44 protein-coding genes, 3 pseudogenes and 2 riboswitches (1 of these 49 running past the window's edge) are annotated in these 57,671 nt (G+C 70.8%); of the genes and pseudogenes, 25 read left to right on the top strand and 22 right to left on the bottom strand.

The annotated features are described in order from the left end of the window. Positions 1-38: the start of an MmcQ/YjbR family DNA-binding protein gene (locus JNW91_RS02295; protein WP_203173288.1), read on the bottom strand. Its footprint begins 313 nt before the window's first position; only the first 38 of its 351 coding nucleotides appear in the window; its start codon is at positions 36-38; its stop codon lies beyond the left edge, outside the window. A gap of 254 nt (positions 39-292) precedes the next feature. Between JNW91_RS02295 and JNW91_RS02290 the strand changes: the two genes are divergently transcribed. The 5 genes and pseudogenes from JNW91_RS02290 to JNW91_RS31685 form a co-directional block, all read left to right on the top strand. Next, the gene (locus tag JNW91_RS02290; RefSeq protein ID WP_203173287.1) at positions 293-1,111 is read left to right on the top strand and encodes a basic amino acid ABC transporter substrate-binding protein; all 819 of its coding nucleotides are present in this window, start codon (positions 293-295) and stop codon (positions 1,109-1,111) included. A 76-nt stretch (positions 1,112-1,187) separates the two neighbouring features. Further along, positions 1,188-1,982: an amino acid ABC transporter permease gene (locus JNW91_RS02285; RefSeq protein ID WP_203173286.1), complete on the top strand. Its 795-nt coding sequence runs from the start codon at positions 1,188-1,190 to the stop codon at positions 1,980-1,982. Between the two features lie 5 nt (positions 1,983-1,987). Next, positions 1,988-2,827, top strand: a complete 840-nt coding sequence (locus JNW91_RS02280) for an amino acid ABC transporter ATP-binding protein (protein ID WP_203173313.1) — start codon at positions 1,988-1,990, stop codon at positions 2,825-2,827. Between the two features lie 318 nt (positions 2,828-3,145). Further along, a complete protein-coding gene (locus tag JNW91_RS02275) occupies positions 3,146-4,150 on the top strand; it encodes a multicopper oxidase domain-containing protein (RefSeq protein WP_203173285.1) in 1,005 nt (334 codons plus the stop codon). Then, positions 4,150-4,935 (top strand): annotated as a pseudogene (locus tag JNW91_RS31685) (ThuA domain-containing protein); the annotation flags it as partial. The gene JNW91_RS02275 and the pseudogene JNW91_RS31685, both read left to right, overlap by 1 nt. Before the next feature lie 32 nt (positions 4,936-4,967). Here JNW91_RS31685 and JNW91_RS33795 read toward each other — a convergent pair. Next, positions 4,968-5,183, bottom strand: coding sequence for a hypothetical protein (locus JNW91_RS33795; protein ID WP_407664236.1), 216 nt, complete (start codon positions 5,181-5,183; stop codon positions 4,968-4,970). 71 nt (positions 5,184-5,254) lie between these two features. Here JNW91_RS33795 and JNW91_RS31675 point away from each other — a divergent pair, with 71 nt between their 5' ends. The 4 genes from JNW91_RS31675 to JNW91_RS02255 all read left to right on the top strand — a co-directional run bounded on the left by JNW91_RS31675 (position 5,255) and on the right by JNW91_RS02255 (position 12,153). Beyond that, a complete protein-coding gene (locus JNW91_RS31675; RefSeq protein WP_309244193.1) occupies positions 5,255-8,110 on the top strand; it encodes a family 16 glycoside hydrolase in 2,856 nt (951 codons plus the stop codon). Between the two features lie 8 nt (positions 8,111-8,118). Beyond that, on the top strand, positions 8,119-9,645 hold the full coding sequence (locus JNW91_RS02265; protein ID WP_203173284.1) for an OmpL47-type beta-barrel domain-containing protein: 1,527 nt from the start codon (positions 8,119-8,121) through the stop codon (positions 9,643-9,645). Between the two features lie 32 nt (positions 9,646-9,677). Next, complete coding sequence (locus JNW91_RS02260; protein ID WP_203173283.1) at positions 9,678-10,670, top strand: hypothetical protein; 993 nt, start codon at positions 9,678-9,680, stop codon at positions 10,668-10,670. Positions 10,671-10,899: 229 nt separating this feature from the next. Beyond that, complete coding sequence (locus JNW91_RS02255) at positions 10,900-12,153, top strand: phosphodiester glycosidase family protein (RefSeq protein WP_203173282.1); 1,254 nt, start codon at positions 10,900-10,902, stop codon at positions 12,151-12,153. Positions 12,154-12,323: 170 nt separating this feature from the next. Here JNW91_RS02255 and JNW91_RS02250 read toward each other — a convergent pair whose 3' ends face one another. After that, positions 12,324-13,652, bottom strand: a complete 1,329-nt coding sequence (locus tag JNW91_RS02250) for an alpha/beta hydrolase (RefSeq protein WP_203173281.1) — start codon at positions 13,650-13,652, stop codon at positions 12,324-12,326. Positions 13,653-14,055: 403 nt separating this feature from the next. On the opposite strand from JNW91_RS02250, the gene JNW91_RS02245 reads away from it, so the two are divergent. Beyond that, on the top strand, positions 14,056-15,435 hold the full coding sequence (locus tag JNW91_RS02245; protein WP_203173280.1) for an FAD-dependent oxidoreductase: 1,380 nt from the start codon (positions 14,056-14,058) through the stop codon (positions 15,433-15,435). A 42-nt stretch (positions 15,436-15,477) separates the two neighbouring features. On the opposite strand, the gene JNW91_RS02240 is transcribed toward JNW91_RS02245, so the two are convergent. From JNW91_RS02240 to JNW91_RS02230, 3 genes are all read right to left on the bottom strand, one after another. After that, positions 15,478-15,948, bottom strand: a complete 471-nt coding sequence (locus JNW91_RS02240; protein ID WP_203173279.1) for a heme-degrading domain-containing protein — start codon at positions 15,946-15,948, stop codon at positions 15,478-15,480. 34 nt (positions 15,949-15,982) lie between these two features. After that, positions 15,983-17,443, bottom strand: a complete 1,461-nt coding sequence (locus JNW91_RS02235; RefSeq protein ID WP_203173278.1) for an SDR family oxidoreductase — start codon at positions 17,441-17,443, stop codon at positions 15,983-15,985. Positions 17,444-17,634: 191 nt separating this feature from the next. Further along, positions 17,635-18,651: a polysaccharide deacetylase family protein gene (locus JNW91_RS02230; protein ID WP_203173277.1), complete on the bottom strand. Its 1,017-nt coding sequence runs from the start codon at positions 18,649-18,651 to the stop codon at positions 17,635-17,637. A gap of 509 nt (positions 18,652-19,160) precedes the next feature. On the opposite strand from JNW91_RS02230, the gene JNW91_RS31670 reads away from it, so the two are divergent. Together JNW91_RS31670 and JNW91_RS02225 are read left to right on the top strand one after the other, a co-directional pair. Further along, positions 19,161-20,984 carry a discoidin domain-containing protein gene (locus JNW91_RS31670; protein WP_238424215.1) on the top strand — a complete coding sequence of 608 codons (1,824 nt, stop codon included), beginning with the start codon at positions 19,161-19,163 and terminating at the stop codon, positions 20,982-20,984. 2 nt (positions 20,985-20,986) lie between these two features. Further along, positions 20,987-24,772 carry a GH92 family glycosyl hydrolase gene (locus JNW91_RS02225; protein WP_238424230.1) on the top strand — a complete coding sequence of 1,262 codons (3,786 nt, stop codon included), beginning with the start codon at positions 20,987-20,989 and terminating at the stop codon, positions 24,770-24,772. Between the two features lie 65 nt (positions 24,773-24,837). On the opposite strand, the gene JNW91_RS33000 is transcribed toward JNW91_RS02225, so the two are convergent. Next, on the bottom strand, positions 24,838-25,479 hold the full coding sequence (locus tag JNW91_RS33000) for a TetR family transcriptional regulator (RefSeq protein WP_309244192.1): 642 nt from the start codon (positions 25,477-25,479) through the stop codon (positions 24,838-24,840). A 287-nt stretch (positions 25,480-25,766) separates the two neighbouring features. On the opposite strand from JNW91_RS33000, the gene JNW91_RS02215 reads away from it, so the two are divergent. Then, positions 25,767-27,281: an MFS transporter gene (locus JNW91_RS02215; RefSeq protein WP_203173276.1), complete on the top strand. Its 1,515-nt coding sequence runs from the start codon at positions 25,767-25,769 to the stop codon at positions 27,279-27,281. An 84-nt stretch (positions 27,282-27,365) separates the two neighbouring features. Here the strand turns inward: JNW91_RS02215 and JNW91_RS02210 are convergent, their stop codons facing one another. Genes JNW91_RS02210 through JNW91_RS02200 form a run of 3 tightly spaced genes read right to left on the bottom strand, consistent with a single transcriptional unit; the run spans position 27,366 to position 28,860 of the window. Next, a complete protein-coding gene (locus tag JNW91_RS02210) occupies positions 27,366-27,965 on the bottom strand; it encodes a histidine phosphatase family protein (RefSeq protein ID WP_203173275.1) in 600 nt (199 codons plus the stop codon). Then, positions 27,962-28,729: a CbtA family protein gene (locus tag JNW91_RS02205; protein WP_203173274.1), complete on the bottom strand. Its 768-nt coding sequence runs from the start codon at positions 28,727-28,729 to the stop codon at positions 27,962-27,964. Before JNW91_RS02205 ends, JNW91_RS02210 begins: the two co-directional genes overlap by 4 nt. Beyond that, on the bottom strand, positions 28,720-28,860 hold the full coding sequence (locus JNW91_RS02200) for a CbtB domain-containing protein (protein ID WP_238424214.1): 141 nt from the start codon (positions 28,858-28,860) through the stop codon (positions 28,720-28,722). Before JNW91_RS02200 ends, JNW91_RS02205 begins: the two co-directional genes overlap by 10 nt. Positions 28,861-28,958: 98 nt before the next feature. Beyond that, positions 28,959-29,104: riboswitch (cobalamin riboswitch) on the bottom strand. Between the two features lie 471 nt (positions 29,105-29,575). On the opposite strand from JNW91_RS02200, the gene JNW91_RS02195 reads away from it, so the two are divergent. The 7 genes from JNW91_RS02195 (at position 29,576) to JNW91_RS02165 (ending at position 36,660) form a co-directional block, all read left to right on the top strand. Then, positions 29,576-30,454, top strand: coding sequence for an amidohydrolase family protein (locus JNW91_RS02195; RefSeq protein WP_203173272.1), 879 nt, complete (start codon positions 29,576-29,578; stop codon positions 30,452-30,454). A 545-nt stretch (positions 30,455-30,999) separates the two neighbouring features. Next, positions 31,000-32,007, top strand: a complete 1,008-nt coding sequence (locus tag JNW91_RS02190) for an ABC transporter permease (protein WP_203173271.1) — start codon at positions 31,000-31,002, stop codon at positions 32,005-32,007. Between the two features lie 40 nt (positions 32,008-32,047). Continuing rightward, on the top strand, positions 32,048-33,100 hold the full coding sequence (locus tag JNW91_RS02185; protein WP_203173270.1) for an ABC transporter substrate-binding protein: 1,053 nt from the start codon (positions 32,048-32,050) through the stop codon (positions 33,098-33,100). Further along, the gene (locus JNW91_RS02180; protein WP_238424213.1) at positions 33,100-33,918 is read left to right on the top strand and encodes an ATP-binding cassette domain-containing protein; all 819 of its coding nucleotides are present in this window, start codon (positions 33,100-33,102) and stop codon (positions 33,916-33,918) included. Before JNW91_RS02185 ends, JNW91_RS02180 begins: the two co-directional genes overlap by 1 nt. Next, on the top strand, positions 33,915-34,943 hold the full coding sequence (locus JNW91_RS02175; protein ID WP_203173269.1) for a zinc-dependent alcohol dehydrogenase: 1,029 nt from the start codon (positions 33,915-33,917) through the stop codon (positions 34,941-34,943). The genes JNW91_RS02180 and JNW91_RS02175 overlap by 4 nt, the downstream gene beginning before the upstream one ends. Then, complete coding sequence (locus JNW91_RS02170) at positions 34,940-35,701, top strand: SDR family oxidoreductase (RefSeq protein WP_309244191.1); 762 nt, start codon at positions 34,940-34,942, stop codon at positions 35,699-35,701. Before JNW91_RS02175 ends, JNW91_RS02170 begins: the two co-directional genes overlap by 4 nt. Beyond that, positions 35,698-36,660 carry an aldo/keto reductase gene (locus JNW91_RS02165; protein WP_203173268.1) on the top strand — a complete coding sequence of 321 codons (963 nt, stop codon included), beginning with the start codon at positions 35,698-35,700 and terminating at the stop codon, positions 36,658-36,660. Before JNW91_RS02170 ends, JNW91_RS02165 begins: the two co-directional genes overlap by 4 nt. Before the next feature lie 10 nt (positions 36,661-36,670). Here the strand turns inward: JNW91_RS02165 and JNW91_RS02160 are convergent, their stop codons facing one another. Both JNW91_RS02160 and JNW91_RS02155 read right to left on the bottom strand, forming a co-directional pair. After that, a complete protein-coding gene (locus JNW91_RS02160; protein ID WP_203173267.1) occupies positions 36,671-37,393 on the bottom strand; it encodes a FadR/GntR family transcriptional regulator in 723 nt (240 codons plus the stop codon). Positions 37,394-37,401: 8 nt separating this feature from the next. Beyond that, positions 37,402-38,796 (bottom strand): L-fuconate dehydratase, encoded by a 1,395-nt coding sequence (locus JNW91_RS02155; protein WP_203173309.1) that lies wholly within the window; start codon positions 38,794-38,796, stop codon positions 37,402-37,404. 619 nt (positions 38,797-39,415) lie between these two features. Here JNW91_RS02155 and JNW91_RS02150 point away from each other — a divergent pair. Continuing rightward, positions 39,416-42,712: a glycosyl hydrolase family 95 catalytic domain-containing protein gene (locus tag JNW91_RS02150; RefSeq protein ID WP_203173266.1), complete on the top strand. Its 3,297-nt coding sequence runs from the start codon at positions 39,416-39,418 to the stop codon at positions 42,710-42,712. Positions 42,713-42,799: 87 nt separating this feature from the next. Here the strand turns inward: JNW91_RS02150 and JNW91_RS02145 are convergent, their stop codons facing one another. After that, positions 42,800-43,900 carry an ROK family protein gene (locus JNW91_RS02145; protein WP_203173265.1) on the bottom strand — a complete coding sequence of 367 codons (1,101 nt, stop codon included), beginning with the start codon at positions 43,898-43,900 and terminating at the stop codon, positions 42,800-42,802. Positions 43,901-43,941: 41 nt separating this feature from the next. Here JNW91_RS02145 and JNW91_RS02140 point away from each other — a divergent pair, with 41 nt between their 5' ends. From JNW91_RS02140 to JNW91_RS02130, 3 genes are all read left to right on the top strand, one after another. Then, the gene (locus JNW91_RS02140; protein WP_203173264.1) at positions 43,942-45,168 is read left to right on the top strand and encodes an MFS transporter; all 1,227 of its coding nucleotides are present in this window, start codon (positions 43,942-43,944) and stop codon (positions 45,166-45,168) included. Between the two features lie 75 nt (positions 45,169-45,243). Continuing rightward, a riboswitch (cobalamin riboswitch) is annotated at positions 45,244-45,459 on the top strand. Positions 45,460-45,649: 190 nt separating this feature from the next. After that, positions 45,650-47,968 carry a ribonucleoside-diphosphate reductase subunit alpha gene (locus JNW91_RS02135; protein WP_238424223.1) on the top strand — a complete coding sequence of 773 codons (2,319 nt, stop codon included), beginning with the start codon at positions 45,650-45,652 and terminating at the stop codon, positions 47,966-47,968. Between the two features lie 38 nt (positions 47,969-48,006). Beyond that, positions 48,007-49,002: a ribonucleotide-diphosphate reductase subunit beta gene (locus JNW91_RS02130; protein ID WP_203173308.1), complete on the top strand. Its 996-nt coding sequence runs from the start codon at positions 48,007-48,009 to the stop codon at positions 49,000-49,002. A gap of 108 nt (positions 49,003-49,110) precedes the next feature. Here JNW91_RS02130 and JNW91_RS02125 read toward each other — a convergent pair whose 3' ends face one another. Then, positions 49,111-49,386, bottom strand: a complete 276-nt coding sequence (locus JNW91_RS02125) for a GntR family transcriptional regulator (RefSeq protein ID WP_407664235.1) — start codon at positions 49,384-49,386, stop codon at positions 49,111-49,113. Between the two features lie 673 nt (positions 49,387-50,059). On the opposite strand from JNW91_RS02125, the gene JNW91_RS02120 reads away from it, so the two are divergent. Beyond that, on the top strand, positions 50,060-50,656 hold the full coding sequence (locus JNW91_RS02120) for a hypothetical protein (RefSeq protein WP_203173262.1): 597 nt from the start codon (positions 50,060-50,062) through the stop codon (positions 50,654-50,656). A 43-nt stretch (positions 50,657-50,699) separates the two neighbouring features. Here JNW91_RS02120 and JNW91_RS02115 read toward each other — a convergent pair whose 3' ends face one another. From JNW91_RS02115 to JNW91_RS02080, 8 genes and pseudogenes are all read right to left on the bottom strand, one after another. Continuing rightward, positions 50,700-52,616 carry a glycerophosphodiester phosphodiesterase gene (locus tag JNW91_RS02115; RefSeq protein ID WP_203173261.1) on the bottom strand — a complete coding sequence of 639 codons (1,917 nt, stop codon included), beginning with the start codon at positions 52,614-52,616 and terminating at the stop codon, positions 50,700-50,702. A gap of 82 nt (positions 52,617-52,698) precedes the next feature. Then, positions 52,699-52,989 (bottom strand): cellulose binding domain-containing protein, encoded by a 291-nt coding sequence (locus tag JNW91_RS02110; protein ID WP_255544933.1) that lies wholly within the window; start codon positions 52,987-52,989, stop codon positions 52,699-52,701. A 515-nt stretch (positions 52,990-53,504) separates the two neighbouring features. Further along, positions 53,505-53,812, bottom strand: a pseudogene (locus JNW91_RS02105) (DUF742 domain-containing protein). A 49-nt stretch (positions 53,813-53,861) separates the two neighbouring features. Continuing rightward, positions 53,862-54,311, bottom strand: coding sequence for a roadblock/LC7 domain-containing protein (locus tag JNW91_RS02100; protein WP_203173259.1), 450 nt, complete (start codon positions 54,309-54,311; stop codon positions 53,862-53,864). Then, entirely contained in the window at positions 54,308-55,081 is a 774-nt protein-coding gene (locus JNW91_RS02095) for an ATP-binding protein (protein ID WP_203173258.1), read from the bottom strand. The genes JNW91_RS02100 and JNW91_RS02095 overlap by 4 nt, the downstream gene beginning before the upstream one ends. A gap of 121 nt (positions 55,082-55,202) precedes the next feature. Next, the gene (locus JNW91_RS02090; RefSeq protein WP_203173257.1) at positions 55,203-56,249 is read right to left on the bottom strand and encodes a nitrate- and nitrite sensing domain-containing protein; all 1,047 of its coding nucleotides are present in this window, start codon (positions 56,247-56,249) and stop codon (positions 55,203-55,205) included. Beyond that, on the bottom strand, positions 56,246-57,109 hold the full coding sequence (locus JNW91_RS02085; RefSeq protein ID WP_203173256.1) for a helix-turn-helix transcriptional regulator: 864 nt from the start codon (positions 57,107-57,109) through the stop codon (positions 56,246-56,248). The genes JNW91_RS02090 and JNW91_RS02085 overlap by 4 nt, the downstream gene beginning before the upstream one ends. 142 nt (positions 57,110-57,251) lie before the next feature. Then, positions 57,252-57,671 (bottom strand): annotated as a pseudogene (locus JNW91_RS02080) (hypothetical protein); the annotation flags it as partial.

The following is a 57,671-nucleotide window of genomic DNA, read 5'->3' as shown; positions in this document are numbered from 1 at the left end:
GACCGGGCCAGATTCCGGACATCCTCGGCGTCAGCCATCGGGACCGCTCCCGGACACCGACTCGCGCATGCAGACAGGTTAACCATCCCGTCGACACCGGCACAGCCTCCGTTGGCCGCCCGGTTGCCGCCCGGCTGTCGGATTCACCGGCTGGGCGGGCGATGTACCCGCCCAACCGGGCCTGGTGTGATCTGGGTGCCGCCCGCCCAATCAGGTACCGTCGCCTGTCACACCGTCTTCGCACCAACCTGGCTGCCCGCCACAGGGGGAGCCGCACCGGAGGGACACAGCCGTGAGGTTCCAGAGCGCAGCCCGCCAGGCCGGCCTCCTCGTGACCATCGCCGCCCTGGCGGTGACCGCGGGATGCGCCAAGAAGGATGACAGCGAGGTCCAGGCGAACGGCGTGAAGCTGGTCGAGGCGGGCAAGCTCACCGTCTGCACCCACCTGCCGTACCCGCCGTTCCAGTCCAAGGACGCCAGCGGCAAGGTGACCGGCTTCGACGTCGACGTGATGGACCTGGTGGCCAAGGAGCTGGGCGTCGAGCAGACGATCATCGACACCCCGTTCGAGGGGATCAAGTCCGGTCAGGACCTCAACACCGGCAAGTGCGACGCCGCCGCGGCCGGCATGACGATCACCGAGGAACGGCAGAAGGTGATGAACTTCTCCGATCCTTACTTCGACGCGACCCAGGCGATGCTGGTGAAGACCGGTAAGTCGTACAAGGCGCTCGACGACCTTCGGGGCAGGAAGCTCGGCGTCCAGGCGGCCACCACCGGCCGCGACTACGCCAAGAAGTTCGAGAAGGAGAAGGGCCTGCAGCTCGTCGAGTTCGAGGACCTCGCCGCCCTGCAGCAGGCCGTCGCCAACGGTCAGGTCGAGGCCGGCATCAACGACCTGCCGGTCTGGACCGAGTACCTCAAGAAGAACCCGGGTGGGTTCGAGGTGGCCGCCGAGTTCGGCACCGGCGAGCAGTACGGCTTCTCGGTGAAGAAGGACGGCAACCCGGAGCTGCTCAAGAAGATCAACGAGGCGCTGGCCAAGGCCAAGCAGGACGGCACGTACGACACGATCTACGAGAAGTGGATCGGCAAGCGGCCGAGCGCCTGATCCAGGCTCCGTAGGCAAGGGCGCGCGTCTCGCGCGCCCTTGCTGTCAGCAACCTCCGGGAAGGCAACGACCGAACGTGAAGCTGCGACGCCGTCAGCGGGAACGGCTGTCCCTCGGTATCCAGTACCTGGTGTTCATCGCCATCATCGCCGGGGTGCTGTTCGCCGCCGACTGGGACAGGTTGAAGGACGCGTTCTTCCGCGTCGACATCATCAAGTCGATGTTCCCGACGATCATCACCGTCGCGCTGCGCAACACCATCCTGTACACGCTGGGCGCGTTCGCTTTCGGTCTGGTGTTCGGCACCGTCCTCGCGCTGATGCGGCTGTCCCGGGTGGCGCCGTACCGCTGGGTGGCGACGGCGTACATCGAGTTGTTCCGCGGTCTGCCCGCGCTGCTGGTGCTCTTCCTCGTCGGGTACGGCATTCCGATCGCCTTCCCGGAGCGTGAGATTCCGGGCGGCGTGTTCGGCTCCATCGCGATCGGTCTCGGGCTGACCGCCGCGGCGTACATGGCGGAGACCATCCGGGCCGGCATCCAGGCCGTTCCCAAGGGGCAGATGGAGGCGGCGCGCACACTCGGCATGTCGCACTTCACCGCCATGCGCACGATCGTCATCCCCCAGGCGTTCCGGATCGTCATTCCGCCGCTGACGAACGAGCTGATCCTGCTCACCAAGGACTCGTCGCTGGCCTACGTGCTGGGCGTGACGGCGCAGACCATCGAGGTCACCAAGTTCGGTCGGGACATGCTGAACGACCGGGTGAACGCCACCCCGCTGCTGGTGGCCGGCCTCGCCTACCTGGTGATCACCCTGCCCCTGTCCCAGGTGGTACGACGCCTCGAACTCCGCTACGCCAAGGCCCGGTGACCCGCATGACGACCACGCCACCCCGCCCCGCCGTCGAGATCCGCGACCTGCACAAGTCCTTCGGGCCGCTCGAAGTGCTCAAGGGCATCGACTTCGAGGTCGGTCAGGGCGAGGTGGTCTGCGTCATCGGGCCGTCCGGCTCGGGTAAGTCGACCCTGCTGCGCTGCGTCGACCTGCTGGAGGAGCCGACCGCCGGCCGGATCTGGGTGAACGGCGTCGAGATGACCGACCCGGACGTCGAGGTCGACGCCGTGCGCCGTGGCATCGGCATGGTCTTCCAGTCGTTCAACCTGTTTCCGCACCTGACCGTGCTGAACAACCTCACCATCGCCCAGCGCCGGGTGCTGCGGCGCGGTCGCGCCGAGGCCGAGCGGATCGCCCGGGACAACCTGGAGCGTGTCGGGCTGACCGACAAGGCCGACGTGTTCCCGGCGCAGCTCTCCGGTGGGCAGCAGCAGCGGGCGGCGATCGCCCGATCGCTGTCGATGGAGCCGAAGCTGATGCTCTTCGACGAGCCGACCTCCGCGCTCGACCCGGAACTGGTCGGCGACGTGCTCACCGTCATGCGCAAGCTGGCCGAGGACGGCATGACGATGATGGTGGTCACCCACGAGATGGCGTTCGCCCGTGACGTCGCGGACCGGGTGGTGTTCATGGACGGCGGGGTGGTGGTCGAGCAGGGGCCGCCGCAGGAGGTGCTCGGCGCGCCCAGGCACGAACGGACCCGTGCGTTCCTCTCCCGGGTCCTCGACCCGACCCGTGTCGCGCAGCTCGGTCAGCCCGACCAGGCTCCCGAGCCGCCCGAGGCCCCCGGCCTACCGGCCGACGGCCGCCACACCATCTGACAGACCGCTTGATCACGCCGTCCGCCGGCAGGTGCCGACGGGCGGACGGCCGTGTGCTGACGAGGGCGGTGACCTGCGGGTTGTCGGGGCCGGTTCATGATCGATCGAAGTGCGTCGTGATGTCCAGGTAATCTTTTTGCAATCAGACCTGTACTTTCGTCGATGGATTACATAAGTTGCTGTCATCCACCGAAAGTTCTGAGTCTTCCGAGCAAAGCCCGCGACGAGCCTCACCCTCAGTCGTGCCTCCGCCCCGTGCTCGGCGGTCGATGCACCCTGCCCTTCGTCGCGTCTTCGCCCGGTCGGGAACGGAGACCCATGGACGATCACGCCGTTGGCTCTCACCGCCATCTGTCCCGTCGATCCCTGATCACCACCGGCGCGCTCGCCGCCGGAGCGCTGGGCGCGTCCAGCCCCGCGTTCGACACCGCGTTCGGAGGCAGCCCGGCCCGGGCCGCCACCGGCGTCACGAAGAAGGTCACCATCTACGCCGAGCAGTTGCCCGGCAACCTGTTCGGGTACGGCCTGGCACCCGGCCAGGCCACCGTGCCGGGGCCCGTGCTGGAGATGTACGAGGGTGACACCCTGGAGATCACCCTGGTCAACACCACCAACCAACGGTTGTCCATCCATCCGCACGGGGTGGACTACAGCACCGAATCAGACGGCAGCCCGCTCAACGCCTCGTTCAACAATCCCGGCGAGACGCGCACCTACGTCTGGCGCTCCCGGGAGATGTTCGCCGCGGCGGGCCGGCGGTTCATGCCGGGCAGTGCCGGCTACTGGCACTACCACGATCACGCCATGGGCACCGACCACGGCACCGCCGGTGTCGCGAAGGGCCTGTACGGGGCGTTGATCGTGCGGCGCCGCGGCGACATCCTGCCGGAGAAGCAGTTCACGGCCGTGTTCCACGACATGATGATCAACAATCGGATGGCACCGGACACGCCCATGTTCGAGGCGAACCTGGGCCAGCGGGTGGAGTGGATCGCCATCGGGCACGGCAACCTCTTCCACACCTTCCACCTGCACGCGCACCGCTGGGCGGACAACCGCACCGGGATGCTGGAAGGGCCGAGCGACCCGAGCCTGGTCGTCGACAACAAGGACCTCAATCCGGGCAGTTCGTTCGGTTTTCAGGTGCTGGCCGGAGAAGGCGTCGGACCCGGGGCGTGGATGTACCACTGCCACGTGCAGACCCACTCCGACGGCGGCATGGCCGGGATCTTCCTGGTCCGCAACGCCGACGGCAGCATGCCACCGGGCGCCGAAGAGGCGATCCACCGGTTCCAAGGCCACACCCACACGCACGGAAGCTGATGAAAGTGGGGACGGGGATGACCAGAAAAGTACGACGAGCCCTCGCCGCGGTAGCGGCCATCGCGACACTGATCCCGGCAACGGCAACGGCGGCGGGAGCCGCGCCGCGTACCGCAGCCGCGGCACCACCGGCGACACAGCAGACGAAGACCGCGGTCCTGGTGTTCCACGGGCCGGTGGCCGAGCAGCAGGACCCGGTTTCGCGCGCCGCGGACACCATCCGGCAGCTTGGTGCCAGTCATGACATCGATGTCACGACCACCACGGACCCGGGTGTGTTCACCACGGCCGGGCTGTCGGCGTACCGCAGCGTCGTGTTTCTTTCCGCGACGGGCGCCGCGCTCAACCGCGACCAGGAGTCGGCGCTGCAGAGCTACATGAAGGCCGGCGGCGGTTTCGTCGGCATCGCCGACGCCGCCCGCGCCCAGGTCGACTCCACCTGGTTCACCGGCCTCATCGGCACCCGCCCGGCGGGTGCCATCCCGGTGGCCGAACCGGTGGCCCGGGTGACCGCCAGCGGCGAGAACGCGCCGAACGAGACGAAGGAGAAGTTGACCGACGGCGACGCCAACACCAAGTGGCTGGTCCGCACCCCGACGGCGTGGGTGGCGTACGAACTGGCCGCCGCCAAGCGGATCACCGGGTACGCGCTGACGTCGGCCAACGACTCCGCCGGGCGCGACCCGAAGGACTGGACCCTGCAGGGCTCCACGGACGGGCAGAACTGGTCCGATCTGGACCGACGCACCGGCCAGAGCTTCCCGGACCGGTTCCAGACCCGCCGGTTCGACATCGCCACGCCGCAGGAGTTCACCCGCTACCGGTTGAACATCACCGCCAACAGCGGCGAACCGCTGGTCCAGCTCGCCGATCTGCGCCTGTTCACCGGTAACACCACCGCCCCGCCGCCGCCCGCCGTGAACCGCGCGGTGGTCGACATCCTGGACCGGAAACACCCGGCCACGGCGTCGCTGCCGCTGACGGTCACCCGCTCGGACCGCTGGGAGAACTGGGACCCGAACCCGATCGGCACCGTGCACACCCTCGCCCAGGTCGAGGAGCGGCACTACGACCCGGGGCGCCGCCAACGGTCCCTTCCACCCGGTGTCCTGGTGTCGGGACTACGACGGCGGCCGGTCGTTCTACACCGGCATGGGCCACACCGAGGGCAGCTACGGCGAGGAGGCGTTCCGCACGCACCTGGCCGGAGCTCTCAACTGGACCACCGGCCGGGTACGCGGGGACTGCCAGGCGACGATCGCCGCGAACTACAAGGTGGAGCGGCTCACCGCGGCCAACCAGACCGGGCAGCTGGACCAGATCGGGGAGCCGCACGGGCTCACCATCGCGCCGGACGGCACGGTGTTCTACGTCGGCAAGGCGGCCTGCCCGAGTGGCCCGATCGCGGACTGGAACGACCCGAACGTCGGCCTCGGCTGCGGCACCATCCACTCGTGGGATCCGCGCAGCAAGCAGGTCAAGCTCCTCACCACCCTCAAGGTGATGGGCAACCGGGGCAGCGGATCCGAGCTGGTGAAGAACGAGGAGGGCCTGCTCGGCATCGTGCCCGACCCCGCGTTCGCCGACAACGGCTGGCTCTACGTCTACTGGATGCCGCACGAGTCGATCGACCGGGTGAAGCGCGTCGGGCAGCGCACCATCTCCCGGTTCACCTACGACCGCGCGACGCAGACCATCGACCAGGCGACCCGCAAGGATCTGCTGCAGTTCCCGGTGCAGATCCACAGTTGCTGCCATGCCGGCGGCGGCATGGCGTTCGACGCCAAGGGCAACCTCTACGTCGGCTCCGGCGACAACAACTCCTCCGAGGGGTCGGAGGGCTACTCCGGCAACAACTGGACCCAGGAGTACCAGGGGATCTCGTTCCAGGACGCACGGCGTACGTCGGGCAACACCAACGACCTCGCCGGCAAGATCATTCGGATCCACCCGGAGTCGGACGGCACGTACACCATCCCGGAGGGCAACCTGTTCCCACCGGGCACCGAGAAGACCCGGCCGGAGATCTACGTGATGGGCGTGCGCAACATCGCCCGACTCCAGATCGACCCGGTGCACCAGTGGCTGACCGCCGGCTGGGTCGGCCCGGACGCGTCGGCGCCCAGCCCCACCCTGGGCCCGGCCAAGTACGAAACCGCCACCATCATCACCTCGGCGGGTAACCAGGGCTGGCCGTACTGCATGGGCAACCGGCAGCCGTACCGGGACCGCAGCAACACCGACGCCAAGGTGCTGACCGGCTGGTACGACTGCGACAACCTGAAGAACGAGTCACCGCGCAACACCGGCCTGGTGGACATCCCGGCGGCCCGGGACAACATGATCTGGTACTCGCCGAGCGGCGGTGGTCCGGTGTTCCCGAAGCGGACCGACGGCAGCGGCCTCCCGACCTACGTCGCGGCGGACGCCACCTACACGCAGCCGTACCTGCGCGGCGGCGGGCAGGCCATCATGTCCGGCCCGACCTACCACCGCGAACTCGTCGACACCACCAGCGGCGTGGCGTGGCCGGAACACTGGGACGGCAAGTGGCTCATCGGCGACCAGTCGAACCCGGCCAACCGGGTCGCGGTCACCGTCGACCCGGCCGGCGTGCCGCAGGCCGCACCTCCGGTGTACGCCGAGTCGCTGCGGGCCATCATCCCCGGCGGCAACGGCGACACCCGGCTGCAGAGCTGGATGGACGCCAAGTTCGGCCCGGACGGCGCGCTCTACCTGCTGGACTACGGAGGCGGGTTCTTCAGCCTGCACCCCAACCAGAAGCTGATCCGGATCACCTACACCGGTGGCGCGCCCACCCCGGCGCCGGCCGCGGCCTCGGTGGCCGTGCAGAACAAGCCGTTGACCATCGCCTTCACCGGCTCCCGGTCCGGCGGCGTCAGCCACCGGTGGGAGTTCGGCGACGGCGCCACGTCGACCGAGGCAGACCCCCGGCACACGTACGCCCGGGTCGGGACCTACACCGCGAAGCTGACCGTCACGTACGCCGACGGTGAGACGGCGACGGTGCAGACCACGGTCACGGTGGGCTGCGCGGTGCCGGACGCCCGGGACACGGTGTGGCTCGGCGACACGGACACCGGGGTGCCCAGCCGTACGGTGGGGCAGGGCTGCACGATCAACGACCTGATCGACGACGAGAGCACCTGGGCCGACCACAACGCCTTCGTCCGGCACGTGACCGCGGTGACCCGCGCGTTGCAGGACGACGAACTGCTCAGCGCCCGCGAATCGGGCACGCTCACCCGCCTGGCCGCCGCGTCCGACATCGGCCGCGACGGGCGCACCGGGTACGAGCCGCTCTTCGACGGCACGGCCGAGTCGCTGCGCGGTTGGCAGCAGGCGCCGTCGGGTTCGTTCAGCATCCAGCCGGACGGATCGCTGCGCTCCAGCGGTGGCATGGGCATGCTCTGGCACACCAAGGAGCTGGCCGACTTCTCGCTGAAGCTGCAGTTCCGGGACATCGCGCCGGGCACCGGCCGGGCCAACACCGGCGTCTTCATCCGATTCCCGGACCTGCGAACCCCACTGGAGCAGCGGCCACCGGGCAGCTGCGGCACGGTCGGATCGGCCCGGACCTCGGCCGCCTGGATGGCGATCTACTGCGGACACGAGATCCAGATCTACGACGGCGAGACCGGAGAGCCGCAGAAGACCGGCTCGGTCTACAACTTCGATCCGGTGCCGCTCGCCCAGGCCGGCGTGACCCCGAAGAACGAGTGGAACGACTACGAGATCCGCGTGGTCGGTCAGCACTACACGATGATCCGCAACGGCGTGGTAATCAACGAGTTCGACAACACGCCGGGCAAGCAGTCCTCCCGGGCCGGCGACCCGCCGACCGACCTGCGGCAGTTCCTCAGCGGCTTCATCGGTTTGCAGAACCACGGCGACAACGACCTGACCGAGTTCCGCAACATCCGCGTGCGGGAACTCTAGGAGAAACGATGATCCGACGACTCACGGCTGCGCTGTCGGCGCTGCTGCTCACGGTGATCCCGTTGGCCGCGACGCCCGCCACCGCCGCCCCGCTCGTCGAGGACCAGGTGCTGACCTGGACCGCCGACGACGACATCACCCGCTACAAGTCCGCGCCCACCCAGGCGGTGGCCGGCGCGGCGACGATCATCTGGGAGAACAGCACGGCCACCGGCAACACCTCCGGGATGCCGCACACGCTGACCTTCGACACCAGCACCGAGGGCTACAACCACGACGTCACCCTCAACATCCTGGCCAGTCCGTTCGACGCCAACGACGGCCGCCACCAGGCGACCGTGACGCTGACCCCGGGCCGGTACCGCTACTTCTGCACGATGCCCGGTCACAGCCAGATGGTCGGCGAGCTGGTGGTCACCGACGGCGGGGGAGGTGGCGACACCACGGCGCCGACGGTCGCCGCCGCCGTGTCGGGTGACCGCGACCAGGACGGAAACTACGTCGGTGCGGCCACGGTGACCGTCACGGCCACCGACGCCGACTCGGGTGTGGACACCGTCGAGTACCAGATCGACGACACCAGCTTCCAGCCGTACACACAGCCGGTGCAGGTGAGCGCGGTCGGCGACCACTCGGTGCAGTTCCGTGCCACCGACCAGGCCGGCAACACCAGCGCGGTCGGCTCGGTGACGTTCCGGATCGTCGAGCCGGGGGAGGAGGACACCACCGCGCCGGTGGTGAAGGCCGCGCTGGCCGGTGACCGCGACGGCGACGGCAACTACATCGGTACGGCGACCGCCACGCTGACCGCCACCGACACCGGGTCCGGCGTCGCCACCATCGAGTACGCGCTGGACGGGGCCGCCTTCACCGCGTACGCGAACCCGATCGTGGTGACCGGGGTCGGGACGCACATGCTGCACTACCGGGCGACGGACGTCGCCGGTAACACCTCGACCGAGCAGATGGCTCACTTCACCGTCGTCGCCCCGACGGAGGAGGACGACACCCCGCCCACGGTGTCCGCCACGGTCACCGGCGACCGGAACGACGACGGCGGATACGTCGGCGCCGCGACCGTGACCGTCACCGCCACCGACGACGGCTCGGGTGTGGCTTCGGTCGAGTACGCGCTCGACACCGGCGGCTGGACCGCGTACGCGGCCCCGGTCGCCGTCCGCGCCCCGGGCGCACACACCCTGCGGTACCGGGCGACCGACGCCGCCGGGAACGCCTCCGCCGAGCAGTCCACGACGTTCACCGTGGTGGCCGACGGCACCGACGCCTGCCCCGCCTCCGACACCCGGGCCACGGTGATCATCGGCGGTGACGACACCGGGGTCGACAACGTCGACGCCGGTGACGGCTGCACCATCAACGATTTGATCGACGAAAACGCCGACTACCCCGGCCACGCCGACTTCGTCCGGCACGTCGAGACGGTCACCGCCGCACTGGTGACCGGCGGAACGCTCAACCGGCGGCAGCAGGGCGCCATCGTCCGGGCCGCGGCCCGATCGGACGTCGGCGCATGAGTCCTCGAATCTCATCGACAGGGAGTACAACGATGCCCGGACGTACCGTCGCCAAGCTGGCCACCGTGAGCGCCGTCGTCGCCGCCTCGGTGCTGGCCGTGGCGCCCACCGCCCACGCCGACCTGGTCACCCACTGCATCGGCACCGGCGGTGCGGTGACCGTGCCCAACGACCTGTACGTGCCGGCCGGCGAGTCCTGCGCGCTGACCGGCACCACGATCACCGGCAACGTCACCGTCGCCGCCGGCGGCAATCTCGTCGTGACCGGTGGGCGCGTCAGCGGCGAGGTACGCGTCGCCGCCGACGGCTACCTCGACGCCACCGACACGACCGTCGACGGCCAGGTGGTGCTGGCCGCCGGCGGGTACGGCGTCTTCCTCAAGGACGCCCGTACCGGCACCGTGACCGTACGGCCGAAGGGCTCCGCGACCATCGACAGCTTCCTGTTCGCCGAGGCGTCGACGATCGCCGGGCACGTCACCGTCGGCGCCGGTGAGGTCCGACTCGACCGCGGCACGCAGGTCGAACGCAACCTCAGCAGCACCGGCACCTACTACACCGACGTGCACGACTCGTTCGTCGACGGCACCGTGTCGGTGCTCAACAGCGCCACCGGCAGTGTCGTCTGCGGCAGCGCGGTCCGCGGTCGGGCCACGTTCGCGGGCAACCTGGGCGGCGTGCAGCTGGGCCCGAACGGCGCTCTCGACAGTTGCGCCTCCGGCAGCTACTGGGGCGCGGACGTCAGCGTCACCAGCACCACCGGCGGCGTCACCGTCGACGACAACGTCATCAACGGTTCGTTGACCGCGACGGGCAACGACCCGGCCGCCCAGGTGGCCGCGAACAACCGGATCCGCGGTGGCGTGACCGGTGACCAGGCGGCGGCGACCGCCAACCGGGCGGCCCGGGTCGCCGGCGCGACCGGGAGGACGCTGGCGACGAGCGGGCGGAGGTTCGTCGTACCTCGGCGGTGCAGGAGGCCACCGCGGCGGGCGACGCCCGGCTCTGACCGCTCGAACGCCTGATCACGTCGGCCGGACGCCATCGGGCGTCCGGCCCGACGCGCGTTGCCGGGCCGACCGCACTCCGGGAACGTGAGTTGATCAAGAAGGTGTGGAGGGTTCACGTCGAACGTCACAGGTGTTCACCCCCGCCTGATCGGCTGGCCGGGAAGACCCATCCCGGGCCGGCCACCCGCCGGTCCGGCTCGAACATCCCGGCGCAGGCCCGGATCGCACCAAGAAAGGAGCGGCAATGAGGCCATCGAACCTCGTACGCCCGAGTCTGGCGCTGCTGCTCGCCGCGGGGCTGAGCACTCTCGCGACGCCGACCGGCGCCGCCCACGCCGCCGCGTCCACCTCCACGGCGGCCACCCCGATCACCGTCACCTCGACCGAGCAGCTCGCCCCGGGCGTCACGTACGGCTCGTTCGAGGTGAACACGCCACGCGGCGTCACCGTCGGCTACCTGCTCACGGCCGACCTGCGCGGGAACAAGGTCTCCCTCGATCTGCTGCGCCCCGACGCCGTCGCGCAGCGACAGGTCGTCTCGGCGATGACGAACGAGCAGGGCGCCATCGCCGGCGTGAACGGGGACTTCTTCAACAACAGTGAGACCCACACCGGCGTCACGCCGACGTACTCCTCCTCGGGTCCGGAGATCGCCGACGGCGACGAGCTGAAGTTCGCGGTGCCGAACGCGCAGCGTTTCGGCCCCGGGCTCGCTCCCGGCACGTCGACCCGGGACGTGTTCGGCGTGGGCGTGAACGGCAAGGCGCGGGTGGACACCCTGAGCCTGGACGGCGAGGTGCGCAGCCGCAGGGGCACGGTCGCCCTCAGCGGCCTCAACCAGTACGCGCTTCCGGTCGACGGCGTCGGCCTGTTCACCTCCGAGTGGGGCGCCGCCTCCCGGGTCCGGTCGACCTGCGGCAGCGACACGAGCCGCAGTGACCCGTGCAGCACCCACACGTACGAGGTGACCGTACGCGGCGGCGTGGTGACCTCGGTCGGCCAGATCCCCGGCGCGGGCGCGATCCCCGCCGACACCCAGGTGCTGGTCGGGCGCGAGGGTGGCGCGGACGCGCTCGACGATTTCGCGGTCGGCGACCGCGTGACGGTGCGGGAGAAGATGGTCTCCGCCGGCCATCCGAAGCTGGACTTCGCAGTCGGCGGCGCGCCGATCCTGCGCGACGGCGAGCCGCTGGCCGGCCTGGACACCAGGACCGCCGCGGTGCGCAGCTCGGCCGGTGTCAGCGCCGACGGCGGGACGGTGTACCTCGTCGCGCTGGCGGGCCGCGCCCCGGCCAGCGCCGGCTTCACGATCGCCGAGCTGGCCGATCTGATGGTCACGCTCGGCGCGGACGACGCGGTGAACCTGGACGGCGGCGGGTCGAGCACGGTCGCGGTGCGCGAGCCGGGCCAGGCCGCGGCCACCGCCCGCAACAACCCCTCCGACGGTACGGAGCGCGCGGTCGCCAACGGCATCGGGATCTTCGTCGGCCGCCACTGATCCGCGACCGAACACAGACTCGCCCCGCCCGGTCCTTCCCGGGTGGGGCGAGTCCTGTCCTGCCTGCACGTTCTGGAAGTTCCCGGCCGAGTCGCACTTCACGCCGTGGTCGAGGTAGTTGCGCACGCGTGCCGCGAACGCGTCGTCCTCCCAGGCGTCGTCGTCGGGGGTCAGAAATCGTCGATGTTCACTGTCACGCGGTGCGCGCTCGACTTCCAGTTGGGCACGTTGACCAGGTCGTAACCACCGCCGCGCTGGCCCACGGCGATCTGTACGAGGCCGAGGTGTGCCGGCGTGGCCGGGATGAACACGTCCATGCCCGTGATGAAGGTCTGGCTGAAGAACTCCGGCAGCGGGGCGGACAGGTCGGTGACGCGGTCGCTGTTGTCGTCGAACGCGAAGATGGCGATCGTCCTCTTCGCGCGCGGCGTGTTGGCCGGGTTCAGGACGTCCCGCCCGTTGATCCACACATTGTCGCCGGCGTCGCCCTGGTCGCCCCACCACTCCTTCTGACGCTGGATCGTCAGAGCCGTGTGCCGGTCGCTGGTGTCGACCAGTGCGCCGAGGCCCTCGCCCGGTTGGCTGGTGGCCAGCCGCACGAAGGAGTCCGAGCGCAGGAACGGCTGGAAGTAGAAGTGGTGCGTCGCCGCGCCGGCGCGCACGATCGCTAGCTCGTAGCGAGCGGTGGCGAGTACCGGGAACGGTCCGAACGACCCGTCGCCGCTCAGGGCCACCCGATGTGTCGGCCGGGTCGACAGCCGACCGCCCGTCAGGGCGCTGACCGGGTAGACCTCAAGCGTCGCGTCGGTAACGCCGACGTTGCTCGGGAAGAGCACCGCGCGGCCGGAGACCCGCGCGGTGCCGAACAGTTGAGGCACGATGCGCGTTGTCCCGGGAGCGCGACCCTGGAAGAACTGGAAGATCTCGCTGAAGGACTCATGCGACGACACGGTCTGCGTGTGGGACTGGTTCGGGAAGTACACGTTGCTCGCGCCCACGACGGCCCGGGCCGGGTCGCCCTCGCCCCAGATCGCGAGCGTTGGCACGCCGCCCGGCGGTGCCGCCGCCGTGCGGCCGTCCAGGTTGACGTAGTGCGCGACCCGGGCCGCGCGGGCCGGCGAGCTGGTGAGGTAGCCCTGCATGACGAAGGTGCCCAGAGAGTGCGCGAGCAGGTCGACCTTGTCCGCGCCGGTCGCGGCCAACAGGCGCGAGATCCGCGCGTCGAGCCCCGCGTACACCTGGGGCAGGATCGTGGCGATGGTGGGTGAGTCGTACTCGTGGGCCTCGATGATGTCGATCGGGTAGCCGTTGCTGGCGAGGCGCTTGGCCTGGGTCTGGAACTGAGCCGCCGACCCGGCGCTGCCGTGCACGAAGATCACTGGGCGGTACGACGGTGTGTCGGCGGCTTCGGCGGGGGGCGGAACGGCGACGACGGACAGGCCGGCGGCGAGCGCGACCCCGGCCGCCAGGCAGAGCAGTCTCCGGCGAGACGTGTGCATCGGGCCTCCACCTCGATCGACGAAGTATATGCACTGATAGCGCAAGTATCTTGTCAGGGTGCGGCGCGGCGGTCCACACCTTCCAGCCGGCCCGGGGACTTCGACACCGGCGGATGTGCGCTGCCGTCAGTCGACCGACGTGGCGAGCAGGTCGCCGACCGCGGCGCGTACCGGGTCAGGGTTCGCCCAGCTCCAGTTGGGGTGCCAGCCCCGCTCATCCGAATGTCGACCTCGTCCAGCGTCCTGGCCGGTATCCGACAACCGCGTGGAGCCATCCGGGCGACGTCCGGCGTGTGTGCAACGATCGTCGGGCATTCGACGAACGGCCGTCCATCCCCGTCCGCGTAACGTCCGCCGACGGGCACGGGGAGGCCACCACGCCTCGTATCTCTTGGAGAGCACGATGTCCCTCTCTCCGGCTCAGGTCTTCACCGCGCTGAACGCCGTGCGACCTCCCGAGCAGGCGTCCCCGGTCCTGGGCAAGGCCGTCGTGGTCGGCGGCAGCGTCGCCGGGCTGCTGGCCGCCCGGGTGCTGTCCGACTACGCGGACAGCGTGGTCATCATCGAGCGGGACGACCCGCAGGTGACCGGCGAGCGGCCCGGTGTGCCGCAGGGGACGCAGTTGCACGCGCTGCTGCCCGGTGGCTTCCTCCAACTCGAACGGCTGTTCCCGGGCTTTCGCGAAGAGGCCGTGGCCCAGGGGGCGGTCGGGGCCCCACCCCCCGCCAGGCGGACCTACCTCGACGGCCGGTTGAAGGTTGTCGTGCCCGACGACGCCGACAGCCTGGCGGGCAGCCGGCCGCTGCTGGAGGGCCTGATCCGCCAGCAGGTGCTCCGGCTACCCAACGTCAAGACGGTGGCCGCCCGGGCCACCGGCCTCGTGTTCGACGGGGCCGCCGTCACCGGGGTCCGCTGCGACGTCGACGGACTGCCGGGCGCCGAGAGCGCCGACCTCGTGGTGGACGCCATGGGGCGTTCGAGCAGGCTGTCGGACTGGCTGGAGCACGCCGGCTGGGAGCGGCCCACCACACGGCGGATGACGGTGCACCTGAACTACGCGACCGCGCTGTTCCGGCGCACCGAGGCGAACCCCGCCCTGACGGTCGTCATGGCGCTGCTCAGCCCGAAGATGTCGCCGGACGTGGCCGGCGCCGCGTTCTTCGCCATCGAGGACGGTCGGTGGATGGCCATGATGGCCGGGTACGGGGACCACCGCCCGGGCCGTACCGCCGACGACTTCGTCCGCCGGCTGCGCGAGCAGTTCCCCCCGGAGTTCGGCGATCTCGCCGGCAACGAGATGCTCGGCGACGTCCGGACCTACGCTCACGCCGACAGCCGGCGACGGGACTTCCACGCGGTGCGGCGGTTCCCCGCCGGGCTCGTCAGCGTCGGTGACGCCGTCGCGTCGTTCAACCCCGTGTACGGGCAGGGCATGACGGCGGCGGCCCTGCACGCGGCGTGCCTGTCGACGTACCTGAGGTCCAAGCCGGACCTCAGCGTGCCCGCCCGCGCGTACCTCGATCTGCAGAAGGTCGTGGTGGACGCCGCCTGGTCGATATCGACCTCGGCGGACCTGGCGCTGCCCCACGTCGACGGGCCGTACCCGCGCGGCTACCGGCTCTCCAGCTGGGCCAGCAGGCAGATCGTCGCGGCGACGGTCTCCGACGTCGAGGTCGCCCGGCGGTTCAACGACGTCGTCTCCATGCGGGAGCATCCACGTTCACTGGCCACGCCCGGCCTGCTTCTGGCCGCCCTGCGGGCCAACCGGCGTGCCCGCCGCTGACGCTTCGGCGGCGGGCTCGACCGCGGTGGGCCGGGCGTTCGGCTAGCGCGGAAGCTTGCGGAGGATGTCGACGACGAAGCGGTGATCGTCCAGCTGGGGGAGCCCGGAGACGCCGAACCAGCCCACGACGCCGGTGCCACGAACACGCAGTGGCACCGCGCCCCCGGCCGCGGCGTACCGCGAGGCCGGCAGGCCGAACTTCTCGGTGAGCGTCGTGTGCTTGTCCTGGCAGAGCCGAGCCATGTACAGCGAGGAGTGCTCGAACCGCGTCACCACGCGCCCCTTGCGACGCAACCACCCGTCGTTGTCCGCCGTCGAGCCCGGCAGGCCGCAGTGGAACAGCTGGCGGCCGGTCCGCCACACACCCACGGAGATCGGAAGCCGCTGCTCCGCGGCGGCGGTGACAGCCAGCACCCCCAGGTCGTACGCGTCCGTCTCGGTCAGGCCCGCGAGCTCCAGCTCGCTCTCCTCGCGCAGCAACTCGTCCAGCGTCGGCCACTGGTCAGATGACATGTACCTTCTCCTCGTCGAGCGGGTGGGACGTCGTTCACCAGGCGCAGGGCGCGTAGTCCTTCAGGAAGCAGCCGTACAGGTCTTCGCCCTGCTCGCCGCGCACGATCGGGTCGTACACCCGGGCCGCGCCGTCGACCAGGTCGAGGGGGGCGTGGAAACCTTCGTCGGCCAGTCGCATCTTCGTCGGGTGCGGCCGCTCGTCGGTGATCCAGCCGGTGTCGACGCTGGTCATCAGGATGCCGTCGGTCAGCATCTCCTGGGCGCTGGTCCGGGTCAGCATGTTCAGCGCGGCCTTGGCCATGTTGGTGTGCGGATGCCCCGGCCCCTTGTAGCCGCGGCCGAACTGGCCCTCCATCGCCGAGACGTTCACGATGTACTTGCGGCGGGCCTGCGCCGCGGCCATCGCCGGACGCAGGCGGCTGACCAGCACGAACGGCGCGGTCACGTTGCACAGCTGCACCTCGAGCAACTCGACCGGGTCGACCTCGTGCACCCGCTGGACCCAGCTGTTCACCGAGTCGAGGTCGGGCACCAGGCCGCCGGCGTCGATGGCGGTGGACGCGGCGATCCGTTCCGGTGAGGCGGAGCCGCTGGTCAACGCCAGGGCGGTGAGCGCGTGCGGGGTGAGCGCGGTCGACTGCGGCCCCGCGGTCAGGCTGCCCGCCGGACCGCCGTGGCCGTCCGGCTTGGCGAACGTGATCAGCTCCGGCAGCGGACCGTCCGGCAGGGCCGCGGCCTCCGCGGCGACGAGCTGCGCATACGCCCCGGGGGAGCGGCGAACCGTCTGCGCCGCGTTGTTGATCAGGATGTCGAGTGGTCCCTGGCTGCTGACCGAATCGGCGAGGGCGATCACCTGGGCGGGGTCGCGCAGGTCGATCCCGACGATCCGTAGCCGGTGCAGCCAGTCGGCGCTGTCCGGCATCGCGGCGAACCTGCGTACCGCGTCGTGCGGGAACCGTGTGGTCACTGTCGTGTGCGCGCCGTCGCGCAGGAGCCGCAGCGCGATGTACATGCCGATCTTCGCCCGGCCGCCGGTGAGCAGGGCGCGCCGACCGGTCAGGTCGGTGCGGGCGTCGCGGCGCTCCCGGTTGAGCGCGGCGCAGGACGGGCAGAGCTGGTGGTAGAAGGCGTCGACCTCGCGGTAGCGCTGCTTGCAGATGTAGCAGCCGCGCGGGTTGTGCAGGAAGCCGGCGGTGGTGCCGGTGGTGGGCGAGGCGAGCGGGATGCCCTGGGTCTCGTCGTCGATCCGGCCCGGAGCGCCGGTGGCGGTGGCCTCCGTCACCGCGCGGTCGGCCGCCAGGATGGCGTCCCGCCGTTCCTCACGCCGCCGCTGCTTGATCACCTTGTACAGCTTCGCGGTGGCGCGCTGCACCCGCACCACGTCCGGGTGGTCGGGCGGCAGGGACTCCAGGGCCTCGAAGACGCTGAGGCAGGTCTCCAGTCGGCTCCGGTCGATCCCGTCCTGACCGTTTTCGGTAATGCTGTCCGCCGTCATGCGCCTTCGTCTCGTCCCGTTCCCCACGCCGGATCCAGCCGGCCCGCCCACGTCCGACCCGGAACTGTACGCACTTGCGGGGCCGTGCTGCATCCCGCGCGTCGGCACGTCGGCTGCATGGGGGCGGTACGGGGGTGGCCGTGCGTGGCGACCGCCGAATCGCCACGCACGGCCATTGGAGCCGCCGGCGGTCAGCCGGAGGTACAGGAGCGGATCTGCGCTCGGGCGCTGCTGTTGCCGTTGAACATCGTGGTGAAGCCGAAGGTGTTGCCGCTGCCGTTGGACCGCATGGTCAGGGTGCCGCTGCCGTCTGAGGAGGCGGTGCCGTTCCAGGTGGTGGCGACCGTCTGCGGTGCGGTGATCGCCACGACCACGGTCCAGGTGGTGGCGCCGCTGACCGTCACCGAGGTGTTGTACCGGTCACCCCAGACGTTGGTGGTCGTCGCCGTCGCGGTGCAGCTGCCGGCGGGGGGTGGGGTGCCACCGGTCGGCGGGGTGGTGCCGTCCGGCGCGACCGCCCGCCCGGTGGACGGCGAGATCATGCCCGGGCACAGGTTGCGGCTGGTCAGGTTGGCCATGATCTGCGGGATCGCGTCGCGGGTGTTCTGGATCCCGTCGTGCATGAGGATGACCTGACCGCTCTGGAGGCGGCTGGCGTTGGACACGATCTGGCTGACGCTGGCGCCGTTCCAGTCCTGGGAGTCCACGTCCCAGATCACCTGGCGCATGCCGAGCGACGAGGCGACGGACTGGAGAGTGCCGTTGGTCTCCCCGTACGGCGGGCGGAACAACTGCGGCCGGCTGCCGGTGGCCGACTGGATCGCCGAGCTCGTCTGGGACAGGTCGGACTGCATCTGGGCCTGGCTCATCGAGGTCATGTGCGCGTGGTTCCAGCTGTGGTTGCCGACCCACATGCCGGCGGCCACCTGCGCCTGCGCCGCCGACCGGTTGTTCTGCACGTTCTGCCCGACGTTGAACATCGTGGCCCGCGCGCCGTTGTTGCGCAGCACGCTCAGCAGCGCGCTGGTGCTGCCGGTCGGTCCGTCGTCGAAGGTCAACCCGACGTAGCCGTTGCAGGTGGCGGCGCTGGACGGGGTGGCGGTGGCGGCGACGACGACGCCGCAGGTCGCGACGGCGGTGGCGAGGATGGCGAGGATGGCGCGTAGCCGCCTCGGCCCTGCGACCGTGCCATCGGAGACTGTGCTCATCTGGTGCCCCTTCGGCCAAGCCCGGACGCGCGTGGACATACGACGGCGCGGCGCGGACATCTGGGTGTGACTGGGAAGGTCGACCGATACCCGACGAAGCTCATCGCATCGACCTGAATGAATCGGAGTATTACAGCGAGAATTCTGGGACGTCAACAAGTTCCGGAAGTGCTCCGGAAGCGCCAACGCCGAACCTCGAATCGTGCAACCGGGCGTTCATCGCCGGTCGAACCGCTGCGCCTGACGTGTTCGATCATGTTCTTGTCCGGTCAGACATCAGATGATCCGGAAGACCGTCGAAACTTTCGATCCCGCGATCAGGTGCCGCCACAGCGCTGTCCAGATCGCCCATCGTGGAGGGTCCGTGTCGGTCGGTTGAGCGGGTGCGGTCATCGACCCGTTGACATCGCCGGGCTCCGCCGGGAACTATCAGCGGCAGTCCACTGCTTCCGCCCTCATCGTGACGAGTTCCATGACAACGATGTCAGGCCAACTCCTAAGGAGAGCGCATGCCCCCTGCGCGTTCCCTGTCTCCCCGACTGGTCGCCGCGACAACCGCGCTCCTGCTGCCAGTGGGACTACTCGTCGCAGCCCCCCTGGCCAGCGCCGCGCCCAACACCCCGCCGCCCGGCACCTTCGGCTCCTCGTTCGAGGCGGCCGACCCGCGACCCGCCACGAGCACTGTGGAGGTCGGCGCGAACGGAAAGCCGGTCCAGGCCAACCTGAGCGGAACCCCCACCACGTTGCCCGGCAGCCTGCTAGACCAGGTCGGCGCGGTGACCGCGAGCAAGGATCACCCACCGAACGAGATCGCCGCCAACCTCAAGGACGACGACTCGTCGACCAAGTGGTTGGCGTTCGAACCGACCGGTTGGGTGACCTACCGGCTTGCCGAGCCCGCGACCGTGCGGCGGTACTCGCTGACCTCGGCGAACGACGCCCCGAGCCGCGATCCCCGCGACTTCGTCGTGCAGGGGTCGAACGACGGCAGCACGTGGACCGACCTCGACAAGCGGACCGGCCAGACCTTCGGCGGACGCTTCGCCACCAAGGTCTACAGCCTCACCAACACCACCGCGTACGGCTACTACCGCCTGAACGTCACCGCCAACTCCGGTGACTCGCTCGTGCAGCTCGCCGACTGGAACATCAGCGACGGCTCCGACGTCCGGCCGCCGGCCACCCCGATGGTCAGCGAGACCGGCGCCGGCCCCGACGGCGGCTACACCACGAAGCCGGGCGTCGGGTTCACCGGGCTGGCCGCGCTGCGGTACTCGGGTGGCGCGGAGGGCGACGGCCGCTCGTACGCCACCAACCGGCTGTTCGACGTCGACATCCCGGTCGGGCCGAAGACCCGACTGTCGTACAAGATCTTCCCCGAGTACACCAACGGGGACGCGCGCTATCCGTCCACCTACGCCGCCGTCGACCTGCACTTCACCGACGGCAGCTACCTGAGCCGGCTCTCGCCCGTCGACCAGCACGGCTACCCGCTCACGGCCGGAGGGCAGGGTGCCTCGAAGGTGCTCTACGCCGACCAGTGGAACGCGGTGCAGGCCGACCTGGGCACGGTCGCGCGCGGCAAGACGATCGACCGCATCCTGCTCGCGTACGACAACCCGCAGGCCGCCGGGGACACCCGCTTCCAGGGGTGGCTCGACGACGTCGCGGTGACCGCCTCGCCGGCGTCGATCGACGGTGCGCGGCTGACCAACTACGTCGACACCCGGCGCGGCACCAACTCCACCGGCGGATTCTCGCGCGGCAACAACCTGCCGATCACCGCGGTGCCCAACGGCTTCAACTTCTTCACGCCGGTCACCGACGCCACGTCCGACTCGTGGGAGTACCAGTACCACCGCGCCAACAACGCGGAGAACCTGCCCATGCTGCAGGGCCTCGCGATCTCCCACGAGCCCAGCCCGTGGATGGGTGACCGTAACCAGATGTCGGTGATGCCGGTCGCCGGCGACGGTTCCCTCACCGGGCCGCCCTCCAGCCGGGCTCTCGCGTTCAGCCACGACGACGAGACCGCGCGACCGGACCTGTACCGGGTCGCGCTGCGCAACGGTCTGACCGCGGAGATGGTGCCCACCGACCACGCCGGGATCATGCGGTTCACCTTCCCGACCGGCCAGCCGACCGGCAGTCTCGTGTTCTACAACGGCACGTTCACCATCGGCGCGGACGGCACGTTCACCGGCTGGGTCGACAACGGCGGCGGCCTGTCGGCCGGTCGCAGCCGCATGTTCGTGTCCGGCGCGTTCGACCGGGCGCGACGTCGTCGTCCGCGACGTCGGCCACCTTCGACGTCTCCACCGGGCGTCAGGTGACGATGCGGATCGCCACCTCGTTCCTCTCCGTCGACCAGGCGCACCGCAACCGTGACCTGGAGGTCACCGGCAAGAGCTTCGAGCAGGTCGAGGCCGCCGCCACGGCGGCGTGGAAGGACCGGCTCGGCCGGGTCGAGGTACGCGGCGCCACCGAGGCGCAGCTGGTGACGATGTACTCCAACCTGTACCGGCTGAACCTGTACCCGAACTCGCAGTCGGAGAACACCGGCACCGCCGCCGCGCCGCGCTGGCAGTACGCGAGCCCGGTGTCGGCGCCGACCGGCACGTCCACCGCCACCCGGACCGGCGCGAAGATCGTCGACGGGCAGATCTACGTCAACAACGGTTTCTGGGACACCTACCGGACCGTCTGGCCCGCCTACGCGCTGCTCTACCCGGACGTGGCGGCCCGCATCTCCGACGGCTTCGTCCAGCACTACCGCGACGGTGGCTGGATCGCCCGGTGGTCGTCACCCGGCTACGCCGACCTGATGACCGGCACCAGCGCGAACGTGGCCCTCGCCCAGGCGTACCTCACCGGGGTCAAGCTGCCCGACCCGCTCGCGGCGTACGACGCGGCGGTCAAGGACGCGACCGTGGCGTCCGGACGCGGCGCGGTCGGCCGCAAGGGCATCGAGACCTCGCTGTTCCTCGGCTACACGCCGACCTCCACCGGAGAGTCGGTGTCGTGGGCGCTGGAGGGGTACATCAACGACTACGGCATCGGCAACATGGCCGCGGCCCTGGCCAAGGATCCGGCCACGCCGAAGTCGGAGCGCGACCGGCTCAGGGAGGAGTCGCGCTACTTCCTGGAGCGTGCCCGCAACTACGTGCACCTGTTCGACCCGAAGACGAAGCTCTTCCAGGGCCGCGACGCCGCCGGCACGTTCCTCGCCGGTGACCCGCTGGACTGGGGTGGCGTCTACACCGAGACCAACGGGTGGAACTTCGCCTTCACCGCGCAGCAGGACGGCCAGGGCCTGGCCAACCTGCACGGCGGTCAGAAGGCGCTGCGGGACAAGCTCGACACGTTCTTCTCCACCCCGGAGAACGCCGACCGTCCCGGTGGGTACGGCAGCGTCATCCACGAGATGCTCGAGGCGCGGGCCGTGCGGATGGGTCAGCTCGGCATGAGCAACCAGCCGTCGCACCACATCCCGTACATGTACGACGTCGCCGGCGCCCCGGCCAAGACGCAGTCGACGGTCCGCGAGATCCTGCGGCGCCTCTACGTCGGCAGCGAGATCGGCCAGGGCTACCTGGGCGACGAGGACAACGGCGAGATGTCGTCGTGGTACGTGCTCAGCTCGCTGGGCATCTACCCGTTGCAGGCCGGCTCGTCGCAGTGGGCCATCGGCTCGCCGCAGTTCACCAGGATGACCGTCCACCGCACGACCGGTGACATCGTGGTCAACGCGCCGAACAACAGCACGAGGAACGTGTACGTGCAGGGCGTGACGGTCAACGGCAAGAAGCAGCGCAGCGTGTCGCTGGACGTGTCCACACTCGCCCGGGGCGGCACCGTCGACTTCCAGATGGGCCCCGACCCGTCGTCCTGGGGCAGCGGGAAGAACGACGCGCCGCCGTCGCTGACCAAGGGCGACGACGCGCCGAAGCCGTTGCAGGACACCACCGGCCCCGGTCTCGGCACCGCGACCGCGACCGGTGGGCAGGACGCGTCGAAGCTGTTCGACGACTCGTCGACCACCCAGCTGACCTTCACCTCCGCGACGCCGCAGATCAGCTGGGCGTTCCGTGCCGGTAGGCAGAAGCCGACCTACTACACCGTCACCTCCGGAGCCGGTGCCGGCGATCCCGCGAACTGGCGCCTGGAGGGCTCCAACGACGGCATCACCTGGAGCACCCTCGACTCCCGCAAGGACCAGGTGTTCCGGTGGCGTAACCAGACCCGTCCGTTCACCATCGACCGGCCGGGACGATTCACGCAGTTCCGGCTCGCCGTGACGAAGACCGTCGGCGCCGCGCAGACGAACCTCGCCGAGATCGAGCTGCTGGCCGGCGGAGACCTCGACCTGTCCGGCGGCGACATCACGGTGAGCGCGGCGGGCGGTGTGCGCGCGACGTCCGGCGTACCCGTCTCGGTGCCGCTGGCCACGGTCACCGGTGGCACCGCCAGCGGCTACCAGGCCACCATCGACTGGGGTGACGGCACGCCGGTCACCGCCGCGACCGTCACGCCGAGCTCGCGGGCCGTCTACAGCATCGGCGGTTCGCACACCTACGCCACGCCGGGCTACCACCAGGCGAGCGTCACGGTGACCGACGGCACCAGCCAGAGTTCCGCGACGGTCGGCGTCGAGGTGGCGTACGCCCCGAGTTCCGGCCTCACCGCCGCGTTCGACACCATGTGTGTCGGCGACGAGGGGGTCCTCGCGGCGGACTGCGACGCCAAGTCGTGGGCGTACTCGCGGGCCGCCCTGTCGGCGGCCGGTGTCACCCAGGGGCAGCGGCAGCAGGTGCCGGGCACGGCGTTGCGGTTCACGCTGCCGGTGATCCCGGCGGGGCAGCCGGACAACGCCACCGGCAACGGTGCGACGGTGGTTCTCGACCTGCCGGCCGACGCCAGGAACATCTCGTTCATCGGCGCCGGTACGCAGGGCAACCAGAGCACCACCGGCACGGCGACGTTCAGCGACGGCAGCACCGCCAGCATCCCGATCCAGATGAGTGACTGGACGTTGGGCGGCAACGCCAACGGCACCCCGTCGTACGGCAACGTCGTCGTCGCCAGATCGGCGTACCGGCTCAGCGGCACGAGTCGGGACGGCGCCCAGCCGTTCCTGTTCGCCACCGCCCCGTACGAGATCCCGGCGGGCAAGACGCTGGTCTCGGTGACCCTGCCGACGCAGACCGGCGACCCGCGCTCGGCGGGCCGGATCCACGTGTTCGCCGTCGCCGACGACGGCACCCCGGCCGCCGCGCTGGCGACCGTCGCGCCGAACAACCAGACCGCCACCGCCGGGCAGGCCCTCGCGGCGAAACTCGGTTCGGTGACCGGCGGCGTTCCCGGCGGCACGGGCTACCGCGCCCGCGTCCAGTGGGGTGACGGCACGGTTCCGGACGACGTGACGATCGGTGCGTCCGGCGTCATGACCGGGCAGCACACCTACGCGCGGGAGGGCACCTACACGGTGCACGTCACGGCGTGGGACACGCGGTCGAGCAGCACCGGGAGCTTCACCGTGACCGTGGCGCGGGGCGGTGCCCAGCCGGCGATCGCGCTGGCCGCGTCCGCAACGGTCGGCACCGGGGACGCGATCACCGTCGCCGGCAGCGGGTTCGCCGCCGGTGAACAGGTGACCGTCAGCGTCGGCACCGATCCGGCGCGGAGCACGAAGGTGGTCGCGTCCGCGACGGGGACGGTACGAGCCTCGGTCCCGACGTCCGGTGACGCGTTGCCGGGCCGTTACGCCGTCACCGCCACCGGCGCGTCCTCGCGGACACCGGCGACGGCGACCGTCCAGGTGACCGGGGAGGCGCAGGCACCGACCTACCAGCCGCGGGTGGCGCTGTTGAGTACGTCGGGCCCGCGCGGCGCGGCGATCACGGTCGACGGTTCCGGGTTCGCGCCGAACGAGGCGATCACGGTCACCTTCGGCGCCGGCCTGGCGGCCACCACCGTCCGTGCGAACGGGGACGGTGTGATCGCCGGCGCGACGGTCAGTGTCCCGGGTGCGGCGAAGGCGGGTGCGACGAGTGTGACGCTGGCGGGCGCCACGTCGGCCACGAAGGTGTCCCGACCGTTCACCGTCACCGGCTCGAAGTGAGCCGGAGGTAGTGCTGCCGCGTCTGGCGGGCCGTGAACCACGGCCCGCCCGACGCGGGCAGCCGCTCAGTGTGGGGGCAGCAGCGCGTTGACCAGGCCGCGCAACGGCTCGACCAGGTCCTGTTCGGTGGCGGAACTCAGCGGTTCCAGCCGGATCGACGACCGCAGCACCGCGACTCCGATGCCGGCGGCGACCGCCATCTGGGCGCGCAGGAGGATCTGGTCGCTGCCCGGTTCGTCCGGGCGCCACCCACGGGCCGATGCCAGTTGTTCGCTGGCGCGGTGCAGAACGCCACGGCGGATGTCGTCGGCGCCGGCGTCACCGGACGAGCGCAGCAGCAGCGCCAGTTGGCTCGACAGCCCGGCCGTGCCGAGGTCGGCGATGTGCCGGGCGATGGCCTCGGGCACCTGGTCGGCGGGTGTCTGGCCGGTCGTTCGGCGCAGCTCGTCGCCCGCCGCCCGCAGGCACGCTTCGAACAGCCCTTCCTTCGACGAGAAGTAGCGGCTGATGAGCGCGACGTTGACGCCCGCGTCGTCGGCGATGTCACGGACCGTGGTGGCCGCGTACCCGTCCCGGGCGAAGCGTCGGCGAGCGGCGTCGAGCAGGAGATGCCGGGTCTCGCCCGCGTCCCTGCGCCGACGGCGGGCCGGCTCGTCCTCCCGTGCTGCGGCGTTACCGGTCGCGGGGACGGGCGGTTCTGCTGCCACGACGCATCCTCTCTCGCTCCGGGGCTGGCGGTGAGTGCCCCGGAAGGTCGCGGCGGTGCCGCTCGTGGTCGATATACCTGGGAGTCATATCTATACCTCTGAGGTATATCGCTCCCCGCAGCATCCGTCCGTGAATCACCGCCTGTCCGTAAGTAAACATATGTTGACTTACGGTTGAACGCAAGCGCCGCTGCGCGCCGACATGACGTAAACAACTGTTGACATAACCCGCGGCCTGCGGATACTAGTAAGTCAGCAAACGTTTACATCTAGCCTCGGGGATCTTCATGACCCACACCCTCCAGGAGTCGGCCCGCGTCGGCTCCACGGCGAGCGCCGCCCCGCGCGCCAACAGCAGCCTCCTGGTGCTGTACCTGTCGTTCGGCGGCCTGGCGTTCGCGGTGCTCCAGTCACTGGTGGCACCCGCGCTCTCGACCATCGGAAGGGATCTGAGCGTCTCCACCAGCGACATCAGCTGGGTGCTCACGGCGTACCTGTTGGCCGCCTCGGTCCTCACGCCCATCCTCGGCCGTCTCGGTGACATGGTCGGCAAACGCCGGGTCCTCATCGGCGTCCTCGCCGCCCTCGCCGCGGGCACCCTGCTCGCCGCACTGGCTCCCAACCTGACCGTGCTGATCGTCGCGCGGGCGCTACAGGGCGCCGCCGGAGCGATCCTGCCCCTGTCGATCGGCATCGTCCGTGACGAACTACCCCGGGAGAAGGTCGGCGTCACCGTCGGCCTGCTGTCGGCGATCTTCGGTGTCGGCGCCGGCGTCGGCATCGTCGCGGCCGGTCCGATCGTGGAGCACCTGTCGTGGCACTGGCTGTTCTGGCTGCCGCTGGTCCTCGTCGTCGTCGCGCTGCTCGGAACCATCTTCGGAATGCCCGAGTCGCGGGTGCGCACGCCCGGACGGCTCGACGTGCTCGGTGCCGCGATCCTGTCGGTGTCGCTGGTCTCCCTGCTGCTGGCCGTGAGCAAGGGGCAGGGCTGGGGCTGGACCGGACCGAAGACGATCGGCCTGTTCGCGCTCGGCGTGGTCGCGCTGGTCGTGTTCGTCCTGGTCGAGCTTCGGGTACGCGAGCCGCTCATCGACATGCGCCTGATCTGGATCCGCGGTGTCTGGGCCACGGATCTCGTCGCCCTGATCCTCGGCTTCGCGATGTTCGGGACGTTCGTGCTCGTTCCGACCCTGCTCCAGCTCCCCTCCGCCACCGGGTACGGGTTCGGCAAGTCGGTGTCCCAGGCGGGCCTGTTCCTGCTGCCCACCGTGGTGATGATGGTGGTCTTCGGGCCCCTCGCGGGTCTGCTGGACCGTCGCTTCGGTCCCAAGCTTCCGATGTTCCTGGGCGCGGTCGCGGTCGTCGTCGCGTTCGTGCTGCCCGCCCTCGCCCACGGCGCGGCCTGGCAGATGCTGCTCTCCGGGGTGCTCACCGGCGCCGGTATCGGCCTGGCGTTCGCGGCGATGTCCAACGCGATCATCGAGAGCGTGCCGGCCGGGCAGACCGGTGAGGCCAGCGGTGTGAACACCATCGCACGGACCATCGGCAGCAGCATCGGCGCGGCGGTCGTCGCGGCCGTCATCTCGTCGCACAGCACCCCGCAGGGTCTGCCCACCGACGAGGCGTTCACCGCCGGCTTCTGGGTCTGCGCGGGTGTCGCCGTCCTGGCCGTCCTCGCCGCGCTCGCCCTGCCCTCGGCACGCCGCCGCCACGAGCAGGCTGTTGCCGCCGGTGTCGACGACCTGCCGCCCGAGCCCGTCGAGCTGCACCTGCCCCACCGGCACCACGAGGACCACCGCTGACCGCTGCCCGCATCCGGCGCCGGCCGTGGCCATCCGCGATGGTGGCCACGGCCGGTCGCCGTACCTGCTCAAGGGGGCCGACGATCAGGTGGGCACCCTCGGTGCCGCCAGTCGTAGCTGCCAGCGTGAGCCGTGGCCGGTGAGCCGGACGATCGCCAACGGCTCGACGTCGACCTGTCGGTACGTCGCCACCGGCAGCCCCAGGGCGTGCACGACCGCGACCCGGATGACGAGTGGGTGGGTGACGGCGGTGATCCGCCGTCCGCGTCCGCGCTGCCCGTCCAACCAGTGACCGACCCGGTCCCGCACGGCGGCGACGGACTCGCCGTTATGAGGCGCGGCGTCCGGACTGGACAGCCACTCGTGCAGCGCCTGCGGCTCGTCCGCGGCGACCTCCTGGAGTGACCGCCCGGTCCAGTCGCCGTAGTCGCAGTCGGCCAACGCCGCCTCGACGCTGGGCGCCAGCCCGAGCGCGTCGGCGGTCTGGATGGCCGCGGCAGCCGGACTGGACACGCAGACATCGGTGGCACCCAGGTGTCCTCGCCGATCCTGCACGGCGGGGGCCAGGGTGAGAGCGGCCCGCAGGCCGCCGTCGTCCAGGCCGTCGTCCTGCCCACCGAAGCGGGCCCGCCGCAGGGCGGTGGTGTGACCGTGTGCGACCAGCCGCAGGCTGGTGGCAGTCACGTGGTCGGCGCCACGCCCGCGGCCCGGCGGCGACCCTGCTGCATCAGGGCCGCGAACAGCAGGCCGATCCCGGTCCAGAGCACCACCTGGGTGCCGAGCGAGGCCAGCCGGAAGTCCCACAGCAGGGTCGCGGGGAAGTCGGCCGGAACCTCCTGGAAGGACGGCATCACCACGTAGGACACCGCCGTGACCAGCAGGAAGCCGCCGACGGCCGCGGCGACGCGCAGCCACCACGGTGCCTCGGCACCGACCGCCCGGTAGCCCAACGAGCCGGCCCAGACCGCCACCAGGCCGAGCACAACCATCAGCAGGTAGGTGACCGTGCGCTGGTTGATGGTCGCCGGGTCGCCGACCGCCGGTGGGTTCGCCGGATACTTGAGGAACGGCACGATCACCGCGCCGAGCAGCGCCGCGCCGGCCAGCAGCAGCCCCGACCGACCGTCGTCGTAGGTGCGTCGCCGGCGTGCCAGCAGGACGTACGCGGTGGCCAGCAGGCCACCCATCGCGGCGCCGAACAGGCCGGTGGCCAGGAACAGGCCGCCGCGCTGCCCGTTTCGGCTGACCGGGGCGTCCTCGTGCTGGTGCACGCCGGCCGCGGGCTCGGTGTGCGCCGCCGCCTCCTCGATCGCGATGGCCGCCTCGACGTGGGGTTCGCCGGCGACGTACGCGAACGCCCCCGCGAGCAGGCCGGCTACCAGCCCGGCGAGCAGGCCGCGGACGAGAACGGTGACGAACGGGGGAGCGGTGGTGGTGTTCAGTGGCACGGAACACCCAGCAGGTGCCGCCCATCGTGCATCAGCTCGTGCAGGTACGTGCCGCTCCGCGAGACGGCGCCCTGGTCGAAGGCGACGAGGTAGGCCAGCAGGGCGAGCACGGCGACGGTCGTCAAAACCATCCACAGGAGACGAGCGGTGCCAGCGGGGTGCACCAACGGCTGGCTGGACGTGGAACTCGACATGCGTACACGAACCTCCCCGGGGATGACGCGTCCCCATCGCAAGGCTGCGGACGACCGAGCGTCCTGGCTCGCGGGCCTCCGTTGACGCTGGAGGACCGCTCACAGTGGCGCGACCGCGCCGGATTTTCACCGGCTTCCCTCGCGTCGCCGCAGATAGTGGGTCGACGGTATCGGTGCCGCCTCGGGCGGTCAACCCGGCCCCGCGAGCAGTCGGCCGTTGCCGATCGACAACACGCAGCCGTCCGGGGCCGGGCCGATTCGTCATACCAAAGCTCCAGATCGCTGGCGGCGCGCGCATCCGACGGTGCGGCGGGGATCGAGCCGCCGGCGAACCGGCACAGCGGCAGCACCGCGCCCGTCACGCCAACCGCTCCGCCCGCCAGCGCCTGTCCAGGGGCCATTTCCACGTCCCGAGCCTCCTGACAGAGCCGATCACGGTGGTCGCCCGGCGAACCGCCGGATCGGTACGAGTGATGTGGACGGCGAGCTTCGCCAGGGCCGCCGTCACGACACGGAAGTCATCGAACAATATCGATGTAAAAGATATGATGCTTGAAGGGATGCCTGTTATCGCTAACATGGTCGAAGCTGTCGACCGAAGCACCGAGCGAGCGGGGTCTGGGTTGAACGTGAGCGCAGCAGGACGTGGCCGATGACACCCGACGATCCGGTCGAGCGACCGGGCATCGTCGACGCGCACCACCACCTCTGGGTCCGGGCGCGGCACCCGCAGCCCTGGATCGATCCGCGCACCATGGCCGCGATCGATGCCGACTTCACCCCGGTGGACCTCGCCCCGGTGGCGCGCGCCGCCGGAGTCACCCAGACCGTCGTCGTGCAGTCCGTCGCGGCCCGGACGGAGACGCCCGAGTTGTTGGGCATCGCGGCCGACGACCCCCTCATCGCCGGGGTCGTCGGCTGGGTCGACCTCACCGCCGACGACGTCGCCGACCGTCTCGACCGACTCCGGGCGGGCCGGGGCGGACAGCGACTGGTCGGGATCCGCCACCTCGTCCAGTCCGAACCCGACCCGACGTACCTCGACCGCCCGGACGTCCGGCGGGGCATCGCGGCGGTGGGCGCCGCCGACCTCGCCTTCGACCTGCTGGTACGCGCCCATCAGTTGCCGGCGGCCACCCGGCTCGTCCGGGACCTGCCCCAGACGCGGTTCGTCCTGGATCATCTCGGCAAGCCCGCGCTGGGGCACGCCGACCTCGGCGCCTGGTCCCGCGACCTGCGCGCGCTCGCCGCCGAGCCCAACACGGTGGCGAAGCTCTCCGGCCTGGTGACCGAGGTGGACGCGACGTCCTGGACGACGGCCGATCTACGGCCCGCCGTCGAGCACGCGCTCGACGTGTTCGGACCGGACCGGCTGATGTTCGGCTCGGACTGGCCGGTGTGCCTGCTCGCCAGCTCGTACCTCCGGTGGGTCGAGGCCCTCGCCGACCTGCTGGGCCCGCTCCGCGACGACGAGCGGGCGGCGATCTGGCGACAGACCGCCCGCCGCGCGTACCGGCTGCCGGCGTCGTGACACGGCGGATCTCCCGGCCCGACGGGTCGGGAGACCGCGCCGCTCGGACTCGTGACCCCGGTGGGTCCCGCCTTCCGGGTTGACGGACACCGGACGGCGTGTCCTCGACGTCGCGTCTAGACATCGAGTGGTATCGATAACATGCTCCGGCGGGGGCGACGGTCGGCCCGTGGCGGCGGGCGCGCGCGGCTCGTCACGTCCCCGCGCCGCACGGTCGTTCCGGTGTGGATCCCCGCTGGATCGCTCGTTGCTGCTCGGTGGCGGCGGCCGCGTCCGCGCCATTGCAGGTTGTGCCGGTTTGGTCAGACGTATGCGGGTCATTGCTCGGAAAACGATGGCAAAACATGGCGGTAAGACCTTGGCAACATACGTGAATGCATGGCATGGTAACGCCTGATCGAGGGAAACATCCGACCTATCTCGACGGGTGATGCGAGCCCTGCTCGTGCACTCCCTTCCGAGGAGGCTCGGTTCTCACAGGTGCTCCGCTCGCCGGCGGTGATCCGTCGGGTCCGGCGCCACGGTTGGGGAGGTCAGGTCCGACGATGAGTACCGTCGAGACAACCGCCGGCACGCAGCGCGGCGAACTCAGCGACTGGTTCCGGGAACGGATCTCCCACGCCGTCTCGGAGTTCACCGCCGCCACCGCGCTCGTCGTCCTGTTCATCGCGTTGAGCTTCGCCAGTCCGTACTTCCTGACGGCGGACAACCTGTTCAACATCGGCGCGCAGACGGCGGTGATCGCCATCATCGCCGCGGCGCAGACGATGGTCATCATCACGAAGGGCATCGACCTGTCCGTGGGGTCGGTCGCCGCCCTCGCCGGCGTCGTCGGCGCGATGGTCGTCCGTGACCTGGGCTTCCCGCTCTGGGCGGCGACGGCGGTCGCGCTCGGCGTCGGCGCGCTGGCCGGGCTGCTGAACGGACTGCTGATCACCGCGGCCCGGATTCCGCCGTTCATCGCGACGCTGGGGACGATGTCGGTGGGCCGCGGCCTCGTCTTCATCATCACCGGCGCGGTCGGCGTCTACGGCCTGCCCCGCTCCTTTCAACTGCTGGGCAACGGCGAGATCCTCGGCATCCCGTTCGCCGTGGTGATCACCGCCCTGGTGGCCGTCGGGGTCGCCTTCCTGCTCTCCCAGACCCGCTTCGGTCAGTACACCTACGCGATGGGCTCCAACCTGGAGGCGGCCCGCCGCTCGGGCATCCGGGTGGGGCGGCACCTGACCGGGGTGTACGTGCTGGCCGGAGTGCTGGTCGGGCTCGGTGGCATGATCGCCGCCTCCCGCGTCAACTCCGGTCAGCCCAACTACGGCATCTCACTGGAGCTCGACGTCATCGCCGCCGCGGTCATCGGCGGCGCCAGCCTGTTCGGCGGGCAGGGCCGGATCGTCGGGACCATCATCGGCGCGTTCCTCATCGCCCTGGTGCGCAACGGCGCGGTCCTGCTCGACATCAGCATCCACTACCAGCAGGTGATCGTCGGCCTGATCATCTGGGCCGCCGTCTACTTCGACCAGTACCGCCGCCGGCGGCTGGAATCACGGGGTTGACATGCCATTTCGAGAGTCCGAACGAGGAAGGACACACACCATGGCACACACCACCACCAGCCGGCCGGCGCGAGGCCGCCTCCTGCGCACACGAGCCGTCCTGGCTGCCGCCGCCGCGACCGCTCTGCTCAGCGCGTGCGGCGGGGTCGAGGTCCGCGACGGAGGGGACGGCGCGACCAAGGACGCGGCCGGGCCGCTGAAGCTCGCCGTGGTGCCGAAGGCCGTCGGGGCCGACTACTGGAACACCGTGAAGGCGGGCGCCGAATGCGCCGCGCAGCGCGCGGGCAACGTCACGGTCCAGTGGGACGGTGTGACGACCGAGACCGATGTCGAGGGCCAGGTCAACCTGATCCAGAACTTCGTCACCAAGAAGGTCGACGGCATCGTCTACGCGGCCACCGACTCGCGCGCGTTGGCGCCGGCCACCGACCAGGCACTCGGCGCCGACATCCCGGTCGCGATGATCGACTCCGGCACCAGCCCGCAGCCGTCGGGCGTGCCCCTGTTCGCCACCGACAACCGGGCGTCGGCCGTCGAGGCGGCGAAGCTGCTCGCCACCGAACTCGGCCCCGGCAACCACGACGTGGCGCTTGTCGAGTTCCAGCCCGGATCGCAGACCAACACCGAGCGGGTCGACGGCTTCAAGTCCGGCCTCGCCCAGTTCCCCAACCTGAAGCTGGTCGGCCAGCAACCCAGCCGCAGTGACGTCAACGAGGCACGGCGCGTCACCGAGAACATCCTCACCGCCAACCCCAACCTCGCCGGCATCTTCGCGGCCAACGAGCCGAGCGTGCTCGGCGCCGCGCAGGCGATCCAGGCCGCGGGCAAGTCCGGCAAGGTGGTCATCATCGGTTGGGACGCCGCTCCCGACGAGGTCGCCGGGCTGCGCAACGGCCAGATCTCGGCGCTGGTCGTGCAGAACCCCTTCAAGATGGGCTACTTCGGCGTCGACAAGATGGTCAAGCACCTCCGGGACAAGGCGCCACTGGCGTCGGCCGACACCGGCGTCACGTTCGTCACCAAGGAGAACATCGACTCGGCGGAGATCAAGGCGGTGCTCGAGCCCAGCTGCGCCAACCCCCCGGTGCAGTGATGGGCACGACTCCAACGTCCATCGCCGACGTCGACGAACGGCCGTCCGCCGAGGAACCGCCGGTCCTCGAAGCCCGCGGCATCGTCAAGCGGTTCGGGCACGTCGAGGCGCTGCGCGGCGCCGACTTCACGGTCCACCGGGGCGAGGTCGTCGCGCTGATCGGCGACAACGGCGCCGGAAAGAGCACGCTGATCAAGACGCTGTCCGGAGTGCACCCGCCCGACGAGGGTGAGATCCGGGTGGGTGGTCGTCCCGTCCAGTTCTCGACCCCGGTCGATGCCCGGCGTGCGGGAGTGGAGACCGTCTACCAGGATCTCGCCGTCGCCGACGACCTCAGCGTGGCGGCCAACCTGTACCTGGGGCGGGAGATCCTGCGCTCCGGGCCGCTCGGCCGGCTCGGTCTGCTCGACAAGCGGGCCATGCGGCAGGGTGCCGCGGCGGCCCTGGACGAACTGGGTGTGCGGATTCCCCGGGTCACCACCCCGATCGCGATGTTGTCCGGTGGGCAGCGGCAGTGCGTGGCGGTGGCGCGGGCGATCATCTGGGCGACCAACGTGGTCATCCTCGACGAGCCCACCGCGGCGCTCGGAGTCGTGCAGACCGGACGGGTGCTCGACGTCGTCCGGCGGGCCCGCGACGCCGGCATGTCGGTCGTGCTGGTGAGTCACAACATGCCGCAGGTGCTGGAGATCGCCGACCGGGTCGAGGTGCTGCGCCTGGGGCGGCGGGCCGCCCGCCTGCGCGCCGACGAGGTCACCACCGACGACCTGGTCGCGGCGATGACCGGAAGCACCGGCACGGAACGGGAGGACCGGTGACGGCGGTCGTCTACCGGGGCGCGCGCGATCTCGCGATCGTGGACCGCGCCCCCGAGCCCCCGGGCCCCGGGCAGGTACGGATCGCCGTGTCGTACACCGGCATCTGCGGTACGGACCTGCACATCTTCCACGGCGACATGGACGCCCGGGTGGGCGCGTCGGCGGTGCTCGGCCACGAGATGTCCGGCCGGATCGCGGCGGTGGGTGCGGGAGTACGCGGCTGGTCGGTGGGTCAGCCGGTCACCGTCATGCCGACCCGTTCCTGCGGGCGGTGTGCGGCGTGCCGTCGCGGCGACTCGCACATCTGCCATGCCATGAACTTCCTCGGCATCGACTCGCCCGGCGCCATGCAGTCGTCGTGGACGGTCCCGGCGGATCTGGTGCTCGCGCTCCCCGACGGCCTTGCACTGGACCGGGCCGCCCTCGTCGAGCCGGTGGCGGTAGCCGTCCACGACGTACGGCGCGGGCGGGTGGCAGCCGGCGAGCAGGTCGTGGTCGTGGGCGGAGGCCCGGTGGGTGTGCTGATCGCCGCGGTCGCCAAGCAGGCCGGCGCCCGGGTGGTGCTGGTGGAGCCGGATGCCTTCCGCCGCTCGGTGGCCGGGCGCATCGGGATCGAGGCCCTCGACCCGGGGGAGGTCGACGTGGTGGCGTGGGTGAACGACCGGACCGACGGCGCGGGCGCGGACGTCGCGTTCGAGGTGTCCGGCTCCGCCGCCGGGGTCGCCACGGCGGTCGATGTGCTGACCACCCGGGGCCGGCTGGTGATGGTGGCGATCCACCCGCAGCCGCGTCCGGTGAACCTGCACCGGTTCTTCTGGCGTGAGCTGGAGTTGCTGGGCGCGCGGCTGTACCAGCGCGAGGACGTGGTCGAGGCGATCCGGCTCGTCGCCGCGGACGTCATTCCGGCCGAGGAGCTGATCTCGCGGGTGATGCCCGTGGCGGGTGTCACCGACGCGTTCACGGCCCTGGAGGGCGGTGGCGGTGTGATGAAGGTGCTGCTGGACTGGCGGGACGGTGCCCGGTGAGTGACCTGTTCGACCTGTCGGGACGGACGGCCATGGTGACGGGCGCCCGGCGAGGGATCGGCTTGGCGATGGCGGAGGCGCTGGCGCGGGCCGGTGCGGACATCATCGGCGTCTCCGCCCAGCTCGAACCGCACGGCAGCGAGGTCGAGCGGCGGGTACGCGCGGCTGGTCGCCGGTTCGTGGGTATCCGAACGGACCTCGGTGATCGCGCGGCGGTGTACCGGTTGGCCGAGGAGGTCACCGCTTCGGGCCCGGTGGACATCCTGGTCAACAACGGCGGCACGATCGCCCGCGCGCCTGCCGTGGAGCACCCCGACGAGATGTGGGACCGGGTGCTGGAGGTGAATCTGTCCAGCCAGTTCGTGTTGAGCCGGGAGATCGGTCGGCAGATGGTCGACCGGGGCCACGGCAAGATTATTTTTACGGCCTCGTTGCTCAGCTTCCAGGGCGGTGTCAACGTCCCCGGCTACGCGGCGGCCAAGTCGGGACTGGCCGGGCTGACCCGGGCACTGGCCAACGAGTGGGCGGGGCGTGGGGTGAACGTCAACGCGATCGCGCCCGGCTACGTCGCCACCGACAACACCCAGGCGTTGCGCGACGACCCCCAGCGCAACGAGGCGATCCTCTCCCGGATCCCGGCCGGTCGCTGGGGAAGCGCCGACGACCTCGCGGGCGCCATCGTGTTCCTGGCCGCCCCGGCCTCGGACTACGTGCACGGCACCGTCCTGGCCGTCGACGGCGGCTGGCTCGGCCGATGACGGGCCGCCCGCCGCACCTCAGCGCACTGGGCTTCGGTGCCTCGCAGGGCGGCAACCTCTACCGGGTGACGTCGGACGAGGACTTCGCCGCCGCGGTCGACGCCGCGTGGGACGGCGGCATCCGGTACTTCGACACGGCGCCGCACTACGGGCTCGGCCTGTCCGAGCGGCGCCTGGGGGCGGCGCTGCGCTCCCGCCCGCGCGACGAGTACGTGGTGTCGACGAAGGTCGGTCGGCTGCTGGTGCCGTCGCCCGACACCGCGCATCTGCGGGATCCGGAAGGGTTCGAGGTGCCCGCCGACCACCGGCGGGTCTGGGACTTCAGCCGCGACGGCGTACGCCGGTCGTTGGAGGCGAGCCTTCGGCGCACCGGCCTGGACCGGATCGACATCGTGTATCTGCATGACCCGGACGAGCACTGGGAGCAGGCCGCGCACGAGGCGGTGCCGGCGTTGGTGGACCTACGTGAGCAGGGGGTGATCGGCGCGATCGGGGCCGGCATGAACCAGTCCGCGATGCTGGCCCGCTTCGTGGCGGAGACCGACGTGGACGTGGTGATGTGCGCCAACCGGTTCACCCTGCTGGAGCAGGGCGCGTTGGTCGACCTGCTGCCCGCGGCGCGGGCCCGCCGCGTCGGTGTGGTGGTCGCGGGGGTCTACAACTCCGGGCTGCTGGCCCGGGACACACCGCCGTCCGACGCCGTCTACGACTATCAGCAGGCGCCGGCAGAGGTGATCGAGCAGGCCCGGCGGATAGCGCGGGTGTGCCAGAGGTACGGCGTCACCCTGCCCCAGGCGGCGTTGGCGTTCGTCCGTCGACATCCGGCCGTGGTCTCGACCGTGGTCGGCATGCGCGACGAGGCCCAGGTGACCGAGACCCTGCGCCGCTCGGACGTCGACGTTCCGGATCAGCTCTGGACGGCGCTGTACGACGAGGGGCTGCTCGACGTGCAGCCGTGACGGCGGGCGCTCACGACCCGCCGGCCTCGGCGTTCGCGTCACCGTCGTCGGGCAACCCGTACAACGACTCCTCCACCCCGATCAGGTGGTTGGCCATCCGGATGCGGGCCCGTTCGGGGTCGCGTGCCACGAGCGCCTTCAGGATCGCCGCGTGCTCGTCGTGGGTACGCCGGTCCGCGCCCTCCTCGTGCAGACTCCGCCAGAGCCGCCCCCGGAGGGTGCGCCCGGCGAACGCCTCGATCAGACCGACGAGCACCGGATTGTCGGCGTGCACCGCGATGATCCGGTGGAAGGCAATGTCGATCTCCATGATCCGTTCGTGGTCCTGCGGCGACTGACCGGCGATCCGGGCCGCCTCGTCGAGCAGTTCCCCCGCCTGGGCGAGGGCCTCGTCGGTGATCCTGGTCGCCGCCAGCCGGGCGGCCTCGCACTCGAGCAGGCGTCGGACGGTGTGGATGTGCCGGGGGTCGCCCTGGCCCTGGAAGTCCACGACGAAGCCCATCGGCGCCAGCAACTGCGGCGCGTCGAGGTTCGTCACGTAGGTGCCGTCACCCTGTCGGATGTTGACGATACCGAGGATCGACAGGGCCGACATTCCCTCACGCAGCGATCCCCGCGAGACGCCGAGCGACTCGGCGAGGTCCTTCTCGATGGGCAGGCGGTCCCCGGGCTTGAACGTCCCTTCCAGGATCATCCGCTTGATGCCGTTCACCACTTCGTCGGTGCGAGACACGACACCCCCTAGCGGCCGGCGGGGGTGGCCGTCCCACCCGCGATTGCGTACGGCTCCGGAGGTGACACGGTAGTCGGGTCCGGCGCCGCCCAGTAGTGGCCGTCGGGAAACCGGTAGTCCGCGACCGACTCGGGACGCATCCGGGTGGAGTAGCCGGGCTGGCTGGGCAGGACGTAACCGCTGCCCGAGCCGGTGTCGCGGATGACGCACGGGTCGGTGAAGTGCTCGTGCAGGTGGTCGACGAACTCGGTGACACGGTCGGTGAGATCCCCCGAGATCGCGACGTAGTCGAGCACCGACACGTGTTGGACCATCTCGCACAGACCGACGCCGCCCGCGTGTGGGCACACGGGGACGCCGAACTTCGCGGCGAGGAGCAGCACGGCGACGATCTCGTTGATGCTGGCCAGCCGGCCCGTGTCCAACTGGCAGAAGTCGATGGCCCCGGCCTGGAAGAGCTGCTTGAACATCACCCGGTTGTGGCAGTGCTCGCCGGTGGCGACCCCGATGGGCGCGACGGCGCGACGGACGGCTGCGTGGCCGAGGATGTCGTCGGGGCTGGTGGGCTCCTCGATCCAGAGCGGGTTGAACTGGGCGAGAGCCTTGACCCACTCGATGGCCTGGCCGACGTCCCACACCTGGTTGGCGTCGATCATCAGGTTGCGGTGCGGGCCGAGGATCTCCCGGGCGATCGCGCATCGGCGGATGTCGTCGTCGAGGTTGGCGCCCACCTTGAGCTTCACGTACCCGTAGCCGGTGTCCACCGCCTCCTGGCACAGCCGGCGCAGCTTGTCGTCGCCGTAGCCGAGCCAGCCGGCCGAGGTGGTGTAGGCGGGATAGCCGGTCCGGTCCAGCTCGGCGAGGCGATCGGCCTTCGTGCTCTCCTTGGCGCGCAGGATGGCCAGTGCCTCGTCCCGGGTCAGCGCGTCGGACAGGTAGCGCAGGTCCGCGATGTCGACAAGCTGCTCGGGGGACATGTCGACGAGCAGCCGCCACAGCGGCTTGTCGGCGATCCGGGCCACCAGGTCCCACGAAGCGTTCAACACGGCCGCGAGGGACAGGTGGACGACTCCCTTCTCCGGACCGAGCCACCGCAGCTGCGAGTCGGAGGTGAGCAGGCGGTAGACCGCTCCCATGTCCGCCGCCATCGTCGCCACGTCCAGGCCGATCAGACGATGGGCCTGGTGAACCGCCGCCGCGACGACGATGTCGTTGCCTCGGCCGATGGTGAAGGTCAGCCCGTGACCGGCGAGCGGCGCACCGGTGCTGTCGACGCCATCGGTGTGCAGGACGACGTAGGCCGCCGAGTAGTCACCGTCCTTGTTCATGGCGTCGGACCCGTCAGCGGTCAGGGAGGTGGGGAAGCGAACGTCCTCGACGGTGACGGCAGTGATCTGCGGCATGCGCTCCTCGCCCGGCTCGGGGAAAGATCGGATGATCACACGGAGTATACGGATGGTCGATCCGGCCCGTCAACGACGACGATCGACGGATGACCCGAGACATCCGACGTTTCCCCGCCTCGGCGTCGGTCGCCGAGAGTGCCCTCCCACCCGGCGCCTCGCATGCCGGAGCCTCGTGCGACTGCCCCGACGACCCCAACCTGCGGTCCTCACCGGATCAGATCGCTGTTCGACGAGGCTTCCCCGCACGGTGGGGGATCTATCCGATCCGTTGTGGACGATCTGGATGGCCGGGCCGCTCGGTGGCTTCGGTGCGACCGGGACGCGGGCGCCGCCGCCCCGGCTTGGCCCGGACGCCGGCGGGATGAGCCGGTCCACGGCGGCGAAGATTAGATGTTCACGTCGGATAATCGTGGTACCGGCGAAGTGTGAGCGGTCTTCGTTACATCCATTGACTCGATACATCAAATCTTTGTAGATTGCCGGCACCACCCAGAGCCTCGTCGTACTGCTGGCCGCGCCGTCTCACCCACCCACCCTCCCGCCGGTGCCGAATTCGTCGTTGCGCCGGTGAGCCTCGGCCGCCCGCACGGACGACCTCCCGCTTGGAGGAAACGAGATGCCACATCCGACGCGACGGCAGATGCTCAAGATCGGATCAGTCGGAGCCGGTTCGTTGCTGCTGCCGATGCCGTGGACGGCGTCGGCACGAGCCGCGCCGACGCCGCCCGAGGAGGTCAAGGCCGCCAACGACATGGCCCTCTGGTACGACGAGGCCGCCGGCGCGGACTGGCTCCGTGCCCTTCCGATCGGCAACGGCCGCCTCGGCGCCATGGTGTTCGGCAACGTCAGCCAGGAGCGTCTGCAACTCAACGAGGACACCGTCTGGGCCGGCGGCCCGTACGACCCCAGCAACCCTCGGGGCGCTGAGGCGTTGCCGGAGATCCGGCGGCTGGTCTTCGAGAACCAGTGGATCCAGGCGCAGGACCTGATCAACCAGACGATGCTCGGCAGGCCCGCGGGGGAGTTGGCGTACCAACCGGTCGGCAACCTGCGGCTCACCGTCCCGGACACCGGCGCGGTGTCGGAATACCACCGGTCGCTGGACCTCACCACCGCCACCACCTCGGTGACGTACGTGGCGAACGGGGTGCGGTACCGCCGCGAGGTGCTGGCGAGCGCTCCGGACCAGGTGATCGCCGTCCGGCTGACCGCCGACCGGCCCGGGTCGATCAGCTTCTCCGCCGCGTTCGACAGTCCGCAACGGACGACGGTCTCCAGCCCGGACGGCGCGACGGTGGCGCTGGACGGCGTCTCCGGCGACCAGGAGGGGATCGCCGGCTCGGTGCGTTTCCTCGCCCTGGCCCGCGTCGTCGCCGACGGCGGCAGCGTCACCAGCTCCGCCGGCACGGTGCAGGTGACCGCCGCCACCAGCGTGACGGTGCTGATCTCCATCGGCTCCAGCTACGTCGACTACCAGGACGTCAGCGGTGACTATCAGGGCATCGCCTGGCGGCACCTCAACGCGGTCGGGCGTACCGCCTACGACAGGCTGCGTCGTCGGCACGTGGCCGACTACCAGAAGCTGTTCGGCCGTACGACGATCGACCTCGGGCGGACCGCGGCGGCCGACCAGCCGACCGACGTGCGGATCGCGCAGCACTCGGGCGTGACCGACCCGCAGTTCGCCGCATTGCTGTTCCAGTTCGGCCGGTACCTGCTGATCTCCTCATCCCGCCCGGGAACCCAGCCGGCCAACCTCCAGGGCATCTGGAACGACTCGATGACCCCGTCATGGGACTCGAAGTACACCATCAACGCCAACCTGCCGATGAACTACTGGCCGGCGGACTCGACGAACCTCTCCGAGTGCTACGGACCGGTCTTCGACATGGTCCGGGACCTCGCCGTGACCGGCGCCCGCACCGCCCGGGTGCAGTACGGCGCAGACGGTTGGGTGACCCACCACAACACCGACGCGTGGCGGGCCACGTCGGTCGTCGACGGCGCCTTCTGGGGCATGTGGCAGACCGGTGGCGCCTGGCTGGCCACGATGATCTGGGACCACTACCTGTTCACCGGTGACATCCACTTCCTGCGCCGGAACTACCCGGCGATGAAGGGCGCCGCCCGATTCTTCCTGGACACCCTCGTGGTGGAGCCGAATCTCGGCTACCTGGTGACCAACCCGTCGAACTCGCCGGAGTTGTCGCACCACCCGGACGCCAGCGTCGCCGCCGGCCCCACCATGGACAACCAGATCCTGCGGGACCTGTTCGACGGGTGCGACCGCGCGGCCGGGGCGCTCGGCGTGGACACGGCGTTCCGGGCCGAGGTCCGGGCGGCGCGTGAACGGCTGGCGCCCATGAAGATCGGCTCGCGCGGCAACATCCAGGAGTGGCTCTACGACTGGGTGGAGACCGAGCGCAACCACCGGCACGTCTCGCACCTCTACGGGCTGCACCCCAGCAACCAGATCACCAAGCGCGACACCCCGGAGTTGTACCAGGCGGCCCGTCGGACGCTGGAGCTGCGCGGTGACGACGGCACGGGCTGGTCGTTGGCCTGGAAAATCAACTTCTGGGCGCGGTTGGAGGAGGGCGACCGCGCGCACGATCTGGTCGAGGACCTGGTGACCCCCGCGCGGCTCGCGCCGAACATGTTCGACCTGCACCCGCCGTTCCAGATCGACGGCAACTTCGGCGCCACGTCCGGCATCGCCGAGATGCTGCTGCAGAGCCACAACGGTGAGTTGCACCTGCTGCCGGCGCTGCCCACCTCCTGGCCGACCGGCCGGGTTGAGGGGCTGCGGGGTCGCGGCGGCTACACGGTGGACGCGGCCTGGAGCGAGGAACAGGCGGACGAGTACCGCATCACACCCGACCGCAACGGCACCGTACGTCTGCGCGGTCGGATGCTCGCGGGACGGTTCCGGATCACCGACCTCACCAGGGGCGGGCGTGTTCCCACCCGCAAGGTCGAGTCCGATGTCGTCGAGCTGACCGTGCAGGCCGGTCACCGCTACCGGGTGAGCGCCCTGCAGAAGGTCCTCGTCGCCGCGCCGGGCGAGGTGACCTCCGGCCAGTCGGCGACGGTCACGGTGACCGTCCGGGCCATCGAGCTGCCGTTGACGCAGGGGAAGGTCTCCCTGGCCCTGCCCGCCGGCTGGACCGCCACGCCGGCCCAGATCGCGCTGAAGCCCGTGCGGCCCAACTCGCAGGCGACGGTCGAGTTCGCCGTCCGGGCCCCCGAGGACGCCGTGGCCGGTGTCGTGGCTGTGACCGCCGTGGTCAGCGGTCGCGACTGGACAGCGTCCGGGGCCGCCCGGGTGCGGGTGTGGGACGGCCGGCAGGCCACACTGGAGGAGAGCTTCGACAACGTCGGCGTCACCGACGACGCCCACACCGACGCCGGCAACTTCGACGGTGCGGGTGCCAGCATCTCCGCGCAGGCGTTGGCGCAGGCGGGCGCCACTCCGGGCGGCACCGTCTCGCACGGCGGGGTGGACTTCCGCTGGCCCCAGGTCACCGCCGGCAGCGCCGACAACGCGGTCGCCAAGGGGCAGGTCATCACGGTCTCCGGCACCGGACGGACGCTGGGCTTCCTCGCCACCGGCACCTACGGCGCCGTGTCGGGGCCGGGCACCGTCGTGTACACCGACGGGACGCGGCAGGCGTTCACGCTGAGCACCCCGGACTGGTACGGCGCGCCCCAGCCCGGCGGGGACGCCGCGATCGTGGCGGCGTACCAGAACCGGCCCGGCAACCAGCGGGTCGACACCCCGGCGACGATCTACTTCGTCGGCGTGCCGCTTGAGGACAAGCCGGTCTCCCGGGTCGAGCTGCCCAACATCAGCGCGGCGCCGGCGGCGGGCGTCCCGACGATGCACGTCTTCGCGGTGGCGATCGGCGGATAGTCCCGAGCATGGTCGCACCGCACCGGTGAGCTGACCGGCACCCCGCCTCCGCCGAAGGTCGGGGTGCCGGTCTCGTCCGGCCGATCGTCAACCCTGGCGCGGGGCGAGACCCGGAACGCCGTACTGCTTGTCGAGGACCTGCATGGCGGCGCCGGCGGCGATCACGTCCGCGCCCAGGCTGGACAGGGTGACGTCGGTGGTGAGCCAGTCCGCGCGTGGCACGTCGGTGTGGACGGCCTGCTCGACCGCCGCGAGGTAGGGCCGTGGGTGTCGCAGGAGGTCGGCGCCCGCCAGCACCACGTGGGCGAGGTCGAGGGTCTGGAGCAGGTTGACGACGCCGACGGCCAGTACGCGGGCCGCCCGTGCGATGTCTCCCGCCTCGGCGGCCCGGTTGTGCACGATCTCCAGGCATCCGTGGCGTCCGCAGACGCAGAGCGGCCCGTCGAGTTCCACGACGGTGTGGCCGAACTCGCCGGCGTTGGTGTGTGCGCCCCGGTGGGCCGTGCCGCCGAGCCAGAAGCCGCCGCCGATGCCGGACTCGACCATGATGAGGACCGCGTCGCCGAAGGTCCCGCCGTGTCGCCACGCCTCGGCCGTGACCCCCGCGGTGACGTCCTTGTCGAGGTGGACCGGCAGGCCCAGGTGCGCCTCGGCGATCTCGCGCAGCGCCACGTCGTGCCAGTGCCGCAGACCGTGTGCGTCGCGGACCATACCGTGTTCGTGGTCCAGCGGACCGATCATGCCGATGCCGACGCCGGTGAGTCGGCCCCGCAGATCCCTGCCCGCGGTGATCGCGCCGACGCCGGCGTGCAGGGTGTGCAGCAACTGCTCCGGGGTGAAGTCGCCGGGCAGCGGGTGGACCGCCGAGTGGTGCACCGCGCCGGCCAGGTCGACCAGCACCAGTCGTAGCGTGCGCCGGGCGACGTGGGCGCCGATGGCGTACCGGCTGTCGGGGACCAGCTCGTAGACGACCGCGGGCTTACCGATGCGCGGGCGGCGGACGCCGGCGGATCGGATCAGGCCGTCGGCGGTCAGGCGGGCGATGACCTTGGAGACCGCCTGCGGGGTCAGGCCGGTGTCGGAGACGATGGTCGACCGCTCGAACGTCGGCACGGTACGCCCCACCGCCATGACCAGCGCCTGGTTGTAGTCGCGCAGGAACGTCACGTCGGCTGTGGTGCGCGTCATCTCGACACCCTATTACGCAACGCTGTTGCTAAATTCTTTCGGTGGATGGACTGAGCAGAAATCGACGTCTCGCGGCGGTGGCCGCCCTGGCCCTGGGCGGTGTGGCGGTCGGCCTGACCGAGTTCGTGGCGATGGGCCTGCTACCCGACATCGCGCGGGGACTGCTCCCGCAGCAGTACGCCCAGTCGCCGTCCGACGCGGTGGCCCGGGCCGGCTGGATGATCACCGCGTACGCGCTCGGGGTGGTCGTGGGCGCTCCCCTGATCGCCGCGCTGAGCGCGCGCCTGCCCCGCAAGAAGCTGGTGCTCGGGCTGCTCGTCCTCTTCGCCGTCGGCACCGTCGCGTCGGCGACCGCACCGACCTTCGACCTGGTGCTGGTCGCCCGGTTCGTCGCGGCGCTGCCGCACGGCGCGTACTTCGGGGCGGCCGGTCTGCTCGCGGCGACCCTGCTGGGTCCCGGCAACGAGGCCCGTGGCTTCGCCGCCGTGCTCAGCGGACTGACCGTGAGCAACGTGGTCGGCGTACCCCTGATCACCCGGCTCGGGCAGGCGGCCGGCTGGCGTACCGCGTACCTGGTCATCGCCGGGGTTTTCCTGCTCACCCTGCTGGCGGTGCTGGCGGTCGTCCCGGAGGTCGCCGCGGCGGTGGAGGGCTCGCCGGCCGCCGAGTTGCGGGCCCTGCGGACCCGGCAGGTGTGGCTTGTCGCGGCCACCGGAGCGGTCGGGTTCGCCGGCTTCTTCGCGGTCGACACCTACATCGCGCCGGTCACCACCGACGTCACCGGCCTCTCCGCCGCGACGGTGCCGTGGGCGCTTGTCGCCGTGGGTCTCGGCATGACCGTCGGCAACGGCCTGGGCGGTTGGCTCGCCGACCGGGATCTGCGCCGCAGCATGATCGTCGGCTTCGTCGCGATGATCGTGAGCATCGCCGTGTTCGGTCTCGTCGCGTCGAACCGCGTCGGCCTGTTCGTGGGGGCGTTCCTGGTCGGCGCGACGAGTCTCTACCTCGGGCCGGTCCTGCAGGCGCGCCTCATCACGGTCGCCCCGGGCGCCCAACTGATGGGCGCGGCCGTGAACCAGTCGGCGATGAACATCGCGAACAGTCTCGGCGCCGCCCTGGGTAGCGTCGCCATCGCCACCGGGTTCGGCTACCTCGCGCCAGCCTGGGTCGGTGTGCTCCTGGCAGTTCTCGGGTTGGGCCTGGCCGGTGTCAGCTTCACCGTCGAGCGCCGCACGCGCACCCCCGAGCCGGTCGCCGTCGGCAGCTGAACGTCGGCCGTGACGGCCGTCACCGACACGCCCGACACCGAGATGTGGGGTGTGACAACCACGGCGTCCCTATATATGGTGTCGAGCGCAGCTGGTTCGCCGCTCATCCGGAGCGGCCGAGGCAAGAGGGAACCCGGTGGGAATCCGGGACTGTCCCGCAGCGGTGAGTGGGAACGACCGCCGTCATCAGCACTGGGCCGCCAAACGGTCTGGGAAGCGACGGCCAGTAGGAGACCGGGGCAACCGGTCGTGCCCGCGAGTCCGAAGACCTGCCAGCGCGCCGTACACCCACACCGGGTGGACGGCGGTCCGAGGCCGCGTGGGACGGCCGACGCCACCTGACCCGCGTCGTGCCGGCGTGGCGTCCGCCGGTGTCTGTCTCCTCGTGTCCGGACCACAGGTCTCGAACTCCGAGGAGCGAGTGGTGACAGTCACCGAGGTAGTCCCGGCCGCCACCGACACGGCCCCCCGCCGAACCCAGATGCGGGTCCGCAAACGCGACGGCGCCACCGAACCGGTGGACGTCAACAAAATCGTCCGGGCGGTCGAGCGGTGGTCCGACGACCTGACCGACGTGGACCCGATGCGGGTCGCCACCCGCACGATCAGCGGCCTCTACGACGGCGCGACCACGGCCGAGCTGGACCGGCTGTCCATCCAGACCGCCGCCGAGATGATTGGCGAGGAGCCGCAGTACTCGCGCCTGGCCGCCCGCCTGCTGGCCGTCCACGTCGACAAGGAGGTCCGCCGACAGCGCGTCACCTCGTTCAGCGCGGCGATCCGGATCGGCCACGCCGAGGGGCTGATCGGCGACGACACCGCCGCGTTCGTCGCCGCGCACGCCACGACGCTCGACGAATCCGTCGACCCGCGCGGCGACCGGCGCTTCGAGTACTTCGGGCTGCGCACGGTGTACGACCGGTACCTGCTGCGCCACCCGAGCACCCGGCTGGTGCTGGAGACCCCGCAGTACTGGCTGCTGCGGGTCGCCTGCGGCCTGTCCGCCACACCCGACCAGGCGATCGGCTTCTACCGGCTGATGTCCAGCCTGGCCTACCTGCCCAGCTCGCCGACGCTGTTCAACTCCGGCACCCGGCACACCCAGATGTCCTCCTGCTACCTGGTCGACTCGCCGCGCGACGAGTTGGACTCGATCTACCAGCGGTACGCCCAGGTCGCGAACCTGTCCAAGTTCGCCGGCGGCATCGGCATCGCGTACTCCCGGGTCCGGTCCCGTGGCGCCCTGATCCGCGGCACGAACGGGCAGTCCAACGGGATCGTGCCGTGGCTGCGGACGCTCGACGCGAGCGTCGCCGCGGTCAACCAGGGCGGCCGGCGCAAGGGCGCGGCGTGCGTCTACCTGGAGCCGTGGCACCCGGACATCGAGGAGTTCCTGCAACTGCGGGACAACACCGGCGAGGACGCCCGGCGTACCCACAACCTCAACCTGGCCAACTGGATCCCGGACGAGTTCATGCGCCGGGTCGAGGCCGACGAGGTGTGGTCGCTGTTCGACCCGCACGAGGTGCCGGAACTGCCCGACCTGTGGGGAGAGCGGTTCGACGCCGCGTACCGGGCCGCCGAGGCGCAGGGCCGCTACGTGCGGCAGGTGCCGGCCCGGGAGCTGTACGGGAAGATGATGCGCACCCTCGCCCAGACCGGCAACGGGTGGATGACCTTCAAGGATGCCGCCAACCGGCTGTGCAACCAGACCGCCGAGCCGGGCAACGTGGTGCACCTGTCCAACCTGTGCACCGAGATCATCGAGGTGTCCAGCGACGCCGAGACCGCCGTGTGCAACCTCGGCTCGGTGAACCTCGCCGCCCACCTCACCGACGGCGATCTCGACTGGGAGCGGCTGCGCGCCACGGTCCGCACCGCCGTGACGTTCCTCGACCGGGTCATCGACATCAACTACTACCCGACCCCGCAGGCGGCGGCGAGCAACCCCCGCTGGCGGCCCGTCGGGCTCGGGCTGATGGGTTTGCAGGACGTGTTCTTCGCGCTGCGGCTGCCGTTCGACTCGCCGCGAGCGCGGGAGCTGTCCACCCGGGTCAGCGAGGAGCTGTACCTGACCGCGCTGGAGACCTCCGCCGACCTGGCACGCCGCTTCGGCGCGCACCCGGCGTACGGGCAGACCCGCGCCGCGCGCGGGCAGTTGCAGCCCGACCTGTGGGGCGTCGAGGGTACGCAGACCGCGCGTTGGGCCGCGCTGCGCCAGCGGGTCGAGGCGTACGGGCTGCGCAACTCGCTGCTGGTGGCGGTCGCCCCGACCGCGACCATCGCGTCGATCGCCGGCTGCTACGAGTGCGTCGAACCGCAGGTGTCCAATCTGTTCAAGCGCGAGACCCTGTCCGGGGAGTTCCTCCAGGTCAACACCGCCCTGGTCGGTGAGCTGAAGGCCCGCGGCCTGTGGACCGACCGGGTCCGCTCGGCGATCAGGCGCGCCGAGGGCTCGGTGCAGGACATCGCCGAGCTGCCGGCCGGCGTGCGGGAGGTGTTCCGCACCGCCTGGGAGTTGCCGCAGCGGGCGCTGATCGACCTCGCCGCCGCCCGCGCGCCGTTCATCGACCAGTCCCAGTCGCTGAACCTGTTCCTCGCCTCGCCCACCATCGGCAAGCTCTCCTCGATGTACCTGTACGCCTGGAAGGCCGGCCTGAAGACCACGTACTACCTGCGATCCCGCCCCGCGACCCGGATCCAGCAGGCGACGGTGGCCGTCGTCGCGCCGCCCACGGCCGACGCCGAGGCGCTGGCCTGCTCGCTGGAGAACCCCGAGTCGTGCGAGGCCTGCCAGTGACCGCCGCCGACGCCACCTCCGACACCAGGACCACGCACATGCTGCTCGACCCCGGGATGGACCTCACCCTGCGCCCGATGCGCTACCCGCACTTCTTCGACCGGTTCCGCGATGCCATCCGCAACACCTGGACCGTCGAGGAGGTCGACCTGCACGCCGACCTCGCCGACCTGGACAAGCTCTCACCGGCCGAGCGGCACCTCGTCAGCCGCCTGGTGGCGTTCTTCGCCACCGGCGACACCATCGTCGCCAACAACCTCGTGCTCAACCTCTACCAGCACGTCAACAGCCCCGAGGGTCGCCTCTACCTGTCCCGGCAGCTGTTCGAGGAGGCGGTGCACGTCCAGTTCTACCTCAACCTGCTCGACACGTACGTGCCCGACGAGACCGAGCGGTTCGCCGCCTTCGCGGCCATCGAAAACATCCCCTCCATCCGCCGCAAGGCCGAGTTCTGCTTCCGTTGGATCGACTCCCTGCACGATCTGCGCGAGCTGCGGACCCGTGAGGACCGGCGGACGTTCCTGCTCAACCTGATCTGCTTCGCCGCCTGCATCGAGGGGTTGTTCTTCTACGGCGCGTTCGCCTACGTCTACTTCCTGCGCTCCCGGGGCCTGCTGCACGGTCTGGCGTCGGGCACCAACTGGGTGTTCCGCGACGAGTCCATGCACATGGCCTTCGCGTTCGACGTCGTCGACACCGTCCGCGCCGAGGAACCCGACCTGTTCGACGACGACCTCGCCGACCAGGTCCGCGAGATGCTCACCGAGGCCGTCGAGTGCGAGGTCCAGTTCGCCGAGGACCTGGTGGGCCAGGGCGTGCCCGGCCTGACGCTGACCGACATGCGGGAGTACCTCCAGCACGTCGCCGACCGGCGTCTCGCCCAGCTCGGCATCGCCGCGCACTACGGGTCGGCCAACCCGTTCGCCTTCATGGAGTTGCAGGACGTGCAGGAGCTGTCGAACTTCTTCGAGCGGCGGGTGTCGGCGTACCAGGTCGGGGTCACCGGCACGGTCGCCTTCGACGACGACTTCTAGAGCCGCAACTCCTTGATCATTTGATGCTGAGCAGTTGTCGACGAGCCGATTCGACTCTTCAGCATCAAGTGATCAAGGAGGCGGCGCAGGAACACGGGCGCAGCGGGTTCAGCTCTCGACTTCCGCGACGTACACACCTTTGCCCGGATGGCCCTCGACCAACTCGCGGTCCTTGAGGATCGTCATAACCCGGTTGATGGTGGAGATGTGAACTCCGTACTGCTCGGCCAGCTCACGGGTCGACGGTAGCTTCTCACCCGGCGCGAGCTCTCCGGACTTGATTCTTCCTGCGATCTCGTTGGCGATGCGCCGGTAGTCCACTCGCTCGGTCGGCATGAGTCGATCTCCGTAGGTTCCCTGGTTTCGGCACTCCGATTCGATCACGAGCCGACCTGTTCCAACAAGTTTCACAATGCTGCCTTGACCTACTCCTACAAGTTGGAATAGGTTTTTCCCGGGTCGGGTTCCCTGGTTTCGGCAAACTCCCGGGTTCTCGGCCGTTCACCCACCTGGGGAGCGCGACGCATGGGCTCGGCGCCCCCCAGGTGGGGTCTACGTCGTGATTGCGGGAAGGGCGCCGCCGTGCCGATCGATGAACCGGTAAGTAGGGCAGATGAGCTGTTCGCCGCGATGAGGACTCTTGATGCTCACTGGACTCGGGCTCTCGACCGGCCATGGCGAGTGGGCGGATGCCTGGAGTGCGAGGGTCGGAACAACTGTCGTCAGCTTGACTGGTCGTTGTGTGTCGTCGCGGATGTCGCATCGATCATGTTGCAGAAGTGAGCAGTCCCCGATCCATCCACCACGCGAACTGCGACTTCCCCTGACCCCGTTGGGCCGCTCTGCTCGCGCCTCGATCAAGTGATGAGAAGTCCGAGAAGCCTTTGGCACCTACTTCTCATCACCTGATCAAGGAGACGCGTGTGTCCGTCGTCACCGGAGCTCCTGGGGAGGGGACTCGGGGTTGCTCGGTGGAAGACCTGACAACGGGATCAGGGGACAGACCCGGGCAGCGCCCGGAGGTCTGCTAGGCGTCGGCGGCCAGATGATGGCGAGCATGAAACACGCTGCGCTCTATGTGGTCGCCGGGCCGGTCGGCATCGTGGCCTACGGACTCGTACGGCTGTGGGGGAGATCCGACGACGTGTACGGCCCCGGGCTCGACTGGCAGGCCGCGCACCTGGCCGGCCTCGCGGGCATGGTGTTCTTCGTGCCGGCCGTCCTCGCGCTGTCCCGTCTGCTGCCCCGCAGCGGGTGGCGCACCGGGGTGGTGGCGCTGACGCTGGTCGGGCTCGGCGCGTCGATGGTGCAGTTCGGCGCGGACATCGTGGAGGGGCTGCTGGCCGCCGACCGGGCGGAGATGTCGGCGCTCGGCCGGGACTTCAAGGACATCCCCGGCGTCGAGGTGGCCTTCTACGACGTCGTACCCCAGTTGTTCTTCCTCGGGTTGCTCGTCCTCACCGGGATGCTCGCCGCGAAACGTCAGCTGCCGTGGTGGAGCGTCCCGCTGCTGCTCGCCGGCATCGTGCTGCCGGTGGTAACCCTCGACCTGCTCCCGGTCGGTGGCCTGCTCATGCTGGCGGCGTTCGCGCCGGTGCTGCCGACTCTGCGACGTGAGGCGGCGCACGAAAAACCGTCCATGGCCGTCCGCTGAGGACAGACGGGTGGCCCCGCGGAGAGCGGGGCCACCCGTCGGACTACTTCAGCGCGAGAGTCCGCGCGTCGGCGGCGATGACGCTGGCGACCTCCGCCGGGACCAGCTTGCCGGCCTGCCGGTCGGCGTAGGTGGCCAGCTCGGCGTACTGTGCGTGGGCCAGCCGGGTGGCCATCATGGTGATCGCGCCCGGGTCGGCCCCCGAGGTGAGGATCAGGTAGCCGAGACCGGCCTGGGTGACCGTCACCGTGAACGTGCTGGTCGCGGTCGCGGTGCCGTCGGGGCCGGTGGCCTCGGCGCGGATCGTGTGCTTGCCGGCGATCAACGTGGCCAGGTCGAGCCTGCGCCCGGAGGCCGAGGTCCTGCCGTCGAGCGTGACGGTGACGGTCTCCGCGTCGGTGGCGGCGACCGCGATCACCGGGGACTGCGCCCGGTCGAGCCGCGCCCCGTTGGCCGGCGAGGTGATCTCCACGGTCGGTTCGGCGGACGCCCGCTGCATGAGGGCGGAATTCCACCCGACCAGCTCGGACGCCCGGTTGGTGATGACCCCGTCGGTGCCGATCCGCTCCAACCGCTGCCACAGGCCGGCGGAGTCCATCGTCCAGGCCATGACCGCGACGCCGGCGGCGTGCAGCGGGGCGACGACCTCCGGCTTGGCCAGCAGCGCGTTGCCGTCCGGGTTGTACGCGGTCAGGTGCAGCTCCCTCGCGATGGCCACCGGGTCGGCGTCGAGGCTGCTGCGCAGCAGGCCCAACGGCAGCTCCGGGGCGAGCTCGAAGGTGTACCTGAGGGCGTCGACCTCGAAGCTCTGGACGAAGACCCGGCCCATCATCTGCTCGTCGCGGATCACCTGGATGATCGTGGCGACCTCGTCCCTGGTGTGCTTGCCCTTGATCTCCAGCAGCAGGTTGCCGCCCCGGGTGCGCAGGTCGGCGAGCTGCTCGGCCAGAGTGGGCACCCGCTCACCGACGTAGTGCGGGCCGAACCAGGAACCGGCGTCGAGCGTTTTGATCTGCGCGGCGGTCAGGTCGCGGATGTTGCCCGTCCCGTCGGTGGTCCGATCGACGGTGCCGTCGTGCAGGATGAACGGGATGCCGTCCCTGCTCGGCTGGACGTCGTTCTCGATCCAGTCGGCGCCGCCACGACGGGCGATCTCCTGCGCGACGAGCGTGTTCTCCGGCGCGACGGCGGACGCGCCACGGTGCGCGATCACGGTGAGCGGGCTGCCCTCGGGGCGGATGTAGCCGTTCGCCGGCAGCTCGGTGACGACGACGTCGTCGTACGAGACGGTGGAGCCGTTGACGAACAGCGCCTGAACGCCGTTCGCGGAGCGCTGGAGGCTACTGGTGCGCATCACCTCCCGGCCGTCGAAGATCCAGCGGGCCTGGTTGCCGTGCACCTCGACCGCGACGCGGACGTCCCGACCCGTCCCGGCGGCGTACGGGGCGGAGGCGGTGTTGGTCACGACCCAGGCGTTGGCCGTGGTGCGCTGGGCGAACTCGAGACCGTTGGCGGCGGTGGTGCCGCTGCGCATGGTGGCGATCCACCACGGGGTGGCGCCGTCGGCGGGCACGTCGATGCCGAGCGAGGCCCAGCGGGTGGCGGCGGACACCGTCTCGAAGCGCATCGTCGCCTCGAGTCGGAAGTCGTTCAGGTGCCGACCAAAAGTGATCTTGTTGTTCTCTCCCGAGCCGGCCGAGGTCCCGTGGAGCCGGCCGTTCTCGACCTTCCAGGTTCCGTCCACGGCGCGCCAGCCAGCGGGAAGCGACCCGGCCGAGAAGTTCTCCGACACGACGACGGTGCCCGGTCCGGCGGTGGCCGGCGACGAGGTCCCGACGGCGACCGCGACGGTGCCACCGATGACGGCGAACGCGGCGAGGGCGGCGGCAACCCGGGTACGCGGAGCGACGGACCTCGTCCAGGCGCGGCCGAGAGACGATGAGGCGGGTAGGACAGTCATGGCCGGAACCGTACGAAGTGTGTCCGAACTCATCCTCAAGCGATCATGGCCGCCGCCGGAACGCCAGGTGGAGAAACCGCGCTCAGTCCGGCATGCCGGTGCAGGTCGTCCCGTCGATGGTGCACGCCGTGGGGGCGGCGCCGACCGGCGCGCCGTTCACCCGGAACGTCACCCGCACCGACGCGCCACCGGGCACCTGCCCGGCGCTGCCGTCCGGCACGAACGTCCACACGGCACCGTCCTGGACGGCCCGCGCGCCCTCGACCTGACTGACCCGCAGCGACTCCCGGGGCAGGGTGACGGCCAGCGTCCACTGCGGCACCGGCACCTGGCCGGGGTTGGTGATCGTCACACTGGCGCCGTAGCTGAGCAGGGCGGCGTCCGCGATGGCGAACTCGGCGCCCAGGGCGGCCGGGGCCGGTTGACGTCGTCGACGCCGACGGGGAGGGCCCGGTGGTGGACGGGGCCGCGGTCGGGGGCGGGGTGGGAGCGCCCGACGACACCGAGGGCGGGCTGGTGGCCGCCGGAATGGCGTGTGCCCGGGGAGTACCGGCCGACGGTGTCCCGGACTGGTCGACCGAGGGTGGCGGATTGAGGGTCACCGGCGCCAGCTTCTCCGGCGTACGCAGCACCACGACGACGGAGACCGTCGTCGCGACCAGCACCCCGAGCGCCGAGACCAGCGCGACCCAGGTGGCCCGGGAGACGTCGCCCCGACCGGTGAGCAACCGCCGTGTGGCCGCGGCGACGGCCACGACCCGGTCCAGCAGAATGATCGCCACGGTACGACGTGGCTGCGGCGGTGTTGCCGGCACTGCCTTTCTCCCCCTCAGATCGTCACCGGACGCGCGGCTGCGGTCCGTCCGGTCGCCGCTGACAGCCGACCGCTCACAGGGCGCGGAGCCCGACGAGTATCGACTCGAGCAGCTCCGCGGACGGCAGCTCCGACAGCGTCGGCGGTTCGTGCGTCTCGATCAGGCCGGCCGCGAGCAGGTCACCGAGGAGCACCCGGACGGTCCCCAACGGCAGGTCCAGTTCGGCGCCCACCTCGGCGACCGACACTGATGGTGACACAACTCGACGATCCTCGCCTGTTCGGGGAAGAGCGGCGTCCGCGATGTGGCCGCCCGCCGGGCGACGACAAGCGAGATCAGATCGAACTGGCCGCGCTCGGGGGCGGTGCGCCCGCCGGTCATCGTGTACGGCCGGGCCACCGGGCCCGCGTCGTCGTCGTACCACGCCTCGTCAGCGGAGTCGTTGGTGAACACCAGCGTCCCCGTTCCGTACCGAGGAGGCCGGTTCCAGGCTGACCGGCAGGTGCCGTTCGGCCTGCCCGACGAAGAGCGCCACCTCGTACGCCATGTCGCCGACCTGTGCGTCGTCGCCGGCGATCCGTACGGTGAGGATGGTTCCGTTGCGGATGGTGGCGACGAACAGGAACGCCCGCGACATCTGCACCACGATCTGACGCAGCCCGCCCGCGTCGCAGGTGCGGGTGGCGGCCAGTCCCAACGCCAGCAGGCCGGCGACCACGCCGGAGATCTGCTCGGCCAGCTTCGCACCCACATGGCGGGAACCGCCGAGCGGCAGACCGTCCGGGGAGAGCACCACGGCGAACTCCGCGCCGTGTACCCGGTCGACCAGCCGGTCCAGGGCGCCGGTCAGGCTGTCTCCGCTGACCACTGCGTGCGTCATCGATGTCTCCTTGTTGCTCTCGCGACCGGCAACTCGACGGTGTCGGGGCCGGCGCTGCCGTGGTTGGGCCCCATCGGCCCGGGTTGACGGATCCGCATCGGCAGGTGGCCGCTCTGGTCGGCCGCGTCGGCCCCGTCCCGGTCGGGCGGGTACCCGATGCCGGCGAGCGACGTGACCGGCCCCTCGCCGGCGCCGGTCGTCCTGATCAGCCGGGCCGGAAGGAAAACCACCGCCGCCGTACCGCCGCGCTGGCTGCGACGGAGCGAGACGTGCGCGCCGCAGCGGGCGGCCAGCACCGCGACCGTGTACAGGCCCGCCGCGCCGGCGGGTGGGTTGCCCGGCGGAGGGTTGCCGAGCAGGTGGTTCGCGTCGGCCAGTGCGCTCGCGTCGAGGCCCGTGCCGTCGTCGACGACCAGGACGGCGCAGCCCTGCGGCCACTGCTCGCCGGCGACACGGACGGTGGTGTCCGCCGGTGAGTGGGAGAGGGCGTTCTCGACCAGCTCGGCCAGCAGGTGGACGACGTCGGTGACGGCGGGGCCGGCGAGGGACCACGGCCAGTGTGGCGCGATCAGGACCCGGTGGTAGTCGGCCACCTCGGCGACCGCGCCGCGCGCGACGTCGAGCAGCGGCACAGGTCGCCGCCAGCGGCGGGCCGGCGTCGCGCCACCCAGGGTGATGACCGTCTCCACGTTGCGGCGGACCCGCGTGGTGAGGTGGTCGAGCTGGAACAGCTCGTCGGTCTCCTCGGCGGACCGTTCCCGCCGCTGCATACCGTCCAACAGATTGAGCTGGTCACGCAGCAGGACCTGGTTGCGTCGGGTCAGTCGCAGCAGCAGTTCCCGGGCGGCGTCACCGTCGGAGGTCCGCGCCTCGGGGACGGGGGGCGGCGCGTCAGCGGTCGGCGGCGGCGCCTGGGGCGGCGCCGACGGGTCGGCGGGGGAGTGGGCCAGCCCCTCGGGTCAGCCGCCGGAGCAGGCCGGCCCAGCTCAGCAGGACCGCGAGCACCGCGATGAGCCCGAGGCCCAGCACGGCGCCGGTGCGGACCACGAGCCCGGCGGCACCCGGCGTGGCCCGCTGCACGCTGTCCCGCGCCGCGGCCGTCACCAGCTCGTGCAGGGCGCCGAGGACGCCGTCGACCGCCTTCCGCCAACCCTCCTGGGTGATCCCGCCCACGGTGTTGGCGGTGTCCGTACGCGACAGCGCGTCCTCCAGGGCGAGCAGGTCCGTGAAGGGGGGGCCCGCGGCGAGCCGCTGCCGCTCGCCCGGCAGAGCCGCGACCGCCTCGCCGCGCGCGTAGCGCTGGTTGCTCACCAGCGTGGTCAGTCGACGCCGCTCGGCGAGATCGAACCGGGCGCCGGCGAGCGCGGCGCTGACCAGGGTGTCCTCCCGGGCGAGCAGTTCGCGGGCGCGCGCCAGCGCGATCACCGTGCGGGTGTCGGCGGCCAGGTCACTCTCGTAGGCGCCCCACTCCGGGCCGTACACGGCGAAGGCGACGTCGACGAGCTGGTCGTACCCGTCGACAACCCGGGCGCGGTCGAGCTGCCCGGCGTCCACCTGGGAACGGATGGTGCCCAGCCCGTTCAGCCGCCGGACCAACTCGTCGGCCCGGTCCCGGACGGCGTCGGCGGTGAGCAGCCGAAGGTCGTGGCCCTCGGTGAAGACCCGAACCTCGGCCGCCGCGCGGTCGGTCCCCTCGCGTGCCCCCACCAGCGCGGTATCCGCCGACCCGGCCCCGGCGATCGTCTCGACGGTCAGCCGGCGCTCGGTCTGCAAGCCCAGGACCAGCCGGTCGATGGGCTGGCCGAGCGTCTCCGCCAGGGCGCGTACCCGCAGCAGGTCGGCCGTGTCCTGACCGGTCAGATAGGCCGCGTACGACCAGAGCGTGATCAGCACGGCCGCCAACGCGACGAGTCTGGCCCGGATTCCTGGTTGGGTCATCGGGCCGACCGCCGCGGCCACGGCTGCCCGGCCGTGTTGCTGGCCCGGTCGGCGACGACGGTACGCAGCAGCGCGAGCAGCTCCGCGCGGTTGGCGCAGTTGAGTCGGTTGCGCATCCGGGCGACGTGGTGCTCGACGGTCTTCGCCGAGATGAAGAGCCGATCGCCGATTTCCCGGTAGGTCAGCCCCGCCAGCACCAGTTCGGCCACCTCGTACTCGCGGTCGCTGAGCCCCGGCTGGGCGGGGCCGGCGATGGCGTCGGTGACCTGCGCGGTGCCCTCGCCGGCCGTCGGCCGGTGCCCGCCGTCGACGCCGGCCGGGCGGCCCTGCAACGCTCGCGCGCATTCCAGCAGCGTGGTCATGGCCCTGCGGTCCGCGGTACGGATCGCGGCCTGCCCGGCGAGTCGGGCGCCGTCCCACCACAGGCCGGTGTCGTGCAGCCCTCGGGCGGCGGCCTCCACCCGCACCGGGTCGACCGCGCCCCGCAGCACCTCCACCCAGCTCTCGGCGGCCGCCGCGACCACTGCCGCGTACCGGCTGTGACCGGCGGCGGCGAGCAGGGCGGCGACCCGGTCTTCGGCGACGGCCGGCTCGTCGGTCAGGATCGCGGCGTGCAGTCCGCTCCAGTGCAGCGGGACACTCCACAGTGGTGGGTCGCCCAGCCGGTTGAGCAGGGAACGGCCCTCCCGCAGGTACGGCTCCAGGCGGGCCAGATCACCCAGGCGGGCGCCCGCGATGGCGAGTTCACCCAGCGGCAGCAGCGTGAACAGGTCCACCGGGTGCCGCACCACCGCCTCCAACGCCTGCCCCCAGCCACTCTTGAGCGATCCGAGGTCGCTGTTGCGCCGGGCGATACCCATGCGCAACGCGGCGGCGAAGAGCAGATCGCGGGACTCCAGCGGCCGCCCGTCGGCGTGGTGGCCGCGAGGCGGTCGGCGGCGGCGGCCGTCTGACCACGGACCATCAGGATCCAGGCCTGCAACAGTCGGTGCCGGCGGGTCATCAGCGGGCCGCGACCCCGGCCGCCAGGGCCCGGTGCAGCACCCGCTCGGCGATCTCCAACTCACCGCAGTGCACCGCGGTCAGGGCCGCCAGCGCCGCCGGGCTGTCCGGCAGCAGCGCCGCCCGGCCGTCCGGCTCCAACAGGGCGGCGGCCTGCACCAGCGCGGAGAGAGCGGCGGTCGGTGGGCCGGTGACGCTCTCGCGTACCCCGTCGGCCATCAACCGGGCCGCGCTCGCCCGCAACGTGGGCGGCTCGCCGGCCGGGTCGTCTCCCGGCGCCTCGTCGACGGCGCTCAGATCGCCGCCGGCCAGCCCGCCGACGGTGGCGAACGCGACCGACGAGGCGCTGCCCGACCACCGGTACAGCTCCACGCTGCGACCGACGTGCCCACGGTGCGCCAGTGCGGTCGCGGCGACCAC

This window comes from Micromonospora parastrephiae, assembly GCF_016802865.1.
Lineage (GTDB): Bacteria > Actinomycetota > Actinomycetes > Mycobacteriales > Micromonosporaceae > Micromonospora > Micromonospora parastrephiae.
Note: the sequence above shows the minus strand (reverse complement) of the source record. Positions and strands in the feature narration are given on the sequence as shown.

What these genes read in the sequence shown, in the direction of transcription:
- JNW91_RS02195 (WP_203173272.1), top strand. Translation starts at nt 29,576, where the DNA reads ATGACACCCGACGATCCGGTCGAGCGACCGGGCATCGTCGACGCGCAC.
- JNW91_RS02245 (WP_203173280.1), top strand. Translation starts at nt 14,056, where the DNA reads ATGTCCCTCTCTCCGGCTCAGGTCTTCACCGCGCTGAACGCCGTGCGA.
- JNW91_RS02235 (WP_203173278.1), bottom strand. Translation starts at nt 17,443, where the DNA reads ATGACGGCGGACAGCATTACCGAAAACGGTCAGGACGGGATCGACCGG.
- JNW91_RS02095 (WP_203173258.1), bottom strand. Translation starts at nt 55,081, where the DNA reads ATGCAGCGGCGGGAACGGTCCGCCGAGGAGACCGACGAGCTGTTCCAG.
- JNW91_RS02150 (WP_203173266.1), top strand. Translation starts at nt 39,416, where the DNA reads ATGCCACATCCGACGCGACGGCAGATGCTCAAGATCGGATCAGTCGGA.
- JNW91_RS02155 (WP_203173309.1), bottom strand. Translation starts at nt 38,796, where the DNA reads ATGCCGCAGATCACTGCCGTCACCGTCGAGGACGTTCGCTTCCCCACC.
- JNW91_RS02230 (WP_203173277.1), bottom strand. Translation starts at nt 18,651, where the DNA reads ATGAGCACAGTCTCCGATGGCACGGTCGCAGGGCCGAGGCGGCTACGC.
- JNW91_RS02250 (WP_203173281.1), bottom strand. Translation starts at nt 13,652, where the DNA reads ATGCACACGTCTCGCCGGAGACTGCTCTGCCTGGCGGCCGGGGTCGCG.
- JNW91_RS02135 (WP_238424223.1), top strand. Translation starts at nt 45,650, where the DNA reads ATGCGGGTCCGCAAACGCGACGGCGCCACCGAACCGGTGGACGTCAAC.
- JNW91_RS02085 (WP_203173256.1), bottom strand. Translation starts at nt 57,109, where the DNA reads ATGGGTATCGCCCGGCGCAACAGCGACCTCGGATCGCTCAAGAGTGGC.
- JNW91_RS02240 (WP_203173279.1), bottom strand. Translation starts at nt 15,948, where the DNA reads ATGTCATCTGACCAGTGGCCGACGCTGGACGAGTTGCTGCGCGAGGAG.
- JNW91_RS02115 (WP_203173261.1), bottom strand. Translation starts at nt 52,616, where the DNA reads ATGACTGTCCTACCCGCCTCATCGTCTCTCGGCCGCGCCTGGACGAGG.
- JNW91_RS02165 (WP_203173268.1), top strand. Translation starts at nt 35,698, where the DNA reads ATGACGGGCCGCCCGCCGCACCTCAGCGCACTGGGCTTCGGTGCCTCG.
- JNW91_RS02280 (WP_203173313.1), top strand. Translation starts at nt 1,988, where the DNA reads ATGACGACCACGCCACCCCGCCCCGCCGTCGAGATCCGCGACCTGCAC.
- JNW91_RS02190 (WP_203173271.1), top strand. Translation starts at nt 31,000, where the DNA reads ATGAGTACCGTCGAGACAACCGCCGGCACGCAGCGCGGCGAACTCAGC.
- JNW91_RS02130 (WP_203173308.1), top strand. Translation starts at nt 48,007, where the DNA reads ATGCTGCTCGACCCCGGGATGGACCTCACCCTGCGCCCGATGCGCTAC.
- JNW91_RS02145 (WP_203173265.1), bottom strand. Translation starts at nt 43,900, where the DNA reads ATGACGCGCACCACAGCCGACGTGACGTTCCTGCGCGACTACAACCAG.
- JNW91_RS02180 (WP_238424213.1), top strand. Translation starts at nt 33,100, where the DNA reads ATGGGCACGACTCCAACGTCCATCGCCGACGTCGACGAACGGCCGTCC.
- JNW91_RS02120 (WP_203173262.1), top strand. Translation starts at nt 50,060, where the DNA reads ATGAAACACGCTGCGCTCTATGTGGTCGCCGGGCCGGTCGGCATCGTG.
- JNW91_RS02260 (WP_203173283.1), top strand. Translation starts at nt 9,678, where the DNA reads ATGCCCGGACGTACCGTCGCCAAGCTGGCCACCGTGAGCGCCGTCGTC.
- JNW91_RS02215 (WP_203173276.1), top strand. Translation starts at nt 25,767, where the DNA reads ATGACCCACACCCTCCAGGAGTCGGCCCGCGTCGGCTCCACGGCGAGC.
- JNW91_RS02200 (WP_238424214.1), bottom strand. Translation starts at nt 28,860, where the DNA reads ATGGTTTTGACGACCGTCGCCGTGCTCGCCCTGCTGGCCTACCTCGTC.
- JNW91_RS02100 (WP_203173259.1), bottom strand. Translation starts at nt 54,311, where the DNA reads ATGACGCACGCAGTGGTCAGCGGAGACAGCCTGACCGGCGCCCTGGAC.
- JNW91_RS02185 (WP_203173270.1), top strand. Translation starts at nt 32,048, where the DNA reads ATGGCACACACCACCACCAGCCGGCCGGCGCGAGGCCGCCTCCTGCGC.
- JNW91_RS02265 (WP_203173284.1), top strand. Translation starts at nt 8,119, where the DNA reads ATGATCCGACGACTCACGGCTGCGCTGTCGGCGCTGCTGCTCACGGTG.
- JNW91_RS02255 (WP_203173282.1), top strand. Translation starts at nt 10,900, where the DNA reads ATGAGGCCATCGAACCTCGTACGCCCGAGTCTGGCGCTGCTGCTCGCC.
- JNW91_RS02225 (WP_238424230.1), top strand. Translation starts at nt 20,987, where the DNA reads ATGCGGATCGCCACCTCGTTCCTCTCCGTCGACCAGGCGCACCGCAAC.
- JNW91_RS02090 (WP_203173257.1), bottom strand. Translation starts at nt 56,249, where the DNA reads ATGACCCAACCAGGAATCCGGGCCAGACTCGTCGCGTTGGCGGCCGTG.
- JNW91_RS31670 (WP_238424215.1), top strand. Translation starts at nt 19,161, where the DNA reads ATGCCCCCTGCGCGTTCCCTGTCTCCCCGACTGGTCGCCGCGACAACC.
- JNW91_RS02275 (WP_203173285.1), top strand. Translation starts at nt 3,146, where the DNA reads ATGGACGATCACGCCGTTGGCTCTCACCGCCATCTGTCCCGTCGATCC.